We start from the raw sequence: 56,528 nt of genomic DNA, 5'->3' as shown, positions 1-56,528 counted from the left end.
TGACCACCGAGACCGCGAACCAGCCCATGGTGGTGCCCTTGATGCCCCGCCGGTCCGCGACGTACCCGCCGAGGACGAGGCCGACCACGCCGCCGACGTTGAGCACGAGGAGCTGGGTGACGGCGGTGGGGACCGGGTAGCCGGCGTCGTTCATGAGCTTCGGCAGCCAGGTGTTGAGGCCGTAGACCAGCAGCAGGCCCATGAAGGAGGCGGCCCACACGCCGATGCCCGCGCGCAGGTACGCCGGCTTCAGCAGCTCGGTGAACGGCACTCGCCGGCCCCCGTCCTGCTTGGCCTGCACGAACGCCTCCGACTCCGGCAGGCGGAACCACTGGATGGCGGCGACGACGAGGCCGACGACGCCCAGCAGGTAGAAGAGGATCTCCCAGTCGTCGGTCACCTGCAGGGCCAGGAGCGAGGTGATCACGGCACCGGTGTGGTAGCCGGTCATCGTCAGGGTGCTGGCCCGCGCCCGGCGGCTGGCCGGCATGTGCTCGGCCATCATCGTGAGCGAGACCGGCATGCACGCGCCGAGGCCCAGTCCGGCGAGGAGACGGAGCGCCGCGAACATCCAGACGGAGGTGGCCAGCGGCACCACGATGGTGAAGACCGAGAACACCACCACCGACCCGATCAGCAGGTGGCGGCGTCCCAGCCGGTCGGCCAGCGGGCCGACGCAGACCGCGCCGATGGCCACGCCCACCAGCGAGAGCGTCGCGATGGTGGTCGCGTCACCGGCGGTCATGCCGAGGTGATGTGTCTTGAGCAGCGTGGGGATGATGGCGCCGAGGACGACGAGGTCGTAGCCCTCGAGCAGGACGGTGATCCAGCACAGGAGCACGGTCCATCTGCTGTTTCCGGCGGCGGCGGTGCGGGCCGGCGCGTCGGACGTGGTGGCGGAAGCCATGGTGACATTCCCCCCAGGGGACGGGAGCGGACGAGCGGGCGGGGAGCGGGCGGGGACCTCAGAACGGGTAGTCGGCGATGTCCGGACGGACCGTGACCCACTGGGTCTCTGTGAACGCCTCGACGTTCGCCGCGGCACCGCCGAAACGGGAACCGGTGCCGGAGGCCTTGACCCCGCCGAAGGGGGCGTTCGGCTCGTCGCTCACGGTCTGCTCGTTGATGTGCACCTTGCCGGAGTCGATCCGGTCGGCGAGCTTCATCGCCGTCCCGACGTCCCCGAGGATGCCGACGGACAGCCCGTACTCGCAGTCGTTGACGATCCGCGCGGCCTCCTCCAGCGTGGAGAAGCCGATGACGGGCGCGACGGGGCCGAAGATCTCCTCGCGCCACGCCGGCATGTCGGTCGTCAGCCCGGTCAGCACGGTGGCGCGGTAGCAGGCACCGGAGATCTCGCCGCCGGCGGCGATCTTCGCGCCCGCCGCGACACTGTCGGTGACGATGCCGTGTATCCGCTCCAGCTGGCGCCGGTCGATGATCGGGCCGAGCGCCACGTCCTCGCGGGCCGGGTCGCCGACGGGCAGCGCCTCGGCCTTCGCGGCGAGCGCCGCGGTGTACTCCTCCACCAGCGACTCGTGGACGATGTGACGGCCGGTGGTCATGCAGATCTGCCCCTGGTGCAGGTACGAGCCGAAGGCGCCGGCCGAGGCCGCCTTCTGCACGTCCGCACCGGGCAGCACGACCAGGGCGTTGTTCCCGCCCAGCTCCAGGTGGGCCCGCTTCAGCAGCCGGCCGGCCTGCTCGCCGATCGCCCGTCCCACCGGCGTGGAGCCGGTGAAGGAGATCACCCGCACCTCGGGGGCCTCGACGACGGCCCGGCCGACCGAGCCGTCGCCCGGCAGCAGGTGGAGGACACCGGCGGGCAGCCCCGCCTCCTCGAAGACGCGGGCGATGACGACACCGCCGCTCACCGCCGTGCGCGGGTCCGGCTTGAGCAGCACCGCGTTGCCCAGGGCGAGCGCGGGTGCCACCGAGCGCAGGCCGAGGATGAGCGGGAAGTTGAAGGGGGCGATCACGCTGACGACGCCGGCCGGGCGGCGGCGGGCGAGCGACCAGCGGGCCTCCTCGGACGTGAGCACTTCGCCCTGCGGATGCGTCGGCAGGCCGGCGCACTCGAAGGCCTCGCCCACGGCGAGCTGCACCTCGAAGCCGGCCTTCGCCCGGGTGGAACCGGCCTCGCGCACGAGCCAGTCCGCCACCTCGGCGGCGTGCTCGGCGAAGAGCTCGCCCGCCCGGCGCAGCACGGCGGCCCGCTGCTGCGGGGAGGTCGCCGCCCAGGCCCGCTGGGCCTCGGCGGCCCGTGCGGCGGCACGGCCGACGTCCTCGGCCGTGGCCAGGCCCACCGAGCCGAGCCGGTCACCTGTCGCCGGCTCGGTGACCGGGTGCTCCGAGGCCGAGTCCTTCCAGCCGTCGCTGAAGAACTTCCTTCCCCAGACGTCGCTGTCCAGGAGTGTCATCGCTTTCCCCTTCGTCGGGATTCGGGTGCTCGAGCGCGTCAGCGGCTCCGGGCGCTCGGCGGGTTCGGCCGGTCCGGCCAGGTCAGGAGGGCGTGGTGAGCGCCGTGTCCACCTGGACGAGCCGGGGGTGGTCGGGCCGTTCGGCGAGCACGGCACGCAGCTCCTCCACGTCGCCGACGTGCCGGGCGCGGACGCCGTAGCCCTCCGCGATGCGGGTGAAGTCCATCCCCGGGATGTCCAGGCCGGGGGCGTCCGGCACGCCGAGGAGACCGCCGAACCAGCGCAGTGCCCCGTACGTGCCGTTGCGCAGCAGCACGACGGTCAGCGGAACGCGGTGCTGGGCGGCCGTCCACAGGGCGGTGATGCCGTAGTTGGCCGAGCCGTCGCCGATCACGCCGACCACCGGGCGGTCCGGCTGCCCCATGGCGACACCGACCGCGCCCGGCAGGCCGAAGCCGAGGCCGCCGGCCGCCGGGAAGTAGTAGGAGCCGGGCCGGCGCAGGTCCATCTGGCGCCACCAGGAGGAGTTGGTCGAGGTCGACTCGACGACGTAGGCGGTGTCCTCGGGAAGCTCGTCGCGCAGCGCGGCGAAGACTTCCTCGGGGTGCAGCCGCGGTCCCTCGGCGGTGAGCGGCGCGGGCGCGGGCCGGTACGGGCCCGGGGGCGTGGAGGGCGCGTCGAGCGCCTTCACCAGCAGGTCGACGACGGCACCCGGGTCGGCGACCAGAGCCTCGCCCATCGGGGCCCGCGCGGCGGCGGAGGCGTCCTCGGTCACCTGGATCAGCCGGGTGCCCTCCGGCAGGTACCGGCCGGGGAGGTACTCGTGGTACCGGAAGACCGGCGCGCCGATCACCAGCACCAGGTCGTGGCCCTCGAACGCCTCGGAAACGGGCGCGATCCCGGCGGGCAGCACACCGCGGAACAGCGGGTGGCGGTTGGGGAACGGCAGCCGGAACTGCGACGGGGCCGCCCACACCGGACCACCGAGGCGCTCGGCCAGGCGGACTGCGTCGTCGAACAGGCCGGCCGAGTCGATGTCGCCGCCCAGCACGAGCGCGGGCCGCCGGGCGGCGGTCACCTGCTCGGTCAGCCACCGGCTCTGCTCCGCGTCGGGCACCGAGGCCCGCCGCACCCGGCGGTCCAGCACGGCCAGGCTGTTGTCGTCGACCTCGGCCGACCAGTCGTCGTACGGCACGGAGAGGTACGTCGGACGCCGCTGGAGCTGTGCCTCGAAGACGGCCTGGGCCAGCGCGCGCGGCACGTCCTGGGCGCAGGCGGGCTCCGCGGCCCAGCCGACCAGGGGCTTCATCAGCGCAGGGGCGTCGACGCTGGCCAGGTTGGCCTCGGGGCCCACGGCGGGCCGCACCTGCTGGCCGGCCATGACCACGAGCGGGGTGCGGGAGGCCACGGCGTTCGTCAGCGCGCCCATGGCGTTGCCGGAACCGGAGGCGGCGTGGAGGTTCACCAGGACGGGGCGGCCCGTCGCCTGGGCGTACCCGTCGGCCATGCCGACCACAGCGCCTTCGTGCAGGCCGAGGACGTAGCGGAAACCGTCGGGCAGCTCGGCGAGGAAGGGCAGCTCGTTGGAGCCGGGGTTGCCGAAGACGGTGGTGAGCCCCTGGCGTTCCAGGAATGCGTGGGAGACACGGCGCACGGATGGCACGGACGTTCCTTTCGAAGTGACGCTCGACACGCTAGGCAACCCATGACATGGCCACCAATAGATGTTTTGACGTCCCGATATAGAGTTCTTCGATATGGGGACCTTCGACCTCAATCTCGCCCGCGTCTTCGTTCTGCTGTACGAGACCGGCAGTGTCACGGCCACCGCCGAGACGCTCCATGTCACCCAGCCCACGGTCAGCTACAGCCTGGCCAAGCTCCGCCGGCACTTCGACGACGAGCTGTTCCGCCGCACCGGGCGCGGACTGACACCGACCGCCGGCGCCCTCCGGCTGTACGAGCCGCTGCAGCGCGCCCTGGCGGAGATCGACGGGACGGTCCGGCAAGCAGACGACTTCGACCCCGAGACCATGTCGGGCCGCTTCACGATCGCCCTCTCCGACCTCGGCGAGGCGACCCTCCTGCCGCGGTTGCTGGCGGCGGCCCGCGAGCGTGCGCCGGGGGTGTCGTTCACCGTCCGCCCGTTCGACGTGGAAGAAGCCGAGAGCCAGCTGCGCCGCGGTGACCTCGACGCGTTCGTGGCCACCCCGGTGCTGACGTCCCACCGGACCGTGCGCATCCCCCTGTTCGGGGAGCGTTACGTCGGCATGGTCGCGGCCGACCATCCGCGCGTGCGGGGCGACGCGGTCACGCTGCCGGAGCTGGCGGCCGAACACCACGCGACCGTGTTCGGTCCGAGCGGGCACGTGGCTCCGCGGGCCGTCCTGGCCGCGCACGGGCTGCTGGAACGGGTGGCGGTCGACGCCACGCGTTTCTCGATGCTGCCCTACCTGCTGGAGCAGACCGACCTGATCGCGATCGTCCCCGAGTACGTGGGGGAGGTCTTCACCGCCTCCCACCGCGTGCGCCTGGTGCGGCTCCCGTTCGAGACCGAGCCGATCGAGGTGGCCCTGTACGCCCGGCACGAGTCCTCGCGCAGCCCGGCGCAGCGGTGGCTGGTGCGGTTCATGGCCGAGGTGCTGGGCGAGCAGGTGAGCCCGGCCCAGCTACCGCCGTCCACCGCGCGGTAGTTCACGAGGGGACCGGTACGATCACGCGCATGACGGCACCGGAACCGACCATCCTCGCGACCTCCGGCGGGCACCGCACGGGAGGCCGGACCATGGTGGCGTTCGATGCCCTGGTCCACCATGCGGTGGAACTCTCCGGGGCGCACGGCCGGCGTCCCCGCGTCCTGTACGTCGGTACGGCCATAGGCGACGCCGAGCACTTCACCGCCCGCATGTCGGAGGCGGCGCGCGTGGCGGGGTTCGATCTGACGCCGCTGCACCTGTTTCCGATGCCCAACGTCGACGACATCGAGGAGACCGTTCTCGCCCAGGACGTCGTGTGGGTGATGGGCGGCTCGGTCGCCAACCTGCTGGCGGTGTGGCGCGTGCACGGCCTGGACCGTGTCATGCGCCGGGCCTGGGAGTCCGGGGTGGTGCTCAGCGGGGTCAGCGCGGGCTCCATCTGCTGGTTCCAGGGCGGTGCGACCGACTCGTTCGGCCCGGACCTGCGGCCGCTCACCGACGCCCTGGGCTTCCTGCCCTACGGCAACGGCGTGCACTACGACGTGGACGAGGGCCGCCGCCCGCTGATCCACCGGCTGGTCGCCGACGGCACCCTGGCGGCGGCCCACTGCACGGACGACGGGGTCGGTCTCGTCTACCGCGGAACCGAGCTGGTCGAGGCGGTGACGGAGGTTCCGGGCAAGGGCGCCTACGTGGTCGTCCGTGAGGGCGACCGGGCGGTCGAGGAGCGCATCGAGCCGCGGGAGCTGCCCGCCGTCCGCCCCTGACTGAGGCTCACCCCGGACAGTACTGGGGGGCGTCGGCCAGGTTCTCCCCGGTGATGAGGGTGAGCGGGATCTCGGTCACCTTCTTGGGCTTGTCCCCGTCGCCGAGGAGCGCGACGGTGTTCCTCACCGCCGTCTCGCCGATCACCTTCGGCGAGTTCGCGACGGTCGCGGCGAACCGCCCGTCCTGGACGGCGGCCAGTCCCTCGTCGGTGCCGTTCTCGGTCACGATCCGCACGTCCCGGGCGCCGGCGGCGTCGAACGTCCTGCGTGCGGCGAAGGCCATCGCCTCGTTGGCGACGAACACGTAGTCCAGGTCCGGATGCGCCTGGATCATGCTGTCGGCTACGTCCTGCGCCTTGACCGGGTTGAACATGCCGGGCTGGTTCGCCACCACCTCCGCGTTGTCGGGCAGGGCCGCGAACCGGTGAACGCGCTGCGCGCGCTGGACGCCATCGGCTGCGCCGAGGCGTGCATGGCGGTGGGGTACTCGACCACCGCCTGGGGCCAGATGCTGGACGTGGACGGCAACCTGATCCGGGAGATGCCCGGCGCCCGGATCCCCGGCTCCGCCCTGCCGCCCATGAACGGCCTTACCCGGCCGCAGTTGCACCCGCGAGAAACTCGGCGCCCTGACCGCCGTCCGCACGGCCGAGACCGTCCCGACTCTCCGCCGCGTCAAGTCCCTGGCCCCGCAGACCCGTTGAGCGGTCCGGCGGGAGAGCCGTGCCCCGGAGCCGTGGCGGCCCGGAGCGGTACGTGTTTGCCGCCGCCGGGAGGGGCAAGGCGGTGTCCATGAGCGAATCGAACAACGACCCGAGCCAGAAGAACAACGCCACCCGGACCACCGAGTCCAAGGCCCGGCGCGCCACCGACAAGGCGACCGCCCCAGCCGCGCGCGCCGGAAAGACCGCCGCGGGCAAGGCGGATGACGCGGCGTCGGCGACCAGGGCCGGCGCCGAGCGCGCGTCCGAGGCCGCGGCGGGAGCCGTCCACACGGCGGCCAGGGGCGTCGAAGCCGGCCGCCAGGCGGTCGTCGCGACCTCGGGCCAGGTGGCGGCCACCGCCAAGACGGCGTGGACGGCCATCGCCCACCGCAAGCTCGTCGCCGCCGGCGTGGGCGCCGGACTCACCGCGCTGAGCGCCGCCTCCTACGCCGCGGGCCGACGGGCGGGACGCCACACACACGGTCCCCTCACCCGGCTCACCGGCGGCCGGATCTGACACCCGCCCCGCGGCTACGTCATGGCGCCCGGCTCGCCGACGACCTCGAACGTCGCCGGGCCGAGCGTGAGGACACCGTCGCTCAGGGGCGTGCAGCGTACGCCGCCCCCGCCCCGCAGCGCGCGCTGTGCACCGGGCCCGATGGTGACGTCCATCCAGGCACAGGGCCGGGCGGGACGGTTCACGGCGAACGTCACGGCACCGGCACCGCTGTCCAGGGAGATCGTCGCGCCCACCAAGGAGTCGATGTCGACACCCCGGAGCAGGATGTTGCGGCGGGTGTGCCGGAGATCGGCGGACGGGTCGATGCCCATGGGCAGGCGCTCCACGGCCATGATGGTCACCGACGCGTCCCGATGCGCGGGCCGCGCGTAGTAGCGGTCACCCACCAGACCCAGCCGACGCCGCACCTCGACCCGCGCCACGCGCTCGTCGGACGGACCGGGCGCCGGCCCGTCCGCGGGGCGCCCGGCCAGCCGGTGCGCGGGCGACACCAGCAGTTGCAGCACCTCCACCTCGGTCATGCTGTTCACCCTAACCTCGGTCGGAAGGTCCGGTACCGGCGCGGGGAGGGGGGAAGATGAGATCGCGAGCGAATGCATGACCGAAGCGACAGGAGTGGCCGCATGCAGCACGAGCGAGCCGGCCGGCAGGCCGGCCCCGAGGACCTGATCGACGTCCCCCGGCTGGTGACGGCGTACTACGCCCTGCACCCGGACCCGGCCGAGGTGGGCCAGCGCGTGGCGTTCGGCACCTCCGGACACCGCGGGTCGTCGCTGGCGACGGCCTTCAACGAGGACCACATCGCCGCCACCAGCCAGGCCATCTGCGAGTACCGGGAGGCCCAGGGCACCGACGGGCCGCTCTTCCTCGGCGCCGACACGCACGCCCTGTCCGAGCCGGCGAGGATCACCGCGCTGGAGGTGTTCGCCGCCAACGACGTGACCGTGCTCATCGACACCGACGACGGCTACACCCCCACCCCGGCGGTCTCGCACGCCATCCTCACCCACAACCGGGGCCGCACCTCGGGCCTCGCCGACGGCGTGGTGGTGACCCCCTCGCACAACCCGCCCGCCGACGGCGGCTTCAAGTACAACCCGCCGAGCGGCGGTCCGGCCGGCTCGGACGCCACCTCCTGGATCCAGGACCGTGCCAACGAGATCATCGCGGGCGGCCTGAAGGACGTACGACGCGTCACCTACGCCCAGGCGCTCGCCGCGCCCGGCACCGGCCGGTACGACTTCCTCGGCCGTTACGTCTCCGACCTGCCGAGCGTGCTGGACCTCGACGCGATCCGGTCCGCCGGCGTGCGGATCGGGGCCGACCCGCTGGGCGGCGCCTCCGTGGCGTACTGGGGCCGCATCGCCGAGCAGCACCGCCTCGACCTCACCGTGGTCAACCCGCTGACCGACCCCACCTGGCGGTTCATGACGCTGGACTGGGACGGCAAGATCCGCATGGACTGCTCGTCGCCGCACGCGATGGCCTCCCTCATCGACCGGCGCGACCGTTTCCGGATCGCCACGGGCAATGACGCCGACGCCGACCGGCACGGCATCGTCACCCCGGACGGCGGACTGATGAACCCCAACCACTACCTCGCCACGGCCATCTCCTACCTGTACGCCCACCGCACCGACTGGCCCGCCGACGCGGGCGTCGGCAAGACGCTGGTCTCCTCCGGCATGATCGACCGGGTGGCCGCCGACCTCGGCCGCCGGCTGGTCGAAGTGCCCGTGGGATTCAAGTGGTTCGTGGACGGACTGGTCGACGGGTCGCTCGGCTTCGGCGGCGAGGAGTCCGCCGGGGCGTCGTTCCTGCGCCGGGACGGCTCGGTGTGGACCACGGACAAGGACGGCATCCTCCTGGCGCTGCTCGCCTCCGAGATCACCGCCGTCACCGACAGGACGCCCTCCGAGCACTACGCCGCGCTCACCGCCCGCTTCGGCGAACCGGCGTACGCGCGCATCGACGCCCCGGCGTCCCGCGAGGAGAAGGCACGCCTCGCGAAGCTGTCCCCGGCGCAGGTCACCGCCGACACGCTCGCCGGGGAACCGGTCACCGCCGTGCTCACCGAGGCACCGGGCAACGGCGCGCCCATCGGCGGCATCAAGGTGACCACGGAGAACGCCTGGTTCGCGGCCCGCCCGTCGGGCACCGAGGACGTCTACAAGATCTACGCCGAGTCGTTCCGGGGAGCGGACCACCTCCGGCAGGTGCAGGACGAGGCCAAGCTCGTCGTCCTCGGCGCCCTGGGCGGCTGACGCCGGCCGCCCGTGCCCGGGCCGGTCAGCCGCGGCCGGCCCGGGGGAGCGCCACCGTCAGCCCGCGGATCTCGTAACCGCCGATGGCGTCCTTGAAGGAGACGCGTGGCCGCGTGGTCATCCGGATGCCGTCGAGGGCGAACAGGCGGCTGAGGAAGATGTCGGTCTCCAGCACGGCGATGTGCGCCCCGGGACACCGGTGCGGTCCGTCACCGAAGGAGAGCCCCGCCCGCCCGGGGCCGGTCTCCATGGTCCGGTCCGGCCGGACGAGCAACGGGTCGGCGCCCACCGCCCCGGGGTCGGTGTTGGCGTCGTCCAGCAGGAGTTCGACGTACTCTCCGGGGCACACGGCGACCGGCCCGTCCGGGGAGGGCAGTTCGAGGGCCGTGGTGGCCCGGCGGCGCAGCTGGGCGACCACGGGTTCCAGCCGCAGGAGTTCCTGCAGGACGGCCAGGCGCTCGGCCTCCTCCGCCGAGCGGTAGCGGTCGAGCAGTTCGGCGTCCGTGAACAGGTGCCAGGCGGCCAGAGAGACGAACTCCCGCGTGGTGACCATGCCGGCCGCGGCGAACGTCAGGCACTCACCGAGGATCTCCGCGTCCGAGCAGCCCTCCGCGATCAGGTGGGAGATCAGGTCGTCGTGCTCCCGGCGGCGATGGGCGCGGATCGCGGGGCGGACGTCGGCGAGATGGATGCGCAGCCAGTTGGTGTTCTGCCGCAGGAACCAGTAGATGCCGCGCACGCTGGTCAGCCCCGGCTCGCCGAACTCCTCCGGGAAGAAGCGCTCCAGCCGCCGGCGGATGCCGGGCTTGCTGTAGCGCAGACCGATGACCTCGCTCACGACGCCGATGGCGAGGCTGAAGGCCAGGTCGGGCAGATGGGCCTCTCCGTCCCTGCGGAGGACCGCCAACTGCTCCTCCGTGATGCGGACCATCAGCTCGCGGTAGTGCTCGTCCACCCGGCGCGGTGTGAAGAACCGCGCGGTCTGCCGGCGGTGTTCCCGGTGTTCGGGGCCGTCCCGGTACAGCACGGGCCGGCGGATGCGCGGCGGCAGCTTCTCCACCGTCTCGATGCCGAGTCCGGCCTGCACGGTGCCAGGGCCGCGCAGCAGCGAGCGTGCGACGGCGTAGTCGTGCACCCGCCAGGTCCCGTCGTCCGCGCGACTGACCGGGCAGGCCGGCCGGTCCCGTCCCCGGTCGACCTTTCGGGCGGAGTCCTTCGCGTCGCGCATCGGCGCGCACCCCCAAGCCGGATGCCGGACCGCCCTCGTGGCGGCCCGGACTGGACGTCGTCACAGGATCACGCACCCGCCCGCCCGCCGACCAGACCCCCGCGGCGCCCGGGCCGGCGCCGGCAGGGGCCACGGCGGTGGGCGGATGCCGCTGTCCGGCCGGGGACCGGCTCGGCGGCACCGGAAATCACGTGAGTTTCCGCGCCGGTCGTGTCACGCTCCGCGGATGGACCGTCAAACGATCTCCCGACTTGCCCATGCCGATCATCCGATAGCGGCGCCGCTCGACGACGACTCGGTGCGGCGGCTGCTGGCGCGTGGTCTCCCGCGGGGCGACGAGCGCGTGCTGGACCTCGGCTGCGGCGGGGGAGAGTGGCTCCTGCGCGCCCTGACCACGTATCCGCGGCTACGGGCGGAGGGCGTCGACATCTCCGAGGAAGCCCTGGCCCACGCCCGTCGGGCGGCGGACCGGCTCGGCGTCGGCGACCGTCTGACCCTGCACCACCAGGACGCCGCGCGTCTCGTCACCGCCCAGGGCTTCGACCTGGTGCTCTGCGTGGGCGCCACGCACGCCTTCGGCGGCCTGCCCGCCACCCTGGCCGCGGCACGCGAGCACCTTGCTCCCGGCGGGCGCGTGCTGATCGGCGACGGGTACTGGGAGCGTGATCCCTCACCCGAGGCCGTCGACATGCTCGGGGACCTCGCGGACCTGCCGGCCACGCTGGACCTGGTCACCGCGGACGGGTGGACGCCCGTCCACGGACACCTCAGTACCCGCCGGGAACTCGACGACTACGAATGGGCCTGGACGGGTTCCCTGGCCGCGTGGGCTCTGGACCACCCCGCCGACCCGGACAGTGCCCAGGCACTGGAGGCCGCCGCCACCCACCGCGACCAGTGGCTGCGCGTCTACCGGGACGTGCTGGGCTTCGTCTGCCTCGTGCTGCGCCCGACCGGCACCGGGACGGCATGAGGACGGCCACTCGGACGATCGGGCGGGCAGGTTCCGGTGTTTCCCGTTTTAGGGGGTAGACGGCTGGCGTAACGGTCAAGGCTCAGGAAGAGGGCGGATCGGATGGACGGGGCTGCCCACAACGGGGAACAGCTGCGACAGGGGCTGGTCGAGGTTTCGGCGGCGTACGAGGGCAGTTCCTCGGACATCGCGCGGGGACGGGAGCTGGCCCGGGAGTTCCTTGCGCGTGTGCAGGCGGCCTACGGGCTTCCGGTGTCCGATCGTGCGATGGACGTGGTCCAGCTGGTGGTCAGCGAGCTGTTGACGAACGCCTGCAAGTACGCGCCCGGCCCGTCCGTGGTCGATCTCCGGCTGACCGGCGGCGGGGTGGAAGTGACGGTGTGGGACTCCGACCCGATGCTGCCGGTGGCCGAGGCCGCCGACCCCGGCCGGGTCGGCCGGCACGGGCTGGAGATCGTCATGGCCGTGTGCCAGAGCTTCGAGGTGCACCGTGAGGCGGTCGGCAAGCGCACGACGGCCGAGGTGCTGCTGGCCGACGACCCGCCCAGGGAAGCCGTCGGCCACCGCCGCTGAGCCGGGCACCGTCGCGCAGTCGCGTCCGGCCCGGGACGCCGGGCACGCACCCGGGCGAGCACCCCGGTACGACCGGCCGACGTGGTCCCGTCCACCCGGCTCACCGGCTTCGCCACGGCACCCGGCACCCTGCTCCGGGCCTTCGCCCTGTCGAACGTGACGGTCCCGGTGCTCGCCGTCCCTCCGGTCGGGACGCCCGGCGGCCCTTTCCCCGCCCCCCCGGCCCCCCGGCCGGCCGCACCACGGCAGCGTCTCCGCCCACTGTCCCGCTCTCGGACCACCGGCGGGCGTCGGAGCCGGGCGAGGCCCGCCCGACCGGACGGGACACCCGCCTCATGCGCCCGGGACACCGGGACGGCCACGGTGGTGGAGCACGTCCGACAGCCGGCCGGTCAGAGGCCGGCCGCACCGTCCATGGGGGAACCATGTCCGCTTCACTCTCGCACCAGCCCTCCACCGGGCCCGCCCCGGGAGCCGTCACCGATCCGGCCTCGCCCCGCGCCGAGCGGCGCGGCTGGGCCTGGGGAGGCATCGTCACCGCGCTCGGCGGTCTCGCCGTGTTCGTCGCCTCCGGCCCGCTGTGGCCCTACGAGGATTCCGACATCGCCGACAACGCCCGCATGGTGGAGCGGCTCGATGGCTCGGCCATGTGGTGGGTGTTCGTCACCCAGGTCGGCTTCACCGCGGCGGCGCTCGGCGCTGCGGTCTTCGGTGCGGGACTGCGCCGCAGGCTGGACCGCCAGTGCCCGGCGGGCAGCCTGGTCCCGGCGGTCGCCGGCCTGGGGGTGCTCCTGGTCGCCGTGATGAGCCTGGTCGGAGCCGGCATGGGCACGGAGGCGTTCCACAACCTGCGGATGGCCGATGACACCGACCCCGACACGATCGTCGGCGAACTGGCCCAGCTCGGCACCTACGGCTGGGCCTGGGCCGGGCTGCTGCTCACCGCGGCGGCGCTCGTCGTCGCGGCCTTCCGGCAGGGCGCGGTGAGCCGGTGGATCGGCGTCGTCAGCCTGCTGTTCGGCCTCCTGCTGCTGGTCACCCAGCTGACGCCGTTCCAGTACATGGCCCTGTTCGTGGGCGTGCCGTACCTGCTGCTCCTCGGGGCGGCGTTCGCCTTCGGACGTAGCCGGCGACTCGACTGACGCGGGTGGTCCGCCGACGGGGGCGGCGGATCGCCTACGCCGTACACGGCAGCGGGCCCGCAGCGTCCGACGCAGGAGGGGCGCTCGCGCGGTGACAACCGCACCGTCTGCTGGGAGCCTTGCCCCGTGGGGGGACGGGGAACAGACGACGAGGCCCGGCAGGGCAGGCACGGCGGAGGCCATCGAGCCTCCGCCGTCGCCGTGCTCGTGGTGGCCTGGGGCCTCGCCGGCACGGCACTGGTCCTGATGGCCCTGGCCGGCGCACCGTGGGACGCGGACCAGTGGTACTTCGTCGTCGACACCGCGGACGCGCTCGTGTACGGCCTGGTGGGGGCCGTCGTCCTGAGCCGGCGCACGCATCCGGTGGCGTGGCTCGTGGCGCTGACCGCCGTCGGCGGCGGCGTGGCCGCGGTGACGGCGCAGGCCGTGGCGCTGTGGGCGCGGGACGCGGACCCCGGGGCCCTGCCGCCGGCCTGGTCGGTGCTGCAGGGCACGGCCTGGGTGCCGGGGACGCTGGCGCTCCTGCTGGTCGTTCCCTACCTGCTGTCGGAGCGGGCGCCGTCGCACGCCGTGCGGGTGGCGATCGCCGTCGGCGCGTTCCTGGTCGCCGGTCTGCTGGCGGTGCGGCTGACGGAACCGTGGCCATGGCCCGAGGGCGAGCCGTACGCACCGCTCGCGGTACGTTCCACCGCGTGGGCAGGGCTGGTGGAGCCCGTGCAGCGGACGCTGCTCGGCTGCGTGGTGGTGCTCGGTCTGCTCGCGGCCGGCCATGCGGCCCGTCGCCGGCTGCGGGACCCGGACGGCCGGGGGCTCGGCTGGCTGGCGGTCGGTACGGCCCTGGTGGCGCTGACGTTCCTGCCCCTGGTCGTGTTCGCGGGGGAGGGGCCGGCCGCGCTGGGCCTGTTCACCCCGCTGACGCATCTGGCCTCCCAGGCGTTCTTCCCGGCGGCCGTCCTGGTGGTCGTGCTGCGGCAACGGCTGTGGGGCATCGACCTGGTGGTCAGCCGGGCGCTCGTGTGGTGGCTGCTCACCGGCCTGCTCGTCGCCGGGTACTTCTGCACGGTCGCCGTGTCCGGGCTGCTGCTGCCGGGGAACGGCACGCTGGGCCGGGTGCTCGCGACCGCGGTGCCGGCGGCCGCCGTCCAGCCCGCGAGGAGCTGGCTGCAGCGGCGCGTCGACCGGCTCGTGCACGGAGAGGCGGCGGCGCCCGCCCTCGGCAAGGTCGGCCGCCACCTGGGCAGCGCGGCCGGTCCGCAGCAGGCGCTCACCGGCATGGTGGAGAGCATCGCCGCGTCCTTCAACCTGGGCTCGGTGCGGATCGTCGACGAGGACGGCACGACACGGGTCGTGGCCGGCGCTCCGGCGGGTGCCGAACCCGTGGTGGTTCCCCTCGTCGTACGCCGCCGCCCGGCCGGACACATGGTGGTGACGGCGCGGCCCGGCGAACGGCTCGACCGGCGCACCCGGTCCGCGCTCGACGAGGTGGCGCCCGTCGTCGCCACCACCGTGCACCTCGTGGCCGTCACCCGTGAACTGCGCGAGTCCCGCGGCAGGCTGGCCGCCGCACGCGACGACGAGCGCCGGGCGCTGCGCCGGGAACTCCACGATCAGCTGGGACCGGCCCTCGCCGGGATCGGCCTGGGCCTGGCCGCCGTGCGCAACCTGCTCCCGGCCGGCTCACCGGCCGATGAGCTGCTGGCCCGGCTGCGCGGCGAGGTCGACGCCCGGGTCGAGGAGGTCCGCGTTCTCGCCCGCGGACTCTTCCCGCCCGTCCTGACGGAACTGGGCCTGGTACCGGCGCTGCGGGAACTGGTGATGCGCCATGAGGCCGACGGCCTCACCGTCGTCGTACGCACCGACCGGGCACCGGGCGCCGCGGACGGGGAGCCCGACATCCCTCGCGAGGCGGCCGGCACCGTCTACGCGGTCGTCGCGGAGGCGCTGCGCAATGTCGTCCGGCACGCCGGGGCGCGGGCCTGCACGGTCGCCGTGGAGAACCCGGCGCCCGACCTGCTCCTGGTGACCGTCGTGGACGACGGCCGCGGCATCGGTCCCTCGAGCCGGGACGGAGTGGGCACCCAGTCCCTGCGGGAACGGGCCGAGGCGCTGGGCGGCACGATCGACTGGGAGCCCGGGGAGGACGGGCACGGCACCCGCGTCGTGCTCCGCGTACCGCTGCGGCCGGAGCAGCCACCGCGCGAGGGGGTCACGGACGGGCCCGGCCACCGGCGGGTGGTGGACGAGCGTGAGCGGGGTGACCCGGCTCGACGGGCAGCCGGTACGGGAACCGGGCGGGGGCGGACAGGGGAGACGGTGACATGAGGGCCGGCAGGGACGCGGGCGGCATCGGACCGGAGCGCACGGCGGAGCCGCTCCGGATCGTCGTCGTGGACGACCATCCGGTCTTCCGCATGGGCATGACCGCGCTGCTGGGCTCCCTGCCCGGACTGTCGGTGGTCGCCGAGGCGGAGTCGATGGAGACGGCACTGACCGCCGCGCGCGTCCGGCAGCCGGACGTGGTCGTCATGGACCTGCACCTGGGCGACCACGCCCCGTCCGGCGTGGTCGCCACCCGGGAGCTCCTGCGGGTCCGGCCGGACACGGCCGTCCTGGTGGTCACCATGCTGGACGACGACGATTCGGTGTTCGCCGCCATGCGGGCCGGGGCCCGCGGCTATCTCCTCAAGGGCGCGTCGCCCACCGAGGTCGAACGCGCCGTCCGGGCGGTCGCCAACGGCGAGGTGATCCTCGGCCCGGCCGTGGCCTCGCGCGCCGTCGCCCATCTGACCGGCAGGCGCTCCACCGGTGGCGGCCCGAGCGCCCTGCCCGAACTGACGACCCGGGAGCGGGAGGTCCTGGACCTCGTGGCCCGCGGCCTGGACAACCTGGCGATCTCGCGGCGTCTGATGCTCAGCCCCAAGACCGTCCGCAACCACCTCTCCAACATCCTTGCCAAGCTGCAGGCGGCCAGCCGCGCCGAGGCGATCGTCCGCGCCCGTCAGGCGGGGCTCGGCGCGGACTGACGGTCGCCGGCCGGCCCCGGGACGCCCGGCCTCACCGGATATCCGGAGCGGTTCACTCCGCAACCTTCGGGAACCCTACGGAAGGAGGGCATCGGGAAGGCTGTGAGGGCTGTGACGCCACGCTGGACGGGCCACCGCCAGAAGGAGGAGCCGGGGAACGCGGGAGCGGACGGCGTTCCCGAGGCCGACTTCGCCCGTGCCGTCCTCCGCGACCTCGGCGCCGGAGTCCTCACCCTCGACCCGAGCGGCCGTATCACCTCGGTGAACCCCTGGGCCGAGCACCTGCTGGGGCGCTCGGCCCGGGAGATGACCGGGCAGGACGCCCACGACCTCCTGCACCGGTACGCCGACGGCAGCCGCGTGCCGCGCGAGCGGTGCACGATGCGCGATCCGCCGTACCGGGCACCCGCCCGGGAGGGCAGCGAGGAGTACTTGCAGCGGGCCGACGGCACCACGGTGCCGATCATCTGGGCCACCACGCCCCTGACCTGGAACGGCCGGCGCGCGGGGCTGGTGGTCGTCTTCCACGACTTCAGCCTGCACCGCAGCGCCGCGGAGGACGCGGCGGCCCGCACCGCCGCGCTGGAGACGCTGACGGGCCAGCTGCACCTGGTGGCCGAGATCTCCACGGTCCTGATCCCCACCGAGGGCACCTCGGGCACGATCCGCAGGCTGCTGCAACTGCTGGTGCCGGAACTGGGACAGTGGGCGGCGGTCGACGTGTGCCCGCGCCGGCAGGACGTCCTGGAACGGGTCGCCGTCCGCAGCAGCGACCACCCCCACCGGGCCCGGCAGCTGCGTGGACCGATCACCTCGCTGCCGGAACCCGCCCGCGCGGCGGTGAAGCGGCTGGCAGGCGGCGACCACCCGGTGCGGCTGACCGCCGACACGCTGCTCCACGACGCGGAGGACCCCTTCGCCGCCACCCACCGCGTGCTGTTCGAGCGGCTCGGCGGGCACACGGCCGTCGCCGTTCCGCTGCGCACCCGCGCGCGGTCCTACGGCATCCTGACCGTGGGGCGCTGCGGGGACGCTCCGGCTCACACCGATGCCGAGATGGCCCTGCTCGCCGACATAGGCCGGCGAGTCGGCCTGGTCATGGACAACGCCCGGCTCTACCACGAGCAGCAGAACGTCGCCGAGACCATGCAACGCCAGCTGCTCACCCCCCTCCCGCAGGTCGACCACGTCCGCATGGCCGCCCGTTACTGGCCCGCGGAGAGTGCCATGGCGGTCGGCGGCGACTGGTACGACGCCTTCCTGCTCTCCGACGGCGTCATGGCGCTCGTCATCGGGGACGTGGTCGGGCACGACCTCAAGGCCGCCGCCCACATGGCCGAGGTGCGCAACATGCTCCGCGCCCTGGCCTGGGACCACCAGGAGCCCCCCAGCCTGATCATGCACCGCCTGGACGAGGCGGTGACCAACACCAGCGACGCGCCCATGGCCACCGTCGTCTTCGCCCGGGTCGAGGGCCCCGAAGGCGGCCCCTGGCAGCTCCACTGGGTCAACGCCGGCCATCCGCCGCCCCTGCTGATCACGCGCGACGGCGGCACCCGCTTCCTGGAGGGCGGCCACGGCCCGCTGATCGGCATGAGCGCCACGCTCCACCTCGGGCTGGACTGGCCCGACGCCCGTGAGGAGCTGCCGCCGGAGAGCATGCTGCTGCTCTACACCGACGGCATGGTGGAGAGCCGTACCCGCCCCATCGATCTCGGCATGGCCGAGCTACGCCACCACGCCGGAGTCCTGGCGCGTCGGCTCAAGGGCTGGAGTGTCGACGAATTCTGCGACGAGCTGCTCGCCCGCATGGCGCCCCGCGGCGACGACGTCGCCCTGCTCGCCCTGCGCCTGCCCGCCGCGGGCGTCGGTGCTCCGGGCGACACCGCTCCGCCCCCGCCCGACCAGTCCGCGTACAGCCCCGCCGACCCCGACCGGGCCGCACCCGGCTCACGCATGCAGGAACCGGAGGTCCTGGACCCGACACACGACGATGCGGAGTAGGTGTCGGCGTCTGACAGGCCGCCAGGTCCCCCGCATGGCGGAGTGGCCGTGGCCCCGGTGAATGCTCCGTAAAGCTCCAACTCGGCGGCTTGTGGCGGGCATTGGTCCGCTACGGGAGGCGAGCGGCGGGGGCGCCGGGGCCCGGGTGCGACTCCCTTGCACGTCCACCGTCCGGTGGACCCGAAAAGTCCGGAAGATACCCCCGTACGCCCGGGACGTTCACCCGGCTGCGCGCTCCGAGTGGTGCGGGACAGGCATCTGGCTGACGGTGAATCACGTCAGGCCCGAGTCACCAGAGCTGACGAAGTGGCAGCTGCTCGGGCATGACGGAAGGAACCTCAGATGCGTTCTGCTCGCAGGATCCTGGCCACAGCGGCGGCCTCGGCCGCCCTCGCGGTCGCCGTTCCCGGCGTCTACGCGGTGGCGAGCGACTGGGACCACGACGACTCTTCCTACAGCAAGGAGAACGACAACGGAAGCAGCCACGACGGCGAGAAGGACAAGGGTTACTCGAACGGCGGCAGCGACAAGGACAACGGTTACTCCAACGGCGACCACGACAAGGACAACGGTTGCTCGAAGGGTGACGACGACAAGGACAAGGGTTACTCCAACGGTGACCACGACAAGCCCCGCGGTGGCGTGCACACCGGTGGCGGCGCCCTGGCCTCGGTGAACGGGGGTGACACGGGTGGCTCCGACGAGTCGGACAAGGACAAGGACGACTACGACAAGGACGACAAGGACGACTACGACAAGGGCGGCAAGGACGACTACGACAAGGACGACTACGACAAGGACGAGTGCTCGAAGGACGACCACGACAAGCCCCGCGGTGGCGTGCACACCGGTGGCGGCGCCCTGGCCTCGGTGAACGGGGGTGACACGGGTGGCTCCGACGAGTCGGACAAGGACAAGGACTCGGGCAACGGCTACAAGGACGACGACTACGACAAGGGACGACGACGACAAGGACCACGGCGACAAGGGCAACGGTTGGTCGAAGGACGACCACGACAAGCCCCGCGGTGGCGTGCACACCGGTGGCGGCGCCCTCGCCGTGCTCAACCAGGACGACTGGGGCGGCTCCGGCAAGGACGACTCGGGGAGCGGCTACAAGGACTCCGGGAGCGACTACTCCGGTAGCGGCTACAAGGACGACAGCGACAAGGGCTCCTGGGGCGGCAGCGACCACGAGAAGCCCCGCGGCGGGATGCACACCGGTGGTGGCGGTCTGGCCGCAGCGCCGACCGTGACCGCGGGCGGTCTGGCGGCCCTGGCCGTCGCCGGCACCGGTCTGTACGCCGTGCGCCGTAAGAAGACGGCTCCCGGGACGGTCTGAACCGTGCCGGGCGTGATAGCGGCCGGGCCGCCACCCCGTACCCCGTGTGGCGGCCCGGCCGGCCCGCCCGTCCGCCCAGCTGCCGTGCACTAGTGAGGTGGTCTTCGATGGCAGCCGCTCCCCCTTCCCCCACCGACGACCAGCCGGTGCCGTCCCGCCAAGGGACGCGCGGAGGCGGTGGCGTGATCATGCTGTGCGCCGCGGCCCTCGTACTCCTCGCGGTGACCCTGTTCGGCGGCAACGACACGTCGTCGGACACCTACCACCCCCCGAACCCTCCGCGGGCAGGCGCGTCGGCCACCCCCCGCGAGAGCCCGTCGGCCACGCCGCGCGACAGCCCGTCGGCCACGCCCCGCGAGAGCCCGTCGGCCACGCGCGAGCGGGACTCGGAGACGAAGCATCTGCCCCGGTCGCAGCCCGTGCGACTGCTCATCCCGAAGATCTCCGTGGACGCCCCCTTCATGGACCTCGCCATCGGCGCAGGCGGACAACTCGAGGCCCCGCCCCCCAACGACACCAACCTCGTCGGCTGGTACGCCAAGGGAATCTCGCCCGGAGAGAGGGGCACCTCGATCATCGCCGGGCACGTCGACACGAAGACGTCCGCGGCCGTCTTCGCGGGCCTCTTCGAGCTGGGCGAGGGTGATGTCTTCCACGTCCGGCGGGCCGACGGACGCACGGCGTCCTTCACGGTCGACAGCGTGGAGACGTTCCAGAAGGACGACTTTCCCAGCCGCCGTGTGTACGACGACACGGACCGGGCCGAGGTGCGGCTCATCACCTGCGCGGGCGCCTACGACCGCGCAGCCCAGGACTACAAGGAAAACCTCGTGGTCTTCGCGCACCTCATCTGACCCCTGCCAGGCCTCGGCGACCCGCTGGTCACCCGCGTAGTTCATACGAGTCGCGCCCCGGTGTGGGCGGGCACAGGATCGAGGCACGCTGGCGTCGCATCACCGCGGCCGACGTTCAGTTCCGCCCCCGCGAAGGAGATGTGCGCAGGATGACCACTACGTCCACCCCTGCTTCAGAACCGCTGACGCGCCAGGCGTCGCACCGTGTCTCCCAGTCCGTGTTCGACGGCTCCAGGCTCCGGGTCGTCCTGCTGGTGGACGTGTACGACGGAGCCCAGCAGCAGTTCCTCGAGACGTACGAGCAACTGCGCAGCCACGTCGAATCCGTCCCCGGGCACATCAGCGAACAGCTGTGCCAGTCCATCGAGAACCCCTCCCAGTGGCTCATCACGAGCGAGTGGGAGAGCGCGCCGCCGTTCCTCGACTGGGTGAGCAGCGAGGAGCACGTGCGGATGGTGAAGCCGCTGCACAGCTGCGTCCGGGACACCCGCTCGCTGCGCTTCCACGTCGTCCGCGAGACCAGCGGCCAGGAGACGAACCAGACCGGCAAGGGCGGACTCCAGGCGTCCCCCCGCATCGGTGACGGCGTGATCCGCCACGCACTGACCTTCACGGTCAAGCCGGGCAGCGAGGCGGCCGTCGCCGAGATCCTCGCCGACTACGCCTCACCCGAGCCGCAGGTCGACGACACCACCCGGCTGTGCCGCACCTCGCTCTTCATGCACGGCAACCGGGTGGTACGGGCCATCGAGGTGCGCGGCGACCTCCTCGCGGCGCTGCACCACGTCGCCCGGCAGCCCGAGGTCCGGGCGGTCGAGGAGGCCATCAACCCGTATCTGGAGCAGCACCGGGACCTCGGCGACCCCGAGTCCGCCCGGGTCTTCTACACACGGGCGGCGCTGCCCGCCGTCCACCATGTGACGGCCGGGCAGGAGGAGCCGGACGCGGAGCGGCACGCGCTGTACTACCCGGCCCGGCCGGGCTGCGGCATGCGGCTGGCCCGGCTGCTCGCCCAGCAGGACGAGGCGGCGGCGGACGACCCGCGCAACCCGGTCCTGTGCAGCACCATCTTCCAGCGCGACGACGTCGTGGTGCGGCTGATCGACGTACGCGGCGGACTCGACGCCGCCGACCTCGCGCCGGCCCTCGGGCTCCCCGACGCCGCCCGGGCGGCCGAGCTCACGACGCTCCCGGCCGGCGGCGCCGACGCCGCGGCGCGGCGGGACGGCGAGCTGGCGCGCCTGCTCGATCACGCCCGTATGGACCTCGTCATCGACCGCCGCGCGCCCGACGCCTGACGGCCCGTCCGGCGCGTGGCGTCCTGCGACCTCCCCCTCCCATGCCGACACAGCACACGATCGGAGCACCCTCGTGACCCAGCCCCGTCCCAGAATCGTGGATCTCTGCGAGATCGCGCCCAACACCCGGCGCGGCGGTGATCTGCGCGCCATGCTCACGCCCAGCACGGTCGGCTCCACCAGCGGTTTCATGGGCGTGGCCATCGTGGAGCCGGGGGACCGCATCGCCGAGCACTACCACCCCTACTCCGAGGAGTTCGTGTACGTCGTCTGCGGGCAGCTGGAGGTGGATCTGGACGGTGAGCCCCACCCGCTGCAGCCCGAGCAGGGCCTGATGATCCCCGCTCATGTGCGGCACCGCTTCCGCAATGTGGGCAACGTGGAGGCCCGCATCGTCTTCCACCTCGGCCCGCTGGCCCCCAGCCCGCCGCTCGGCCACGTCGACACCGAGGAGAGCGACAACGCCCCGGCCGCCGCACAGGAAGCCCGCCTCGCGGCCGGTGCCTCCTGACGGGGCACCGCAGAGCAAAGGAGAGGTACGCATGAACGACCGCATCACCGTGGAAGAGCTCGCCGAGCTGATGAAGAAGACTGCCGGAGTCACCGTTTCCCCGGAGCAGCTCCGCCGGCGCGGCGAGGCCGAGTTCGCCACCTTCGGCATCGACTCGCTCGGACTGCTCGGTGTGGTGGGGGAGCTGGAGAACCGCTACGGGACGCCGATGCCGGCCGACGCCGAGCGGTGCAGGTCCCCCCGGCAGTTCCTCGATCTCGCCAACGGCGCCCTGATGGCGGGGGCCTGACACGGCCGACCGCGGTGACGCCTACGTCACCGCGGTCGGTCCCTGGGAGAAACGGGCCGCCGGCCCCGCGAACGTCGCGGGGCCGGCGGCCCGGGTGCGGTCGGCGCGCGCCGGAGTGATCACTTGGGCACGGTGCAGTCGAACGCGTGCAGGTAGGGGTTGACGGGGCGGATGTCTTCGATGACGAGTCCCGCGTCGGTCAGCCGGGCGATCATGCTCTCGGTGGTGTGCTTCGCCCCGCCGACGTTGAGGAGCAGCAGCAGGTCCATCGCGGTGCTGAACCGCATCGACGGCGTGTCGTCGACGAGGTTCTCGATGACCACGACCCGCGCCCCGGGGCCGCCGGCCTCGATGACGTTGCGCAGCGTCCGCGCGGTGCTCTCGTCGTCCCACTCCAGGATGTTCTTGACGATGTACACATCGGCCTGGACCGGGATCTCCGCACGGCAGTCACCCGGCACGATGCGCACCCGGTCCGCGAGGTCGCCTCCCTCGCGCAGGCGCGGGTCGGCGTTCTCCACCACGCGCGGCAGATCGAGCAGGGTGCCGTGCATCGACGGGTACTTGTCCAGCAGGCTCGCCACCACGTGACCCTGACCGCCGCCGATGTCCGCGACCGACGTGCTCCCCGACAGGTCGAGGAGCGCGGCGACCTCGCGGGCCGACTGCCTGCTGGAGGTCGTCATCGCGAGGTTGAAGACCTCGGCCGACTCGGGGGCGTCCTCGTTGAGGTAGGTGAAGAACTCCTTGCCGTACAGGTCCTCGACGACGTTGCGGCCGGTGCGCACCGCCTCGTCCAGCAGCGGCCAGGCGTCCCAGGTCCACGCCTCGGTGCACCACAGGGCGATGTAGCGCAGGCTGTGCGGATCGTCCTCGCGCAGCAGCCGGGACATGTCGGTGTGCGCGAACGTCCCGTCCCGCCGTTCGGTGAAGACGCCGTAGCAGGACAGGGCCCGCAGCAGCCGGCGCAGCGGCTTGGGCTCGGCCTTCACGGCGGCGGCGAGGTCCTCCACGGCCATGGGACTCTCGCCCAGGGCGTCGGCGACCCCCAGCCGGGCGGCCGCGCGGAGGGCGGCGGCACACGCCGCCCCGAACACGAGCTCCCTGAGCCGCATGGGCGGCGGAGGGGCGGTCTGTGCGGTCGTCATGTGCCGCTTTCCTTCCTTCTCGGGTCCACGGAGGGCTTACGGACGGCCGCTCAGCACAGTCCCGCGGGCTTGGAGGCCCGGCAGGAGTTGCCTGCGAAGGTGTTGCTCCCCGCGGCCTCCGTGTTGACGATGTCGGCGGGGGAGTTGCCGCTCAGCACGTTGTTGCTGATGCGGTTCTGCTCGCTGGTGACACCCACCATGCTCTTGAACAGGACGACGCCGCCCGACATCGGCGAGGAGCCGACGTTGTCCCTGATCACGTTGCCCGTCACCAGCGTCTTCTCGGCGCCGGTCAGGACGATGCCGGAGCCCTCGAGCTTGGGCAGCCGCTCGGTCTTCGGGCAGGACTTGTTGTTCTGCGTGATGCGGTTGCCGCGCACGGTCAGGTGGCCGGCCTTCGGCTTGTTCTCGTCGCCGACGACGAACACGCCGGCGCAGTTGCCGCTGATCCGGTTGCTCGCGACGTCGAGGTTCCGCAGCCGCCGTACGGTGAGGCCGATCCTGTTGTCCTCCAGCCGGTTGCCCGAGACGACGGCGCCCCGGGCGTCCGCGGCGCCCTCCTCGGCCGTGATCGTGTTGGCGAGGAACAGGCCCGCGTCGCCGTTGCCCCGGGCGGTGTTGCCCTGGAACAGGCCGCGTACCGACCGCTCCTGGGCGATGCCCCAGACCCCGTTGTCCAGCGCCGTCACGTTCCGCACGGTCAGCCCGTCCGTCGCCGCGGACAACACACCGGTCCGGGCGAAGCCGGTCACGGTCAGGGAGGAGATGGTGACGTCCTCGACCTTGTTGCCCTGCGTGCCCACCACGCAGATGCCGTTGCCGCCCTCGGCGCAGCTGGTGCCGGCCTTCTGCGTGCTCGGCTTGATCACCGTCGTCCGGCCCATGCCGCGCAGGGTGATTCCGGGCGTGCTCACCGTGACGCTCTCGTAGTAGGTGCCGGAGGTCACGAGAACGGTGTCGCCCGGCTCGGCGGCGTCGACGGCCTGCTGGATCGAGTCGCCGGGCAGGACCACGTGGGTCGAGTGGTTGGCGGCGGCCGACGGAGCGGCGCCGAGCCCGGCACCGACGATCACTGCGGTACACGCGAGATACGCGATGTGGCATTTCTTCATATTCTGCACACTATGTCCGAGGGGTTCTCGGGCAGGGCACATGGGCCATCCGGCGGCGTGTCATTCGCCCCGGCCGCCTGACGGCCCGTCCGGTCGGCCGCTTTCCCGCAGCCCGGTGGCAACCTGGGCCGCATGGGCAACACCGCACTGATCGTCATCGACATGATCAACACCTACGACCACGAGGACGCCGAACTGCTGATTCCTTCGGTGGAGTCCGTGGTGCCGGTGCTCACCGGACTGCTGCGACGGGCGCGGCAGCGGGAGGTGCCCGTGATCTACGTCAACGACAACTTCGGTGAGTGGCGTTCGCACCACGGCGAGATCCTCGACAAGGCCCTGTCGGGTCCGCACGCACACCTGGTCGATCCGCTGCGGCCCGACGACTCGTCCCTCTTCGTGGTGAAGGCCCGTCACTCGATCTTCTACGAGACCCCGTTGACGTACCTGGTCCACCAGCTGGGGATCGACCGGCTCGTGCTGTGCGGGCAGGTGACCGAGCAGTGCGTGCTCTACTCGGCGCTCGACGCGCACATCCGCCACCTGGACGTGGTCGTGCCGCGGGACGCGGTCGCACACATCCACGCCGACCTCGCGGACGCCGCGCTGCGCATGATGCAGCGCAACATGGCGGCGCGGGTCTGCGACAGTCGCGAACTGTGGGCCTGAACGGTCCGCGAGGACCGCACGCGGCCGGGTCGCCGGGTCGCCCGTCGGTTCAGTGCGGCGACAGGCGGCCGCGGATGTCGTCGAAGTGCCGGTGCACGGCGGCCTCCGCGGCCTCCGCGTCACCCGCGCGGACGGCCTCCACGATCCTGGCGTGCATGCGGGCCAGTTCCTCGCCGTCGGCGGCCGTCCCCAGGCCCGGCGCACGCACCCGGTGGAAGGCGCTCCAGAACGTGTCGAGGAGTTCGCTGAGCAGCTCGTTGCCGAGCGACCGGTGGAGCGTGCGGTGGAACCCCCGGTCGGTCCGGGCCGCGATCTCGCCCTCCTCGTGCACCTCCGTGTGCATCCTCGTCACCAGCGCGTCGAGCTCGGCGAGGTCCTCGTCGGGCAGCCGGCCCGCGAGCCGGTGCATGAGCCCCGCCTCCAGCGCCTCGCCGCATCTGAAGGAGTTCGAGCAGGCTGCCCCGGCCCTTGCGGTGGCCGACCACGGTGCGGAACGCCACGGCCTCCGTCAGCGGCTCGAGCGACATGGTGCCGACACAGGTCCCGAAGCCGCGCCGGATCTCGACGATGTGCATGGCCTGGAGGGACTTGAGCGCCTCGCGCAGGGAGTTCCGGCTGACACCGAAACGCTCCATCAGCTCCGTCTCGGTGGGGAGCGGGTCGCCGGGGCCGAGCCCCTGCTCGACGATCAGCTCCTTGATCTTCTCCTCGGCGTCGGCAGCGACCGATCGCATGCGCCGTCCACTCTCGAGCCTTGACATTCCTGCGTTGCCATGTCTCGCTCTACCAGGACATAGGACGTCCTACGTCCCGAGTGACCTGGGAGAACGGCGCGACACCGCCGCCGCAGCCCAGGGTCGGAACAGCACGACCTGGAGTAGCGCATGAGCTTCCCCACGCCTCTGCGAGGCGTCGTCCCCCCGGTCATCACCCCCCTCACCCCGTCGGGGGAGGTGGACGTGCCCTCGGTGCGGCGGCTCACGGCCCATCTGATCGAGGCCGGCGTGCACGGCCTCTTCCTGCTGGGGTCGAGCGGCGAGACCGCCTACCTCACGGACGCCCAACGGCGCACCGCGCTCGAGGCGGCCGTGGACACCGCGGGAGGCCGCGTCCCCGTGCTGGCCGGTGTCATCGACACCACCACGGCCCGCGTACTGGACCGGGCGGCCGACGCCGTCCGGGCCGGCGCCGACGCACTCGTGGCCACGGCCCCCTTCTACACCCGCACGCACCCCGTCGAGATCGCCGACCACTTCCGTCGTGTCCGCTCCGGTGCCGACCTGCCCCTGTTCGCCTACGACATCCCGGTCGCCGTGCACACGAAGCTGCCCCGTGGCCTGGTGCTCGACCTCGCCGCCGACGGCACCCTCACCGGGCTCAAGGACTCCAGCGGCGACGAGGGCTCGCTGCGCCGGCTGCTGGTGGAACTGCGCCGCGGCACACCGGACTTCTCGGTGCTCACCGGCTCCGAGCTCACCGTCGACTGCGCGCTGCTGGCGGGCGCCGACGGCGTCGTGCCCGGACTCGGCAACGTCGACGCCCACGGTTACGTACGGCTCTACGAGGCCGCGCGCGCCGGGGACTGGGCCGCCGCCCGGGCCGAACAGGACCGGCTGGCCGCCCTGTACGCCCTCACCGAGGTGGGCGACCCGGCCGTGATGGGGCCCAGTTCCTCGGCGCTCGGCGCCTTCAAGGCCGCGGTTCACCTGCGCGGCCTCATCGACTGCGCCGCCACCGCCGCGCCCCAGGTACCGCTCGGCGCGGCGGCCGTGGCCCGGGTCCGCACCCATCTGGCCGAGGCCGGACTCCTGTGACCCCGGCCGGGCCCGTCCGCCCGGTCCCCGGCCCCGCCGCGCGTCTTCTCACCGCACTGGATCCCACATGTCATCTGCGCGCACCACGCCACCGTCCCCGCCTGGTACCGCGAGGTCGGCCGGGAGAAGTGGAAGTCGTTCCTCGCCGCCTGGATCGGCTACCTCCTTGACGGCTTCGACTTCGTCCTGATCACCCTCGTACTGACCGAGATCGCCGACGACTTCGGCCTGTCCGCCGTCGAATCCCCGAGTCTGGTCTCCGGTGCCTTCATCACCCGCCGGCTCGGCGGCGCCGTCCTCGGCGCGCTCGGTGACCGCTTCGGCCGCAAGAGCGCCATGGTCGTCAGCATCCTGCTGTACTCGGTCGGCACGTTCGCCTGGGACTACACCAGCCTGTTCACTGCCCGTCTGCTGATCGGCATGGGCATGGCCGGCGAGTACAGCGCCGGTGCCACATACGTGCTCGAGCCGGCTGCCCAACCGGGCCTCCGGATTCCCCATCTCGGGCTTCTCCCCGGGGCGACCCCCAGCCCGCTGAGGGCGCGCTCGTGTCGGAGGAGCTACTGCGCCTCATCCGACACGAGCACCCAGGTCGAGCCGCAGAAGATCGCCGTCTCCATCGACCCCTCGGGCGGCGGCCGGGACGTCGCCGGCGTCCTGGGCGGCTTCCTCGGCGACAACGGCCGCGTGTGGGTCACCCACGACACGTCGGGGCCGATGCCGTCTGCAGAGTGGTCCACCGTGACGGCCCTGCTCGCCTACGAGACGAACGCGGCGATCATCTACGTCGAGTGGAACTTCGGCCGAGACATGTGCGTGCTGGCAATCAGCACGTCCTGGGAGACCCTCCAGCCTGAAGGGATGATTCCCGACGGCGTGCTGATGCCCGCCATCCAGCCGGGGCGCGCCAGGCAAGGCAAACTGCTCCGCGCGGAGCAGTTTGCCCAGCGGATGGTGCAGGACAAGGTGCGCTTCCGCGGCCTGTTCACCGACCTCAAGCGGGAGTGGGCGACGTGGCAGCCCGCCGACCCGGACTCGCCGGGAGGCATAGACTCCTCATGCGTGCTGATCTGCGGCCTGATCCCGGAGGCCAACCAGGGCGCCATCGTGAACCCGCCGCAGCCGGGACAGGTCGACAGCCTGATGCTGCACCTGTCCACCGCCGCCCTGTCTGCTTCGCCTACCTGTCCGGGATGCGGCCGGAGGAGGTCCTGACGCTACGCAGCGGCTGCTGCACCCGTCAGGACCGCGGCGACGGCACCGGGCGCTCGCAGGTGACCGGCCGGCACTTCAAGGGCGTGCTGGAATCAGGCACCGGCCACGCGGGCCGCCAGCTCCTTCGCCTTCCCGGCCGCCTGGGCGAGGGCCTGCTCGCGGGAGGCCTCGGACAGCGGGATCAGCTCGGCCATCGCCGGGTTGACCTTGGCGAGGGTCAGTTCCGGGATGATGACGTGCACTTCGAGCTGGAAGAAGTCGGTGAGGGCCTTCTCCAGGAACGTCGCGGCGAAGTCCGCGCCCTCACGGGGGGTGCCCGGGCCGTAGGCGCCACCGCGGGAGGCGACGACCACGGCCGGCTTGCCGGCGAGGGTGCTGTTCTCACCGGCGGTGCGGCCCATGATGACGACCTGGTCCAGCCACGCCTTCAGGGTCGACGGGATCGTCAGGTTGTACATCGGGGCGCCGATCAGGATGACGTCCGCGTTCTCCAGCTCGGTGGCGAGCTCGTCGCGCAGGGCCATGGCGGCCTTCTGCTCGTCGTTGTGGGTGGCCGGGTCCGAGAAACCGGCGGAGATGCCCGCGGCGTCCAGGTGCGGCACCGGCTGGGCGCCCAGGTCGCGGTAGACGACCGTGCCCTCCGGGTGCTGGGCGAGCCAGTTCTCCTTGAAGGCCTGGGTGACGTCACGAGAGGTGGAGCCGAACGGGAGGGCGGAGGAATCAATGTGAAGCAGGGTGGCCATGGCCGTTCTCCTAAGTCAAAATAAGCAATGAACAAACTCGCAGGGGCTTCCCCACTCGCATCAGCTTACTTTTTCTTAGCTGCAGCGCAAACCGGAGGTAGGCTGGTCACATGGCGGACACAGAAGCGACGGCAACGGCAGCCCTCCACGGGGACGTCGAGATGTGCGTCGCGGCTGGTAGCGCGATCGAGCGTGCCTTCAAGCTGTTGGGTAAGCGCTGGATCGGCATCGTCATGGCGTCGCTTATGGGCGGCCCGGTCCACTTCGCAGACCTGCGGCGCACGGTCCCTGGCATCAGCGAGCGCATGCTCTCCGACCGCCTCACCGAGCTGCAGGCCGCCGGCCTGGTCGTCCGCGAGGTGCACTCGGGCCCCCCGCTCCGCGTCGCCTACCGCCTCACCGACGCGGGCTGCGCGCTGCGCCCCGCGCTGGACGAGCTCCGCGACTGGGCCGAAACCCACCTCCCCGCGGGCAACGAAACGTGCGACGACAGCGGGTGCGGGTAGCCGGGGGCCGCTCAGACGGAACGTGTCGCGCCGGCGCCCGGCCCGGCCAATGCTCTGTTCGGTGATACCGAGGAGCCGCATCAGCTTGAGCACGGCGCGGGTCCCGAAGGCCTCTTTGAGGATCCGGTCCTGCCGCAGGCCGTCCAGGGTCAGCCGCTCCGGCAGGACAGCGACGAAACCCCCGCTCTGCCAGCGTCATTGGCCAAACGGCAACACGCGGGAACCGTCCGCAGAAGCGGTGCGCGCCGCGGTGGCGCACGTTGCGGGCCCCGACCGCGGTCAGGGCCTCGCGCAGCCAGAGGGCCGGGACACCACCCGGAGACGGCCGTGGGGCTTCGAGCGCGACGAGCTGGGCGACGGCGTACTCGTGTCCCTGCTCCTGGCGGCGGATCGTCTGCGCCGCCAGGGCGTGGAAGACGGTGCCGTCCGGCAGGAGCTTCACCGTGCGGGCCGTTGCCCGGCCGGTGTACACGGCGTTCGTCGCGGCGTAGGTCGTGCCCACGTGCCCGGGCATCACCAGCACCCGGGAGCTGGTCCGGCGCGGGGACGGGATCGGCGAACGAGCCGACCCCGCGCACTCCATCGGCGAGCAGAGCCTCGTGTCATATCGGTTGCGCAGCTTCGGCAGTGAGGCTTCGCATCGGTGCGGGTGGGATGGTGCGACTGGGCTGATCGGACTTCCAGGCAGCAGCCACCGGTGGTCCTCGCGGTAGGTCGGGTTTGGACCAGCAGGACGCGGCCGAGCGGCGAAGTACGACGACGACCACAGCGTGGGCAGCTTGCTCTTCAGATGAGGGAACTCCTCCCGCAGGACGCGGGAGGTGAAGCCCTTGAACTGGTTCGCGACATACGAAGCCGAGGCTTTCGGGTCGTGCCTGACGAACAGGTCACGTGGTCCGGCATCACCTCAAAAGCGATGATCTCCCATCCGCGCTCTTCCGCCTTCTGCCGGATCAGCTCCTCCAGCCGTACCGCGACCCGGCCGCCGAGGACCGGACGGCGGTACTTCGGGCACCACACCACGTGGAGCCCGAGGTCGTACACGCCGCTGGAGAACCGGCGAACTTCTCTGGGCACAGTCACGTGATCGATATACAGGCTGCGCCTTATATCATCGGAATCGAATCCTCGGGCCGGAGCCGCGAAGCGGCGGAGTTCGCTGCGGATCTCCCCACCCGGGGGTGCCCGGCCGTGCTCAGCCGTGCAGGAGGACCGGGAGCCGCTGGTGGCCGTTGCTGATCAGCGACGGCACGGACGGCAGATCGGCCGCCGGCTCGGCGAGGCGGATGCCTGGGAAGCGGTCGAAGAGGCTTTCGAGCGCGAGGGCGACCTCCATGCGAGCCAGCGGCGCGCCCAGGCAGAAGTGGACGCCGTGGCCGAACGCCAGATGGTCCTTGACCGTGCGGGTGGCGTCGAACGTGTCGGCGTCCTCGTGCCAGTCGGGGTGCCGGTTGGCGGCGGCGTACGACGCGAGGATGGCCTCGCCGCGGGCGATGGTCTGCCCGTCGGGCAGCGGGATGTCCGTGACCGCGAACCGCAGCGGCAGGTGCTTGACCGCCGGTTCGTGGCGCAGCGTCTCCTCGACCACGTCCTCCCAGTCGGCGGCCCCCTTGCGCACCAGTTCGAGCTGGTCGGGGCGGGTCAGCAGGGTGTGGACGGCCTGGTCGATGACGTTGACGGTGGTCTCGTAGCCCGCGCTGATCATCAGCAGCAGGGTGTCGCGCAGCTCCTCGGGGCTGAGCTGCGAGCCGTCGTGCTCGTCGTCCCGCGCGGCGATCAGCAGGGACGTCATGTCGTCGCCGGGGGTGGCGCGTTTCTCGGCGATGAGCTGGTCCAGGCACTCGTAGAGCCGGACCGTGTTGGTCTGCGCCTCCTCCTGGCTCAGGGTGGTGTCGAAGACACCGTCCACCAGGTCGCGGAAGCCCTCCCGGCGGCTCTCGGGCACGCCCATCAGGTGGCCGATCACGGCGATGGGCAGCGGGTAGGCCAGTTCCTGGCGGAGATCGACCGGCTCGCCCGGGGGCAGCGCGGCCAGGCGGTCGACGAGAGCGGTCACCATGTCCTGGACGGCCGGCCGCATGGTGGCTATTCGGCGCGAGCTGAAGGCGGGCGCCACCAGTCGGCGCAGCTTGCGGTGGTTGGCGCCGTACGCGGTGAACATGTTCTCCACCGCCACCCACAGGGCGAGCGGCCAGGTGCCGACGACCTGCCCGAAGGCGGGCCAGTGCGCCTTCGCGTCCTTGGACACGTCCGGGCTGGTCAGGAGCCGCTTGAGCAGGGCGGGGTCGGAGACCGACCAGGCCTCCACACCGAGGACGTCCACCCGGGTCGCCGGACCGCGGGAGCGCAGGGTCCGGTGCTCGGCGTGGTGGTCGGCGCCGGCGGGGTCGAGGACGAGCGGGGCGAGCGAATCGGCCATGGCGGACTCCTTAGTGGACGGCGGGAAAGGTGACGGGCAGGGATTCCAGAGCGCGGTGGAACGGGCCCGGGCGCCAGGTCAGTTCGGCCGCGGGCACGGCGAGGTCCGTCTCCGGCAGGGCGTCGAGGAGGTGGGTGACCGCGGTCTCGGCGATCAGGTAGGCGTGCGAGCGTGCCGGGCAGGTGTGCGGGCCGATGCTCCACGCCAGATGCGCGCGGTTGCCCGTGTGACGGCCCTCGGGCAGCCCGTCGGTGAGCACCGGGTCGTTGTTGGCGGCCGCCAGGGAGATCACGACCGGTTGGTCGGCCGGCAGGAGCACCCCGTCCACGTCGATGGGATAACGAGGGTACGAGATGCAGTAGTTCGCCATGGGCGGATCGGTGTAGAGGACGGCGTCGAGCGCGTCGCGCACCGTGGACAGCCCGGCGTGCAGATCGGCGGAGAACTCCTCGTCGGTGAGGATCTTCAGGACGGTGTTGCTGATCAGGTTCGTCAGCGGCTCGATCCCGGCGCCATAGAGCGTGACGAGCTGGTGGCCCATCTCCTCGTCGCTCAGCCGGGCGGGGTGGCCGATCAGGCGGGACGTGATGTCGTCGCCGGGGTGCCGGCGGCGCAGCAGCACCAGGTCGGTGACGGCTTGGCCGAGGATCCGGTTGGCCTCCTCGGCGTCCGCGGTGTCGAAGATCCTCGCCATGCCGTCGGCGATGCGCCGGCCGATCTCGTCCGGGCAGCCCAGCAGCGCGCTCAGCACCCGGAAGGCGATGGGGAACGAGTACTGGGTGAGCAGGTCGGCCTTGCCCAGCGCACGGAAGTCGTCGATCGCCGAGGAGGCTACCTTCTCGACGAGGGCCCGCAGCCCGTGCTGGTCGACACCGCCGATCGCGGCGGTGTTCGCGGCCCGGTAGCGGGTGTGCTCGGCGCCTCCGGACCGCAGCGCGTTGGGCCGCCACTCCATCATCGGCCGGACCGGGCAGGACCTCGGGATCCCCTGCTCCCAGGCGCGCGGGTCGGCGGGGAAGTGCAGCGGGTCGTTGAGGATGCGGCGCGCCTGGTAGTAGCCGATCACCAGTGTCGCCGGGACCCCGGGCGCCAGGTCGACGGGGACGAGGGGGCCGTGCGTGCGCCGCATCCACCGGTAGGAGCCGTGCGGGTCGGCGGCGAACTCCGGGGAGTACAGCGGGAACCGGCCCGATGGGCTCGTCGGCGCGGGCGCGGCGGAGGGCATCGTCATCGGGGGGTCTCCAGGACGGCGGCCGAGCGGTGCTCGGTCAGGTACTCGGTGAGCGTGATCAGGGCGTGCAGGGACGACGTGCGGTCGCGGGCGTCACAGGTCGTCAGAGGCGTGTACGGGTCCAGGGCCAGGGCCTCGCGCAGCTCCGCCTCGGGGTAACCCGGCGCGTCCGGGAAGGTATTGATGGCGACGGCGTACGGTATGCCCCCGCTGTCCAGCAGACCGAGCGCGTCGTGCGAGGCGTCGAGGTCGCGGGTGTCGGCCAGCACGAGGCAGCCGAGCGCGCCCTCGGCCAGGTCCTCCCACAGCGGCTGGAAACGGGCCTGCCCCGGCAGCCCGAACAGGTAGAGGGCGAGGCTTCCGCCGGCCATGTGGATACGGCCGAAATCCATCGCCACCGTGGTCGTCGTCTTGTGCGGAGTGCCCCGCAGGTCGTCGACGCCGGCGCTGGCCTGCGTGATGGGTTCCTCCATCCGCAGGGGCTTCACCTCCGACACACTGCCGATGAGCGTCGTCTTGCCGACGCCGAAGCCCCCCGCGACCACGATCTTGGCCGACCGCGTCACCGTGGCCGGGACGTAGGTGACGGGCGGGTCAGACCAGGGAGCGCAGTCCACGCAGTACCTCCTGCAGCAGGTCGGATTCGGGCTGGTGGTCGCTCGCGGCGACCGGGCTCGTCAGGTGGCCGGAGTCCATCAGCGAGGAGACGAGGATGCGTACCGTGGACGGCGGCAGCTCCAGCGCGGCGGCGATGTCGGCGACGGCCAGGCCGCCCACCGTGCCGGTGAACAGACGCATCACCCGGCGGGGGTCCGGGCCCAGGGAGTCCGTGGGCCCGGACGCCGCGATGAGCACGCTCTCCAGCCGCACGTCGTCACGGGCGCGGATCTTGCCGCCGGTGCGGACGTAGGGCCTGACCATGTCGGGGTCACGCCGCGGCCCCGTCATACCGGTGAGCCGCCTTCCGCGACGGGCACGCGCTCCGCGGTGCCCAGCTCGTGACCCACCCGGGTGGCGAGCCGGACCATGTGGTGGGAGATCAGCCCGACGTCGGCGTCCGGCCCGGTCGTGCACACCGACAGCATGGTGTTCCGGGCGGCGGTGGTCGTCAGGCCGATGCAGCCGACCGACTCGATCAGCAACTGGCGCATGCCCTGACCGCCGGTGAACTCGTCCCATGCCTTGCCCGCGGCCCGCAGCGCCGCCGTCAGCGCGGCGAACTTCTCCCCATCCTCCTGGCCGATGGTCTCGGTCCGCGCCTTCAGCAGGCCGTCGCTGCTCATCAGCACGGCGTAGCGGACGCCTTCGACGGTGCCGAGTTCCTGGTCGAGCAGCCAGCCCAGGTTGTTGGTGTGTGTGTCTCGCACGATCAGTGTCCTTCTTCGTGTGCGGCGTCGTGTCCGGTGCCGGGTGTCGTACGGTTCGCCGCGTCGTGTTCTGCGGGGGTAGCGGAGGGGTTGTCCAGTCGGCCGCGGCGGGTGCCCTCCGCCCAGGCCGCGGCGATGGCGGGACGGCCGGGCCCGGCAGGGGCGGGGGGCGGGGCGGTACGGCGCTGCGCGGCGAGGGCCGGGTTGCGCCGGCGGACGGTCAGGCCGCTGGCGGTGGTGGCGGGCGGGGTCTGGCCCACCGTGGGGGTGGCGGGGGGTGCCTGCGGGGCCTGGTGGGCGGCGGGGGCGGCCGGTGCTGCGGGGATGGCCTCGTGGGCGCCCGACGGCAGTGGTGCGGCCGCGGGGGCCTGCGGCACGGCGGCCGGTTCGGGGCGCGCCGCGGGGACGGAGGGCACGGAGGCGACGGCGGGGCCGCCCGACTCCGGGGTGATGAGCAGGTTCTTCGGCAGCACGATCATCGCCCTGGTGCCCTGGTAGATGTTGGGCGCGGTCAGCTCGACGCGGAAGCCGTAGTTCTCCGCCAGCAGGGACGCCACGCGCAGCCCGGTCTGGGGGTGGGCGCCCAGGCGGGTGATGTCGTCGCGCTGCTCGCCGGACATCACGTCGCTGGCCCACAGCAGCCGCTCGTCGTCCATGCGCAGTCCGGCGTCGTCCACGATCAGGAAGCACGCGTGGTGGCCCTGTTCGAGGGAGACGTGGACGCTGGCGGCGGGCGGGGAGTAGCGCAGCGCGTTGTCCAGCAGCACCGCGAGGGCGTGCACGACCGCCTCCACCGCGCGGCCCTCGACCGAGATGGAGCCCATCTCGGGGTGCTTGATCCGCTCGTAGCCCTCGATACGGCCCATCGCCGCCCGCACGATGTCGGTCATCGCGGTGGCCGGCCAGCGCCGCGAGAGTTTGTCCCCGGCCAGCACGGCGTACCCGGAGGCGGTGAGCAGCATCTGCTGGGCGAGGTGGTCGATCTCCACCAGCGTCGCGTACGCCTCGTCGGAGATGTGCCGCCGCACGCCCTGGCTGACCGCGCGGCCGAGCCGTGCCGCCCGTGCCACCACGTTGTTGGCGAAGCCGCGCACGGCGGCCCGGGCCACGCCCACGGACTCGTGCCGTGCCTGCGCGATCTGCCGCTCGGCGTCCTGCCGGAGCTGCTCGACGGACTGGGCCGCCGCCGCACGTTCCCGGGCCCGTACGTCCTCCACCGCCGCGGCCACGGCGCCGGGGAGGGTGCGCAGCCGCTCGGCGAGGGGGGTGCCCTCCAGATTCGGCGGCACCATGAGCGTGGCCTGGGCGCCGTCACCGTCCTGCGCGGTGCCGACCGCCGCGGGGATCACGGTGGCCGTGAGGTGGCCCACGCACTGTTCGGCCGCGAGGAGTTGCAGGGTGAGCCGGTCGGCGTGCCGGCGCAGCAGCTCGGCCTCATGCCGGGCCTGGTCGCGTTTGCGCCGGAAGTACCAGGCGGCCCCGGCTCCGGCCAGCGTCAGCAACACGGCGCCGGTCAATACCAGTTCAGTCATCAGGTCCTCACGGATCGGGAAGCCGTCGGTGTGGGGGTGCGGGCCGGGGCGGCCGGGGCCGCCGGGGTGCGGGCCGAGGGGCCGGCGCGGTGGGCGCCGGGAGTCCGCACGGGGCGGGGGCGGGCGATGCCGACCCGGGGGCGTACGTCCTTGCGGGGACGTGCGGCTCGCCCGAACCCTGCGGTTGGTGCCCGCTGGCGGCCGGGGGCCTCAACAAGCCAGAAAGCGCCGGCGTCTCATGGACCGGGACAGAGGGACGCGCGGACGGCCCTCGGAGTCCTCCCGCGGCACCACCCGGTGCCACGCCCCCGTCACACCTGCCACGGGGCCGCTGGAGGTCAGGGTCGTCAACGCGGAGGTCCGCAAGACCGCGGGCGAGGCGGTGCCAGCTCAGCCACGAGCGCGTCGCACCACGATCCGACGCCCTGACCTGACGTGACCCGGCAGGGTAAGACCCCTGGCGGTCTGCCACGGATCAGGGAACGTCTGCACGCGCTCCTGCCGGGCCTGGACGGGCAGGTCCTGGAGGAGGTTGTGCAGGAGGCGGTCATTCGCAGCGCTGCGGTCGGCATTCTTGACCGGCACCTGGCCGAGTACTCCGACGCGCTGACCGGTGTTACGGCGCCTGCCTGCGCGGACTGCGGCAAGGCTTCGCGAAAACTGGGCCGCCATTACCAGGGGCGGAGCCTGTGCCCGAACTGCTTCAGCACGGGCCCACTACGCGACCTGCGTACGATGCGCGTGCCCTGCCCGCCGCACCACTGCGCTCGAGGACGGCCCGGTGCGTCCGAGTTGCAAACGCGCCGCGGCGATGCCCCGCTGCGCGACGTGCGGTCGGGAGGTAGGCGGCGCCGCCCGCCTTCCTGACGATCTGCTGTTGTGTCACCACTGCAGGCCCAGGCCCGCTCGCGCCTGCGTTTCGTGTGGGCCCGAGGCGCCCGTTCAGTCGATCACGGACGAAGGTCCGGTCTGACGGCGTTGCTACCGCTCCCCGTCCCGGCAGTGCGGCCAGTGCGGGGAGACGCGGCCCATCATGCAGCGCGCCCGCGGGGACGAGCCCGACCTGTGTGCCCAGTGCTACCGCGTGCCCGACCGCACCTGCTTCCAGTGCGGCGGCACTCGCCGCGTGGCGGCGATCGTCCGCGGCAAGCCGCTGTGCCCGGGCTGCCACGAACGCCGACCGCGGTCGTGCGCGATCTGCCACCTGTCCCGCAAGGTGCAGGCTGAATGGCCCCTCGGCCCGGTCTGCAACACCTGCTACAGCCAGGTCCGCCGCGCACCGGCCACGTGCAGCGACTGCGGCCGGATGCGCCCGCTGATCGGCCGCCGCTTGGACAGCGTTGCCTGCTGCGGCCCGTGCTCCGGGGCAGGACCGGCCTACGAATGCCAAGGCTGCGGCGACAGCGGACTGCTCTACCGCCGCGGATTTTGCGTCCGCTGCGTTCTCGACCAGCGCTTGACCAGCCTGCTCTCACCCGACGCACCCTCCGTCCCGGAGCAGCTTGCCCCTGTACGGGCAGCGCGCGGACCACGCGAGGCCAGAGCCTGAACACCGCCGTCCCGCCACGGCTGATGCCACTGGCAGGCCGATTTCAGGCTCACCCGCAAACGCCGTGCCATCTCCGGCGGCTTGATCTTCTGCTCGAACAGCTCGGCCGCCTGCATCCGCACCGGCTCCCGGCGCTGACGCCCCGCAGCGGTCAGCCCGCCCCCATCCGCATAGCTCACACACCACGGGATACAGCCACCGCTCGCCCCATGCCGGCAGCGGCAGCTGCCTGGCTGATCATGATGCAAGGTCACTCCAGCACCCAGCGCTTCGGTCGCTGTCACCACGTCCGGCGGGTGGACACCTCCAGCGAGCGGAACCCCTGCTGTTGCCTGCTGCTCCAGGCAGCCACGGAATCACCAGCCCGTCCGATGTCCTGCTCGGACATCCCCAGGCCTCGGACCAGGACATCCGACCCCGCGACTCTCCGCCGGTCGGTCACGGCGGCCGTCCGAGGTGGCCGGTTGACATATTCCGGACCGGTGTAAGGCTGAAGAGGACGCGGTTCCGCGGCCGCGTCACATAGAGCCTGGCAGTGCCGCCCACTGGGTCCAGTCACCCACCGGTTCGTGGCGGCGACAGATGCACCTGACCCCCGCTCCGTAGGGGACAGCTGCGGGACGCGAAGTGAGGCGATCGAATGAACCGGGTTCCCGAGGTGGCCGTGGTAGGAGCCGGCATCGTCGGCCTCTGCACCGCCTATGCACTGGCCGAACGCGGAACGACGGCGCGGGTCTACGAAAGCGGCGCTCCGGGCCACGGGCAGTCCAGTGGTCAGTCCCGCATCTTCCGCCACGCGCACGACGACGCCCGCCTGGTCGAATTCACCCGGCAGGGCCGCGCCGTCTGGGACGAGTGGGCCGACCGGTTGGGCGCCGAACTGATCTCCCATGACGGAGTGGTCGCCCTGGGCGGTCCCGTTCCTGGGAGACTGCGTGTTCTGCAGGATGTCGGCGGCATACCGGTCCGGACCGTGGACAGCGCCGAGCTTCACGCCCGCATGCCGCTGCTTGCCGACTACCGCGGTCCCGCGATGCTCGATGAGGACGGCGGCGCCATCCGCACCCGTGTCGCGGTCGAGAGCCTGGCCGACGCGCTGGGTGACTCTGTGGTCACCGACGAGGTCGTCTCGCTGCATCCGACGGGTCACGGCACGGTGGAAGTGCTCAGCGCCGTCGGCCGCGAAGAGTATGCAACGGCCGTGGTGTGCGCGGGCCTGGGCACGGCGCGGCTGGCGCGCAACGTAGGGCTTTCGCTACCCATACGACCGGCAGCCCACGTCCGCCTCACCTTCCAGGTGAGGGGGGCACCCCCGGAACGGGTCGCCTGCCTGCAGGACAGCAGTGGCGACTTCGGCGAGGTCGGCGTCTACGCAGCCCCCTACCCCGGCAACGGCCGATATGCGGTGGGCCTCAGCCAAACGGTCGACGTACGGGAGGACGGCAGCTTCGCGGACCCCGATGCACTGGCGGCGCTCAGCGACCGCGCCCGCGCGTACGTCTCCCGCGCATTGCCCGGCCTCGATCCCGAGCCCGTCGAGTACCTGCACTGCTGGGTGACAAGCCTGCCGTGGAGCGAAGACGGCATGGCGGTCTGGGAAGCCGACAGGATCTTTTTCGCCGCCGGGCACAACCTGTTCAAACAGGCACCCCGACTGGGACGGGCATTGGCCGGCGCGGCCATGGCCGAAGAACTCGAGGAGAACCTGCGTCCAGCGGCAGCACTCGGCCAGCCTCGTTGAAAGCCCCGACAGTTGGCGCAGCCCGCTTCGACGACGGCGCTGCTCGCATTCATGATCTTGAAGGTTTGACGGCAGAACGTTTCCGCTTGGAGAGCGACGTGCGCGTTACGACGTACATCTTCGTGGTGGGGGCCGGTTGAGGGGCATCGGCTCCTTGCTCAGCGGCGGTACACGCTGGCATCCGTGTGGTGGGTGACGGCGGTGCAGCATGATGTGCCCCGCACCCGGGGGATCGCGCAAGCTCCCTCCTGCGCTGGGCGCCCGGCCCGGGCCGCGGGTCGGTGATCGGGGTGCCATTCGGAAAGATCCCGATCACATCGGTGCGGCGGCCGCGCGACGCGGACGGCTTTCGCTGGATGAACCATGGGCCCACGGGGGATCTCGGCGCGTGCCGCAGGAGAATCGCATTCCGGTCTGAGAGGATTCCGTTCCGATCTGGAGATGTATGTCGTGGTGCAGTTGGTGGTTGGCAGTCTTGGCCACCCTTACATCCAGGAGGAAGCCATGGCGGATCCGCGGACGGTCATCCTTCCTTGCGGGGTTGCGGTCACGGCGCTCGGTCAGGGCACCTGGGGGATGGGGGAGGTTCCCGGGCGCCGCGCGGCCGAGGTGTCGGCCCTGCGCGCCGGACTGGACCTGGGAATGACCCTCATCGACACCGCGGAGATGTACGGGGACGGCGCGGCGGAGGAAGTGGTGGCCGAGGCGGTGGCCGGACGGCGGGACGAGATCTTCCTGGTCAGCAAGGTGCTCCCCTCCCATGCGGACGCCGGTGGAGTGGCCGAGGCATGCCGGGGGAGCCTGCGTCGTCTGCGCACGGACCGGATCGACCTGTACCTGCTGCACTGGCGTGGAGCCGTGCCGCTGGAGGAGACGGTCGAGGCGTTCGAGTCCCTGGTACGGGAGGGTGCCATCCGCTCCTGGGGGGTGAGCAACCTGGACGTGGATGATCTCGCGGACCTGCCGCCCGGAGCCGGGCCGCAGACCGACCAGGTGCTGTACAACCTCAGCCGTCGAGGGCCTGAGTACAGTCTGCTGCCCAGGTGCCGTGAACTGTCGATCCCCGTCATGGCGTACTCGCCGGTCGAGCAGGGCCGTCTGCTCGGCCACACGGCGCTGCGGGACGTGGCAGCCGCCCACGGTGCGACGCCCGCGCAGATCGCCCTGGCCTGGGTCCTGCGGCACGAGGACGTCATCGCGATCCCGAAGGCGTCCTCCCGCGCGCACGTCGAGGAGAACAGGGCGGCTCTGGAGGTGGACCTGACCGCCGAGGATCTCGCGACCCTGGACCGGGCGTTCCCGCCGCCGGGGAGCAAACGGCCGCTGGAGATGCTGTGACACCACTGCGGCGCGCCCGGAGCCGGGGGGCCGGCCCTCACCGGTGGCGGCAGAGGGCGTCGTACTGTTCCTGCACGGCGGAGGACATGGCGACGCGGTGCTCTTCGAGGTGCGGGGCGCTCTCTCGGGAACTCCGCAGCCACTGGTGGGCACTGCGTTAACAGCCCGTGTCCTCGTCACGGGTGTCGCAGGCCTGCCACCCGCGGCACCCTGGCATTTCCCTGCGACGAGCCTGTGCCGGGGTCCCTCATCACCGGCCGGGCTGGAAGACGGCGCGTACACATCCGTCGAGTTTCTCCTTGAAGAGGTGGTATCCCTTCGGCCCGTCATCGAGGGACATGATGTGGGTGGCCAGGTGGGCTGTCTTCAGCTCGCCCCTTTCCATGCGCTCCAGGCGCATGGGGATGTAGCGGTGGCCGTGCTGCTGGGCACTGCGCAGGGTCAGGCCCTTGTTCATGACCGCGCCGAGCGGGAATTTGTCGACGAAGCCCGCGAAGACGCCGGGGACGAATACGCTGCCGCCCTTGCGGCATGCCTGGATGGCCTGGCGTACGGCGGCGGACCGGTCGGTCTGCAGGCGCAGCTGCTGTTTGGCTTGGTCGTAGAGCTGCTGGGTTCCGGGGTGGGCTTCCATGCCGACGGCCTCGATGCACACGTCCGGGCCGCGGCCGCCGCTCATCTCGCGCAGCTCGGCGTCGATGTCGGTCTTCTCGTAGTTGAGGGTCTCCGCGCCGACGTGCCGGCGGGTCACGTCCGGACGGTACTCGAAGCGGTCGATGGCGATGACCCGGCCGGCGCCGAGCAGTATCGCGGCCCGCGCGGCCATCTGGCCGACTGCTCCGCACCCCCACACGGCGACCACGTCGCCCGGCTTCACCCCGCCGAGGTCGGCACCCATCCACCCGGTGGGCGCCGAGTCGGAGGCGAACAGCGCCGTAGCGCCTTGGCCTGCCGCAGCGCGGTCCGCAGTTCCTGGACCGTGTCGTGTCCGGTCACCCGCTCGGCGGTACCGCGCAGCCCGGCATGCTCCTTGTCGTGCAGCCGGGAGGCCAGTTCCGTCCCGCGTTCACCGGGGGCGGGGCGCAGCTCGGTGTCGATGGCGTCGCCGAGTCGGGCGAGCGGCTCCGGCAGCTTCCCACCGGGCGCCACCTCCTCGGCGGACGTGCACACTGTCATCACGTGCCACCGCGGCTCGGTCTCCCCCGCGTGGGAGGCTCCCGAGCGGATGGCTTCGCCGGCGCGGCGGGCCGCTGAGACCGCGGCGCCCAGGGTTTCGGTTCCCATGCCGACCACGGTGGAGACCGCGCCGCCTGCTGCTTTTGCCTGGCCTACTCCGAGGCACAACTCGGCGTCTCTGTCGTGTGATTGTCTCGCTGCCTTTGGTGGCCTGCCAGGGAATCGACCACTGGCACTGGTGGTGCAGGCCGTCGGCCCGGGGCATCCAGCACAAGGACCCCGGGCCGGGCCGATGTGACCGAGCAGACCACCACCGGCCAGACCGGCATAAGCGGCGCCCCGGAGCTGTCCGGCGTCGACCTCGCCCGGGTCGCGCTGCAGCAGGCCGGCTGGCTGCGCAGAAGAACGGCGAGGCCCGCGCCCCGCACCGGCGGCGGTCGACCGCCGCGAAGCGGCCGGGCGGGAGCCCTCCGGGTTCGCCGCGGTGCTGGCCGGGCGGCTGGACCCGATCACCCAGGACGCCTGCCAGTTCTACGACGACCACGGCCTCTACGAAGAGTTCGGCGGTGTGGTCACCGACCGCGAGGAGGGCATCCGGATCGGCAGGGCGCTCGGACAGCACAAGGCCGTGATCCTGGCCAACCACGGCCTGCTGACAGTGGGCCACAGCGTGGCCGAGACGGCATGGTGGTTCATCAGCATGGAACGTTCCTGCCAGGCGCAACTGCTGGCCATGGCCGCGGGGGAGCCCCGTTCGATCGACCACGCCACCGCCACCGACGTCCACCGCCAGACCGGCAACCACCTGTTCGGATGGCTGTCCCTGCGGCCCCTGCACGAGGAGATCATCGCCGAACAGCCCGACCTGTTCGACTGAACGGGAAGCGACCGGCACGCTCACGGGAGGGATCACGCATCACGCGATGCGCGATCCCTCCCCGCCTCGTGCCCATACCGCCACAGCACCCGCAACCTCGGCGGCCAAGGACTCGGAGTCCGCGTCGATCTCGAACCGCACGTCGCCGGCGCGGACCTCTTCGATCGCGTGGACCTGCAGCGAGGTCAGCGGAAATGACTTCACCCGGTGGACCGTCATCAACGGGGTGCACGCCAGGTTCATCATGGTCCGGCCGAGCCGGGACTGCTGCGTCGCTGACGGGCTCACCGGGAGCTCGGGGTCCGGGCAGGGACGGCGTTCAGGAGACGGTGAAGGGGCGTGAGGTGCCGGTGAACGTGCTGACTGCACCCGTCAGAGCGTTTTTTGCGGCGCCGTGGTGGACGACCCGGTACGTGCCCGGCGGGGTGTCCGGCGCGATGTCCCAGGTGACGGTCGCGGTGGACTCACCGGTCAGGGCGTTGGTGCGCTTCCAGCGGTACGTCGTCCGCCAGTCGCCGTCGTCGAGGCAGCGCACCCAGCGGCCTTCCTGGAGCTGCTGGATCTCCAGGAAGGTGCCGCCGCGGTGCAGGTCGTTCTTGGGATGGCCGGTGACGAAGACGACGGTCACCTGCCGGCCCGTCCGGTAGGCGGTTGCCGCGTCGGTGAGTACCTGACCGTAGGAGCGCAGCAGGCCGGGGCTGTCCAGGACGACGCCGGGCTGTACGTTCAAGATTCCGATGGCGGGGGAGGAGGGCGGCGTCCCGAGAGGGAGCCGGGTGCCCTGGCGCATCGAAGCGGCCAGCTCGGCGAACTCCTGCTGGTACGCGGGTGTGGTGTACCGACCGAAGAGCGTGGAGGCGCCTTCGTACTGCTGGCTGTCGTACTCCTCGGGCGTGGTGACGTACTGGCTGTACCCGTTGGTGTAACCCTGCATCAGGACGTTCTCCAGCGGGACGCCGAGTTCCTCGGCCACGGCACGGCGGATGCGGAGTCCGGCGACGATGGTGTACTCGGCGGGGCCGCCGACCACGTACAGCTGGCCGATCCTGAGCAGTTGCAGCGGCAGGACGTCGGGTGTCGCCTGGAGCAGTCCGCCGGGGACGACAGAGGTCTTGGGGGACTGCTCGTCGGCGAGCCACTGCGGGACCTTCGAGTTGATGCGCTCGATCAGCGGCGTCAGCGGGGAGGGCGTGCCCTCGAGGAGTCCGGGGATGCCCGGCCCGTCCTCGAGACTGCCGGCCAGCGTGGACAGGCCGATGACGCCGGAACAGGTGTGGTGCGTACGGCCGTCGGGGGTGTAGCGGCCGTCGACCTGGACCTGGGACATGTCGACGTAGCGCAGACGGGAGTCGATGCCACCGCTGACCGGGGTGGTGGCGGAGGCATGGATGCGCTGCGCGGCGCTGGACTGACGCAGGCCGATGAGTCGGGTGTTTTCGAACTCGTCCTCGGTCGGCCCGGATCCGGGCCGGAGGTTCAGGTTGGGCGACATGTCGCCGGCATTGGTCTGGGGGAAGGCGGCGACGAAGCCGGGCGTGTCGTCGAGGTAGCGCACCCCGGCGGTGTCGTGCTCCCACGCGTAGGCGGCGTAGCCCTTGTTGTCGCCGCTGATCAGGGTGTTGCCGTTGGTCATCGAGGTGCCGTGGGTGGGGAACCAGGTGATCGCACCGACGTCGGTGTGGCCCTGGCGGAAGCGCAGCACGGTCATCGCTGGGTCGATGCCGAGGGGGTAGGCGTCCTTGTCCGCCTGGGGATTGCGTTCGAAGGCCCGGCGGGAACGGTTGACGCTCGCGTCGGTGAGTTCACCGCGGCCCAGCGTGATCGTGCCGGGTCGGAGGTCGGCGTGGGCGATGGTGATCGCCTCGACGATGCCGCCGACCACCGCGTCGAAGTTCTGCCGCTGGAAACCGAGGGTCGCAAGGTTGTAGGCGAGGTCGTGGCTGCAACCGCCCGGCCCCGCGTGGGTGTGGGTGGCGCTGAGCGAGACGTTCTGCTCGGTGTAGACGGTGCCGTGTGCGGCGGCCAGTTCGGCCAGCACCGCACGGAAGACGGCGAACGGGAGGATGCCCTGGTCGGCGTTGCACCAGGCGATGCGGTTGCCGCTCGCGGGATCGACGATGACGAACGCCCGTGCCCGCAGCCGTTGATGGATGCCGCTGGTCTGCTGGTCGAACTTCGAGTAGCCCATCATGCCGCTCTCTGCCGCGGCGCCGGTGATGTCCGCGATGCCGCGGCCGACCAGGTACGGCGACGGGCCGGGCGTGTCCGCTGCCGCGGCCCTTCCGGCGCCGAGCGCCAGACCGGCGGCCGCGGCCATCAGCTGGAGTCCTCGTCTGCGGGTGAGTTCGGGTGTGTCCACGGTTTCCTGCCTTCACATGGGTGGGGGCATTCGTGAGCGGTGCGTCATCGCCAGCCGCGCATGTCGACCGGCCATCGGTCGAGGACGTCCGGCCCGTCGACCAGGTAGAGGCTGTCGTGGAGCGCCACGGTGGGATCGACGTGGGCGGGCTGCACCCGGACGAGGTCTCCCACGGCGGGCGCGGGCATGCCGTCGGGCCGGAACGTGGTGTGCTCGTCGGAGCAGAACCAGACCTCGGCGCCGTCGATGCGAGGCAGCCCGTGGTCCAGGCTGAGCGCCTTCAGCCCGACGTCGGCGACGGCCCAGCCGGACGACACCGAGATGACCCGGCCGAGGACGAAGAGGGCCTGCCGGAAGGGCTGGCCGAGCTGCTGGTAGGCGGTGTCCATGAGCGCGTAGGAGCCGGCCTGGATCTCGTCGGCCCAGGTGTTGACGGCGTACGTGCCGGTCCCTCCCGCGCTGATCAGTTCCCCGCCGACGGCGGCGCTCGCGGCGAGCAGGTGCTCCATCGCCTGCTCGGTACTGTCCCGGCGTTCCGCCTCCTTCTCCACGAGCATGAGGTGCCCCTCGTAGCCCATGACCCCGCGCACGGTCAGTCCGGACCGCCGGGCGAGGTCGGCGAGCGCGCCGGCCATGTCCGGGGAGCAGCCGCAGCGCGGCAGTCCGACGTTGACGTCGATGAGGACCTCGCGTACTCCGCCGGCGACGGCGGCCTCGATCGTCTCGGCCGAGTCCACGGCGACGGTCACGCGGTGGCCGTCGTCGACCAGACGTCCCAGGCGTCGGGTGTCGAGCACCTCGTTGGCCAGGAGGAGGTCCTCGCCCAGGCCGGCGCCGGCCATCGCCTCGACCTCGCGGACCGTCGCGCACGTGAAGCCGCGATGCCCGTTGGCGTACTGGAGCTTCGCCAGGCTCGTGCACTTGTGCGCCTTGACGTGCGGGCGCAGACGCGCGCCGGGCAGCGCCGCCGTCATCGTGTCGAGGTTGTGGCGCAGCGCCGCCTGCTCGACCAGGAGCGCGGGCGTCTGCAGTTCGCTGATCAGCATGTCACCGACCCCCCGACGGGCCCGAGTACGCGGCGCAGGTGGGCGTTGGTGAAGGTGCCCTGCGGATCGAGCCGCGACCGGACCGCCTGGAACCGGTCCCACTCGGGGTAGCGGTCGGCGAGTCCCTCGGCCGTCATCAGATGCCGCTTGCCCCAGTGCGGCCGCCCGTCGAAGGCCAGGGCGATCTCCTGGACACTTCGGAAGTACCGCTCCCACGGCATGCCCCGGTACATGTGCACGGCGAGGTAGGCGGTCTCGCGTCCGTAGGCCGGACTGAGGTGGGACAGCTCGTCCCCGGCCACGAACCGCACCTCGATCGGGAACCCCACGTCCAGGCGGTCGCGGTCGATCACTCGCAGGATCTCCCGGAGAACCTCGGCGCACGCCGCGCGGGGCACGGCCCATTCCATCTCGGTGAACCGCACCGACCGCTTGCTGGCGAAAACGCGGTGGCTCTGGTCGACGTGGCTCGAGGGAGCCATGAGCCGGGTCACGGCACGGTTCAGGCGCGAGATCTGGGACGGGAAGCGGCGTCCTGCCCGGCACGCCGCGTCGAAGACGCTGTTTTCGGCGAACTCGGCGACGGCTTTGGCGAGTTCGCGGGGCGGCCGGATGGGCTCGTCGGTGCGGTTGTTCAGCTTGACCAGGGCCGCGTCGGTGTGGGGGAAGAGGAAGAACTCGAAGTGGTCGTTGCCGTCGACGAGGTCGTCCAGGCCCTCCAGGGTCCGGGCGAGCGGCATGGTCCTGGTCTCCGCCCGCAGCGCGAACGCCGGTACGACGCGCAGGGTGTAGCTCGTGATCACGCCGAGCGCTCCCAGACTCACCCGGGCCGCCCGCAGGATCTCGTCCTCGGCTTCGGTACAGGTCAGCCTGGTGCCGTCGGCCAGGACGAGATCGAGGGACTCGATCTGCGTGGCGAGGTTGCCCAGCCGTCGGCCCGTTCCGTGGGTGCCGGTGGACATGGCGCCCGCGACGCTCTGCCGGTCGATGTCGCCGAGGTTGGGCAGGGCGAGGCCGTGGCGGGCGAGCTGGAGGTTCAGATCGCTCAGGCGGGTGCCTGCGCCGACCGTCACGAGTCCCGCCTCGGCGTCGACATGCCGCAGGCCGCTCATCCGGTCCAGGTTTAGCAGCAGGCCGTCGGTACAGACCTGGTCGTTGAAGGAGTGGCCGGCGCCGACGACGCGGACGGTCCGGCCCTCCGCGGTCGCCCGCTTGGTCGCGGCGGCCACCTCGTCAACCGAACGGGGCTGCAGGGCCCGGCCGGGCGTACAGGATTCGTCACCGGCCCAGTTGACCCAGGTGCCGGCGGTGGGAGCCTTCTTCTTCATCCTTCGACCTCCTGAGCGTTGGGACCGTCGGCGTGCGGGTGACGCTGATCGAGGAGGGGTGGTGCTCCTGCCTCGCCCCGTTCCAGCCGTGGCCGCAGTCCGACCAGCCACCACAACGCCGCGAGGGCCAGCCCGCCGAGCACGTAGTAGTTCGCTCTGCGGAACTCGTCCGGCAGCGTCAGGGTCAGGATGACAGCGACGAGGTAGACGAGGGAGGCGCCGAACACGACGCCTGCGAAACGGCCCAGGTCGAAATCTCCGTCGACCGCGGCCGGCCTCCGCCGTCGCCGGAAGCCGTAGGCGAGCACGATCAGGAGATAGACGAGGTACGGCAGCACCGCCGTGGCACCGACGAGGGTGCCGAAGGCGTTGGCGCTGTTGTAGCCGAAGATCACGACGGCGACGTTGAGCACGTACCCGGCCAGCAGCGCGGGCACAGGCGTCTTCGTCGTGGGGTGGACCCGTCTCAGCAGGGCGGAACCGGGGAGCATGTTGTCGCGTGCCATCGCGTAGAGCAGGCGCGCGATCACGGCGGCGGAGACCACCATCAGCGCGAACATCGCGAAGACGACCACGCCCACGAAGGTGCGCGCGAGCCCCTCACCGAGCCAGTACTGGAACACGGCGGGAAGACCGCCGGCCGCGAGGACCTCGTCACCGGGTATGGCCAGGGTGAAGCCGATCAGTACCAGCATGCCCAGCACCACCGAGACCACGACACTGCCGAGGATCGCCCGGGGCAGCACGCGTTTGGCGTCGACCGCCTCCTCCGCCACGTCGGCGGCGGCCTCGAAGCCGGCCAGGGTGTACACACCGACCAGGGAGGCGAGAGCGACGGCGTACCCGTAGGAGTGCCCGGGCAGCGTGTGATGCTCGGTGAGGTACCCGACGCCGTGGTCCGAGTCCTTCGCCCCAGTGACCCAGAGGACGAACAGCAGGACGGCCAGCACGACCGTGCCGAGGATCTCCGCAAGCACGGCGACGTTGTTGATCCGGGCGGCGACCTGCACGCTGATGATGTTGACGAGATAGGCGACGGTGAGCACCAGCAGCGCGATGAACAGCGTTGTGCGAGGCGAGGCGTCGTCGATCCCGAGCACGTACTCCGTCAGCGGGGCGACGGCAAGATAGACGATGCCCGGCACACCAACGGCGGCGTACAGGATGCCCAGCGCGCCGATGAACCACCCGTAGGCGGGCCCGACCAGCCGTGAACCCCACTGGTAGCCCGCGCCGGCCAGCGGGATCCTGGTCCCCAGCTCGGTGAGCACCAGGGCGACCAGCAGCTGACCGACGCCCACCGCGGGCCAGAGCCAGATGCTCACCGGCCCCAACTGGGCGATCCCAAAAGTGAAATTGAGGAAGACGCCGGTCGCGATCGACATGACGGAGAACGACACGGAGAACAACGAGAACCAGCTCAGCGACCGCTGCAGCTCCTGCGTGTACCCGAACTCGCCGACCGTCGCTTCGTCTTCCGACGGGTGCCTGCCCGGCCCGGTCATTCGGTGCCCCTCGTCTCCGCGGAACCGAGCGCGTGGGCGACGATCCCGTCGAGCAGCTCCCCGTAGGGCGGGAACATGACGTCGATCAGATCGTCGCCGCCGCGCCTGACGATGCCCCGCGGGTTGGAGAACTCCCTGAAGCCGTCGAAGCCGTGGTGGCGTCCGTGGCCGCTGCGTCCGATCCCGCCGAAGCCGAGGTCCGGCACACCACCCTGCACCGCGCAGGTGTTGACGCACGCCCCTCCGGAGACGGTGGTGGCCAGGACCCGTTCCGCGACGTCACGGTCCTGCGCGAAGACGTACAGACCCAACGGCCGCTCGCCCTCGTTGACGTAGGCGACCGCGTCTTCGATCCGGTCGTAGGGCTTGACCGGCAGGATCGGGCCGAAGATCTCCTCCCGCATCAGCGCGAGGTCGTCCGGCGGGTCGATCACGAGGGTCAGCGGCATCCGGCGGGTGACCGGGTCCGGGCCCGCGTCATCGACTTGTATCACCTGCACGCCCCGGGCCTTCGCCTCCTCGACGAGGCCGACGAGCCGGTTCAGGTGGCGTGCAGTGATGATGCCCGTACAATCCGGGGAGGACGCGAAGCCCGGCACCCGCTCGCGCAGATGCGCCAGCACCAGCTCGGTGAAGCGGGCCATGTCCTCGCGGGGCACCAGACAGTAGTCGACGCTGATGCACATCTGCCCGTTCTTGACCAGCTTCGCCCCGACGATCTGCGCGACCGTGTCGGCGGTGACGCTGTCCTCGTTCACGATCGCGGGGCACTTGCCGCCGAGTTCGAGCGTGGTCGGCACCAGGTTCTCGGCGGCCGCCCGGGCGACCAGGCGTCCGACCTCGGGATTGCCCGTGTACAGCAGGTGGTCCCACGGCAGGGCCGGGAACACGCGTGCCAGCTCCAGACCGCCCGTGACGACGGTGACCTGGTCCGGGTCGAAGGCCTCCGCCATCATCTCGCGCAGCAGGGCCGAACACGCCGGGGTGTACTCCGACGGTTTCATGACGACCCGGTTGCCGGCGGCGAGCATGTCGGCGAGGGGACCGAGGGAGAGCTCGAACGGGAAGTTCCAGGGCGAGATCAGGCCGATGACCCCCTTGGGCTGGTAGGCCATCTCGACCTGCGCCGTTCCCAGGAGCCCGGCATCGGAGAGACGGGGCTCGGGAGTCATCCACTCGTCGAGGTGCTGGGCGGCGAAGGCGGCCCGCCCGGAGACCCCGAGGACTTCGACGAGATCGGCGAACCCTTCGGGATGCACCGCGAAGTCCGCCGACAGCGCCTGCCGGATCCGGTGCCGGTACTCGCTGATCACTTCGACCAGCGTGCCCAGGTTCCGGCGTCGCTGGTCGGTGTCCGGTGCGGGGTTGCGGAGAACGGCCGCCCGCTGCGCGGCGAACGCCTCGTGCAGCTCGGCGATGGCTTCGGCGTCACCCGGGGCGGCGCCCCGGTCGTCGGCGTGGCCGACGGCTGTGGTAGAGGTCATCTCTCCCCTTGGCTCATGGCGGATGGCTCATGGTGGCGGCGAGCCGAGTGTGAGGTGAAACACCAAAATCGACGGCATCTACAATCCGGAGGTTGTGGATATGAACCTGCGTCGCCTGCGTGCCTTCGTCACGGTGGCCGAGGAGTTGCACTTCACCCGCGCCGCGGCGAAGCTCTTCGTCGCCCAGCAGTCGCTGAGCAAACAGATCGCCGAGCTGGAGGAGCAGGTCGGAACGCTGTTGCTGCGGCGCACGTCCCGCAGTGTGGAGCTGACGCCTGCAGGACAGGTGTTCCTCGCGACCGCCCGCGAGATGCTGGCCTGCTTCGACCGGGGCGTGGCCGAGGCCAGGCGAGTGGGCCGGGGGGAACAGGCCACCCTGCGGGTGGGTTTCGTCGTCGGCGCGGCCCTCGAACTGACCACGCTCATCCTGAGCGAGTTCACCGGCCGGCATCCCGAAGTCCGTGTGGAGCTGCACGAGTTCGACTTCTCCGACCCCTCCGCCGGCCTGGCGACGGCCACCACCGACGTCGCGTTCGTGCGGCTGCCGAGCTCCGCCCGCACTCTCGTGACGGCGCCCCTGTTCACCGAGCCCTGCGTGGTGGGGGTGAGCGCGGCGCATCCGCTCAGCTCCCGCGACCGCGTCCGGGTGCAGGACCTCCTCGACGAACCGATCGCCATAGGCCGCACCGACGACACTGTCTGGCGCGACTTCTGGACCCTGGCCGGCCACCGGGGCGGCAGGCCCGCGCGGAACGTCGTCGAGACGCACTCACAGAGCGAGGAAGTGGAAGTGGTCGCCGCCGGGATGGCCTGCAACATCACCCCCGCGGCGGCCCGCCGCTACTCGCCGCACCCGGGCGTCCGTTTCCTCTCGATCGACGACTACCCTGGCTCGGTCGTCGCCGTGGCCCACCGGGCCGGCCAACTGAACCCGCTCGTCGCCGCGTTCGTCGACGCCGCGACGACGGTCCGCGACCGCGAGCCGGACATCCTCCGGGCGATCCAGGGCGGCCCGAGTCCGGCCGATCGTCCCGAGGGCGCGGCGCTGCGATGACCGTGCGGCACGCGCGCCGGATCAGCCCGGCTTCAAGGTGGCGGCCGCGGCTCGGATGAAGGTCATGGCGGTCTCCAGGTCCCCGGGCCCGGACCGGTGGGTCAGCTCGCCGATCACGCTCGCCACGGTGGCCGCCAGGATCCGCGGGGCGAAGGCGTCGGCCCGCCAGCCCTGCTCCTCGGCGAGGAGCCGGGCGCCGTCCTGGACGACATCGGTCAGCCGCCCCCGGCACAGTCCCTTGAGCTGAGGGTTCGCCTGGAGCATCCGGTCGTGGAGTTCGTCGAACTCGCCCTGCGAATCGGCCTGTTCGCGCAGCCACTGCTCCACGGCGTCGATGATGCCCTGCCCGGCCGGCCTGGCGCGGAGCGCCGCGGCCAACTCGTCGACGAACGCGTTGAAGTGCGCCATCGCCAGTTCGAGCTTGGTCGGGAAGTACAGCGTGACCGTTCGCGGCGAGACCTCGGCCGCCTGCGCGATGTCGGCGATGCTCGTGGCGTCGAAGCCGCGCTCGGCGAACAGCTCGTAAGCGGCGGTGAGGATCGCGTCCCTGCGTCGCGCCTTGCTGCGTTCCCTGAGGCTGTCACCGGTCATGGTGCAACTTTACCATCGGTCGCTAATTTACCGTCGACTGTAAAAATGCAGTACTATGCAATTCGTGCGGTGTACCGCTCCGCCCCGTCATCACGCCTGTGCCCCTGACCTCCTCCTGGTCAGGGTCTCGACCGGTTAGGAATGCTTCGATGGCCTCACGCCTGTACGCCTGGGCGCGCTGGATGGTTCGCCGCCGCCGCTGGGTGATCGCGACCTGGATACTCCTTCTCGCTGTCGTCGGCGGTCTGGGGGTGACCCTCCATGGAAAGACGTCCACGGAGTTCACCATCCCCGGCGTCGAAGCACAGGAGGCGCAGGACCTTCTCAAGGCCAAGTTCCCACCCGCTGCCGGTGGTGTCGTACGCATCGTGGTCGCCGCCCCGGAGGGGGAGACCCTCACGGATCCGGCGCAGCAGAAGGTCCTCGACAGCGTCCTGCGCGAGGCGGCGACGGTGGAAGGCGTCATCGACGTCGCCCAGCCGACCAGGGTCGGCGCCGTGTCGACCGACCGGACCATCGCCTACTCCGACGTCCGGTTCAAGGACGAAGCTCCCAGGGTGACGGAAGAGGCCAAGGAAGAGCTCGCCACCGCCGTCGAGCCCCTGCGCGATGCCGGGATGCAGGTCGAGCTGGGCGGCTCCGCCATGCTCCCGCAGACCGAAGCAGGAGGCCCCGCCGAACTCGTCGGTGTCGTCATCGCCTTCGTGGTCCTCGCCGTCGCACTCGGCTCCATCGTGGCGGCCGGACTGCCCCTGCTGACCGCGCTCCTCGGAGTCGCCGTCGGCCTGCTCGGCACGATGTTCGTCTCCGGCTTCGTGGAAATGACAGGCACCGCGACCGTACTGGCCCTGATGATCGGCCTCGCAGTCGGCATCGACTACGCGCTGTTCGTCATATCCCGGCACCGCGAACAGCTCGCCGACCCCGACACCAGCTGGGAGGAGTCGATCGCACGCGCCACCGCCACCGCCGGCAGCGCCGTCGTCTTCGCCGGCGCAACGGTCGTCATCGCACTCGCCGCCCTGGCCATCACCGGCATCCCGTTCCTCACGATCATGGGCCTCGCCGGCGCCGGAACCGTCCTGATAGCCGTCCTGGTCGCCGTCAGCCTGCTCCCGGCCGTACTCGGAGTGTTCGGCGAACGGATGCGCCCTCGCCGGCCCGAGCGGAAGAACACGCGCAAGAACCGCGCCCCGGGCTCCTGGGGCCTGGCCTGGGCCCGCGGCGTCACCCGCGCGCCGGCCGTCGTCCTGGCCGCCGGTGCCCTGGGCCTGCTGACACTGGCCCTGCCTGCCCGTGACCTGCGCCTCGGACTGCCCAGCTACGCCGCCCAGCCCGAGGCCAGTACCCAGCACAAGAGCTACGACCTGCTCAGCGAGGGCTTCGGTCCCGGCTTCAACGCCACCCTCATCACCGTCGTCGACACCGAGAACATCCCGGAGGACCAGCGGCAGGGCGCCGTGACCCATCTACGCGAAACGCTCGTCGCCGACAAGAACGTGGCCGCCGTCTCGCCCCCCGTGCCCAGCCCTTCTGGCGACGTCATGGTCATGGCCGTGGTGCCGAAGTCGAGTCCTGATGCAGGGGCCACCACCGACCTGGTCCACCGCATGCGCGATCAGGCACCCGAGGTCGCCGACGTGGGCGGAGCTCTCTACGTCACCGGACAGACGGCCATGGCGATCGACGTCGCCGACAAGCTCGGCGACGCACTGCCCCTGTTCATCGGCGTCATCGTCCTTCTTGCCCTGCTCCTGCTGGCCATCGCCTTCCGCTCGGTCCTCGTTCCCCTCAAGGCGGCACTCGGATTCCTGCTCTCGGTCGGCGCGAGCCTGGGCGCTTCGGTTTGGATCTTCCAGCAGGGCCACCTGAACGGCCTGCTCGACGTGTCGGCCGTCGGACCAGTCACCAGCTTCCTCCCGATCCTCCTCACCGGTGTGCTCTTCGGCCTCGCCATGGACTACGAGGTGTTCCTCGTCAGCCGGATGCGCGAGCACTACGAGCACAACAAGAACGCGGCCGACGCGATCGCCCAGGGCGTCTCCAACAGTGCACGGGTCGTCGTGGCCGCCGCACTGATCATGGTTGCGGTCTTCGGCGGCTTCATCTTCAACGACGACCCGATCGTCAAGGCCATCGGCTTCTCACTCGCCTTCGGAGTGTTCATCGACGCCTTCGTCGTCCGCATGACGCTCGTGCCCGCCGCCATGGCCCTGCTCGGACGACGCGCGTGGAGCATGCCTCGCTGGCTGGACCGACTGCTGCCGGACGTCGACATCGAAGGCGCACGTCTGCCCGCTGCGATTCCGACCGCGCGCTCAGAGGCCGAGAAGGAGACCCAGCGCTCCAAGACGGCTGCCCGGGTCTGACCGGGCCGCACCGACCTCCGAGGCCGTCCACGTACGTGGGGGACGTCGACGGCCTCGGATCCCACCCTGCACCCCGCACGACGCGGAGGTGCAGGGTGGTGCTTTTCGCCCTTCCGCCTGGCCCTGCCGGACGTCGGCGTACGGAAGGCCGGTCCTTCGCGGGCTTCCCGCCGTTCGACGCCGACAGCACCCTGGCAAAGGTCCAGGCCGCCGAAGGCGCCTGAAGTAAGCGCTCCGCCGCCCGTAGCGGTTCCGCTGCGGGCGGCGGGACGTCTCGCCGTGGCCCGGGACCGATGTCAGTCGTGCAGGGCGCGGCGGAGAGCGTCGCTGGTCTTGGTGACCGCGTCCTTGGCCGACCAGGTGTCGCGCAGGGCGTCGAGCATCATGAAGTCGTGCACGACTTCCGGGTAGTGGTGGTATTCCACCTGGACCCCGGCGGCGCGGAGCTTGCCGACGTAGGTCCTTGCTCCGTCCAGCAGCACGTCGGAGTCGGTGATGATCAGTGCCGGGGGCAGTCCGCGAAGCTGCTCGGTGGTCGCCTTGTTGGGCGAGGCGAGCGGTTCCTCACGGTCGGACGCGTCCGGGGCGTACTGGTCCCAGAACCACTTCATGTTCACCGTGGTGAGCCAGCAGTTCTCCGCGAAACGCTGGTACGAGGCGGTGTCGAAGTCGGCGTCCGTGACCGGGTACAGCAGTGCCTGCTTGCGGAACGTCACCCCACCGCGTTCCTTGGCCATCATGGTCACAGCGGCGGTCATGTCGCCGCCGACCGAGTCGCCGGCGATGGCCAGCCGACTGCCGTCGATGCCGATCTCGTGGCCGTGCTCGGCGACCCATTTCGAGGCGTGATACGCCTGCTCGATGGCGACGGGGTACCGCGCCTCCGGGGACGGGGTGTAGTTGACGAAGACGACCGCCGCGTCGGCGCCGTGGGCGAGCTGGCGCACCAGTCGGTCGTGGGTCTGCGCGTTGCCCAGCACCCAGCCGCCGCCGTGGACGAAGACGAGACCCGGCAGCGTGCCCTTGGAGCCCTTGGGGCGGACGATCCGCAGCGACACCTCACCGGTGGGGCCGCCCTTGATCGTCTTCTCGGTGATGTCCACCGGCAGCTTGTCCACCGGACCGGCCTGCAGGCCGTTCAGTACGTCACGGGCCTCCTCGATGGTGAGCTCGGACAACGGCGGCGGGTTCTGCGCAGCCAGCCCGTTGACGAAGTCCTGGGTGATGCGGTCGAGCTTGACGGGCGGATTGCCGCAGGCCACGTCGTTCTCCGAGGTGCCGCCGCCCGGGTTGCCACCTGCTACCGCGGCGGCAGGCAAGTCGGATGAAGCCGCCGGGACAGCGGAGTAGCCGGTCAGGGCGGTGCCGGTGGCAACCGCGGTCGCCGCGGCGAGAACGATCCTGCGACGTTGCCGTCCGCCAGGTGCGTGCATGGCTCTCTCCTTCGGGTGAACTTGAGCCCCCCGAACACACTCCGCGTAGCGTGTTGGTCCAGCCATTCAATGGCGCCAAGGGAGTGAGAAAGTGCGGCCGAAGGGATGAGGACCAGCTCCTTCCTGGTTTGACGCCGGCGGGGGCTGGAAACTGGACCGGGTTACCTGCCGTCCGAGGCTCCTTGCGCCTTTGGGCCGCATCGCCAGCCACTCGACAGGGGAGAAGCCGACCCCTGCCTAGTACTCCAGCAGGATTTCGCTGTCTGACCTGCGGATTTCGCCGGGCGGCTGGAGTGTAGTGGGCCGCGGAGTGA

The 56,528-nt window shown here is 71.6% G+C and carries 50 protein-coding genes and 4 pseudogenes (1 of these 54 running past the window's edge); 26 read left to right on the top strand and 28 right to left on the bottom strand.

Features of this window, described 5'->3' with window-relative positions:
• From IE260_RS28000 to mdlC, 3 genes are all read right to left on the bottom strand, one after another.
• Positions 1 to 907: the 5' portion of an MFS transporter gene (locus IE260_RS28000; protein ID WP_189876682.1), read on the bottom strand. Its footprint begins 347 nt before the window's first position; the window shows 907 of its 1,254 coding nt (coding positions 1-907); its start codon is at positions 905 to 907; its stop codon lies off the left edge, out of view.
• Positions 908 to 965: 58 nt separating this feature from the next.
• A complete protein-coding gene (locus IE260_RS27995; RefSeq protein WP_189876679.1) occupies positions 966 to 2,420 on the bottom strand; it encodes a benzaldehyde dehydrogenase in 1,455 nt (484 codons plus the stop codon).
• An 82-nt stretch (positions 2,421 to 2,502) separates the two neighbouring features.
• On the bottom strand, positions 2,503 to 4,083 hold the full coding sequence (mdlC, locus tag IE260_RS27990) for a benzoylformate decarboxylase (RefSeq protein ID WP_189876677.1): 1,581 nt from the start codon (positions 4,081 to 4,083) through the stop codon (positions 2,503 to 2,505).
• Between the two features lie 94 nt (positions 4,084 to 4,177).
• Here mdlC and IE260_RS27985 point away from each other — a divergent pair, with 94 nt between their 5' ends.
• Both IE260_RS27985 and IE260_RS27980 read left to right on the top strand, forming a co-directional pair.
• Positions 4,178 to 5,113, top strand: a complete 936-nt coding sequence (locus IE260_RS27985; RefSeq protein ID WP_189876674.1) for a LysR family transcriptional regulator — start codon at positions 4,178 to 4,180, stop codon at positions 5,111 to 5,113.
• 29 nt (positions 5,114 to 5,142) lie between these two features.
• The gene (locus IE260_RS27980) at positions 5,143 to 5,883 is read left to right on the top strand and encodes a Type 1 glutamine amidotransferase-like domain-containing protein (protein WP_189876672.1); all 741 of its coding nucleotides are present in this window, start codon (positions 5,143 to 5,145) and stop codon (positions 5,881 to 5,883) included.
• Between the two features lie 7 nt (positions 5,884 to 5,890).
• On the opposite strand, the gene IE260_RS42675 is transcribed toward IE260_RS27980, so the two are convergent.
• Entirely contained in the window at positions 5,891 to 6,493 is a 603-nt protein-coding gene (locus tag IE260_RS42675; protein WP_268254945.1) for a sugar ABC transporter substrate-binding protein, read from the bottom strand.
• A gap of 182 nt (positions 6,494 to 6,675) precedes the next feature.
• On the opposite strand from IE260_RS42675, the gene IE260_RS27970 reads away from it, so the two are divergent.
• Positions 6,676 to 7,104, top strand: a complete 429-nt coding sequence (locus tag IE260_RS27970; protein ID WP_189876670.1) for a hypothetical protein — start codon at positions 6,676 to 6,678, stop codon at positions 7,102 to 7,104.
• Between the two features lie 14 nt (positions 7,105 to 7,118).
• Here the strand turns inward: IE260_RS27970 and IE260_RS27965 are convergent, their stop codons facing one another.
• Positions 7,119 to 7,628 carry a molybdenum cofactor biosysynthesis protein gene (locus IE260_RS27965; RefSeq protein ID WP_189876668.1) on the bottom strand — a complete coding sequence of 170 codons (510 nt, stop codon included), beginning with the start codon at positions 7,626 to 7,628 and terminating at the stop codon, positions 7,119 to 7,121.
• Positions 7,629 to 7,730: 102 nt separating this feature from the next.
• Between IE260_RS27965 and pgm the strand changes: the two genes are divergently transcribed.
• On the top strand, positions 7,731 to 9,371 hold the full coding sequence (gene pgm / locus IE260_RS27960; protein WP_189876666.1) for a phosphoglucomutase (alpha-D-glucose-1,6-bisphosphate-dependent): 1,641 nt from the start codon (positions 7,731 to 7,733) through the stop codon (positions 9,369 to 9,371).
• 25 nt (positions 9,372 to 9,396) lie between these two features.
• On the opposite strand, the gene IE260_RS27955 is transcribed toward pgm, so the two are convergent.
• Positions 9,397 to 10,599 (bottom strand): cytochrome P450, encoded by a 1,203-nt coding sequence (locus IE260_RS27955; protein WP_189876664.1) that lies wholly within the window; start codon positions 10,597 to 10,599, stop codon positions 9,397 to 9,399.
• Positions 10,600 to 10,825: 226 nt separating this feature from the next.
• Here IE260_RS27955 and IE260_RS27950 point away from each other — a divergent pair, with 226 nt between their 5' ends.
• The 12 genes from IE260_RS27950 (at position 10,826) to IE260_RS27900 (ending at position 22,608) form a co-directional block, all read left to right on the top strand.
• A complete protein-coding gene (locus IE260_RS27950) occupies positions 10,826 to 11,572 on the top strand; it encodes an SAM-dependent methyltransferase (protein ID WP_189876663.1) in 747 nt (248 codons plus the stop codon).
• 102 nt (positions 11,573 to 11,674) lie between these two features.
• Complete coding sequence (locus IE260_RS27945) at positions 11,675 to 12,145, top strand: ATP-binding protein (RefSeq protein WP_189876661.1); 471 nt, start codon at positions 11,675 to 11,677, stop codon at positions 12,143 to 12,145.
• 425 nt (positions 12,146 to 12,570) lie between these two features.
• The gene (locus IE260_RS27940) at positions 12,571 to 13,287 is read left to right on the top strand and encodes a hypothetical protein (RefSeq protein WP_189876659.1); all 717 of its coding nucleotides are present in this window, start codon (positions 12,571 to 12,573) and stop codon (positions 13,285 to 13,287) included.
• A 126-nt stretch (positions 13,288 to 13,413) separates the two neighbouring features.
• Positions 13,414 to 15,609 (top strand): sensor histidine kinase, encoded by a 2,196-nt coding sequence (locus IE260_RS27935; RefSeq protein ID WP_189876657.1) that lies wholly within the window; start codon positions 13,414 to 13,416, stop codon positions 15,607 to 15,609.
• Complete coding sequence (locus tag IE260_RS27930; protein ID WP_189876655.1) at positions 15,606 to 16,310, top strand: response regulator; 705 nt, start codon at positions 15,606 to 15,608, stop codon at positions 16,308 to 16,310. Before IE260_RS27935 ends, IE260_RS27930 begins: the two co-directional genes overlap by 4 nt.
• 111 nt (positions 16,311 to 16,421) lie before the next feature.
• Positions 16,422 to 18,314, top strand: coding sequence for a SpoIIE family protein phosphatase (locus IE260_RS27925; RefSeq protein WP_189876653.1), 1,893 nt, complete (start codon positions 16,422 to 16,424; stop codon positions 18,312 to 18,314).
• Between the two features lie 342 nt (positions 18,315 to 18,656).
• The gene (locus tag IE260_RS42860) at positions 18,657 to 19,460 is read left to right on the top strand and encodes a hypothetical protein (protein WP_308434703.1); all 804 of its coding nucleotides are present in this window, start codon (positions 18,657 to 18,659) and stop codon (positions 19,458 to 19,460) included.
• Entirely contained in the window at positions 19,375 to 19,656 is a 282-nt protein-coding gene (locus tag IE260_RS42005) for a hypothetical protein (RefSeq protein ID WP_308434702.1), read from the top strand. Before IE260_RS42860 ends, IE260_RS42005 begins: the two co-directional genes overlap by 86 nt.
• A 107-nt stretch (positions 19,657 to 19,763) precedes the next feature.
• Positions 19,764 to 20,510 (top strand): class F sortase, encoded by a 747-nt coding sequence (locus tag IE260_RS27915; protein WP_189876651.1) that lies wholly within the window; start codon positions 19,764 to 19,766, stop codon positions 20,508 to 20,510.
• A 149-nt stretch (positions 20,511 to 20,659) separates the two neighbouring features.
• Positions 20,660 to 21,808 carry a SchA/CurD-like domain-containing protein gene (locus IE260_RS27910; protein WP_189876649.1) on the top strand — a complete coding sequence of 383 codons (1,149 nt, stop codon included), beginning with the start codon at positions 20,660 to 20,662 and terminating at the stop codon, positions 21,806 to 21,808.
• 97 nt (positions 21,809 to 21,905) lie between these two features.
• A complete protein-coding gene (locus tag IE260_RS27905) occupies positions 21,906 to 22,319 on the top strand; it encodes a cupin domain-containing protein (protein ID WP_189876949.1) in 414 nt (137 codons plus the stop codon).
• Between the two features lie 31 nt (positions 22,320 to 22,350).
• Positions 22,351 to 22,608, top strand: a complete 258-nt coding sequence (locus IE260_RS27900) for an acyl carrier protein (RefSeq protein ID WP_189876647.1) — start codon at positions 22,351 to 22,353, stop codon at positions 22,606 to 22,608.
• Between the two features lie 119 nt (positions 22,609 to 22,727).
• Here IE260_RS27900 and IE260_RS27895 read toward each other — a convergent pair whose 3' ends face one another.
• Positions 22,728 to 23,756, bottom strand: coding sequence for a methyltransferase (locus tag IE260_RS27895; protein ID WP_189876646.1), 1,029 nt, complete (start codon positions 23,754 to 23,756; stop codon positions 22,728 to 22,730).
• A 50-nt stretch (positions 23,757 to 23,806) separates the two neighbouring features.
• Positions 23,807 to 24,868 carry a right-handed parallel beta-helix repeat-containing protein gene (locus IE260_RS27890; protein ID WP_189876644.1) on the bottom strand — a complete coding sequence of 354 codons (1,062 nt, stop codon included), beginning with the start codon at positions 24,866 to 24,868 and terminating at the stop codon, positions 23,807 to 23,809.
• Positions 24,869 to 25,000: 132 nt separating this feature from the next.
• Between IE260_RS27890 and IE260_RS27885 the strand changes: the two genes are divergently transcribed.
• A complete protein-coding gene (locus IE260_RS27885) occupies positions 25,001 to 25,537 on the top strand; it encodes a cysteine hydrolase family protein (protein ID WP_189876642.1) in 537 nt (178 codons plus the stop codon).
• A 49-nt stretch (positions 25,538 to 25,586) separates the two neighbouring features.
• Here the strand turns inward: IE260_RS27885 and IE260_RS27880 are convergent.
• Positions 25,587 to 26,271, bottom strand: a pseudogene (locus IE260_RS27880) (FadR/GntR family transcriptional regulator).
• 150 nt (positions 26,272 to 26,421) lie between these two features.
• On the opposite strand from IE260_RS27880, the gene IE260_RS27875 reads away from it, so the two are divergent.
• The 3 genes and pseudogenes from IE260_RS27875 to IE260_RS41995 all read left to right on the top strand — a co-directional run bounded on the left by IE260_RS27875 (position 26,422) and on the right by IE260_RS41995 (position 28,566).
• Complete coding sequence (locus tag IE260_RS27875) at positions 26,422 to 27,351, top strand: dihydrodipicolinate synthase family protein (RefSeq protein WP_189876640.1); 930 nt, start codon at positions 26,422 to 26,424, stop codon at positions 27,349 to 27,351.
• 72 nt (positions 27,352 to 27,423) lie between these two features.
• A pseudogene (locus tag IE260_RS42000) lies at positions 27,424 to 27,871 on the top strand (MFS transporter); the annotation flags it as partial.
• A 221-nt stretch (positions 27,872 to 28,092) separates the two neighbouring features.
• Complete coding sequence (locus tag IE260_RS41995) at positions 28,093 to 28,566, top strand: hypothetical protein (RefSeq protein ID WP_229881362.1); 474 nt, start codon at positions 28,093 to 28,095, stop codon at positions 28,564 to 28,566.
• A gap of 92 nt (positions 28,567 to 28,658) precedes the next feature.
• Here IE260_RS41995 and IE260_RS27865 read toward each other — a convergent pair whose 3' ends face one another.
• Positions 28,659 to 29,309 (bottom strand): FMN-dependent NADH-azoreductase, encoded by a 651-nt coding sequence (locus tag IE260_RS27865; protein ID WP_189876638.1) that lies wholly within the window; start codon positions 29,307 to 29,309, stop codon positions 28,659 to 28,661.
• A gap of 161 nt (positions 29,310 to 29,470) precedes the next feature.
• On the opposite strand from IE260_RS27865, the gene IE260_RS27860 reads away from it, so the two are divergent.
• Positions 29,471 to 29,815 (top strand): winged helix-turn-helix transcriptional regulator, encoded by a 345-nt coding sequence (locus IE260_RS27860; RefSeq protein ID WP_229881391.1) that lies wholly within the window; start codon positions 29,471 to 29,473, stop codon positions 29,813 to 29,815.
• A 742-nt stretch (positions 29,816 to 30,557) separates the two neighbouring features.
• On the opposite strand, the pseudogene tnpA reads toward IE260_RS27860, so the two are convergent.
• The 8 genes and pseudogenes from tnpA to IE260_RS43395 form a co-directional block, all read right to left on the bottom strand.
• Positions 30,558 to 30,898, bottom strand: a pseudogene (gene tnpA / locus IE260_RS43400) (IS200/IS605 family transposase); the annotation flags it as partial.
• Between the two features lie 112 nt (positions 30,899 to 31,010).
• Positions 31,011 to 32,234, bottom strand: a complete 1,224-nt coding sequence (locus tag IE260_RS27850) for a cytochrome P450 family protein (RefSeq protein ID WP_189876634.1) — start codon at positions 32,232 to 32,234, stop codon at positions 31,011 to 31,013.
• 10 nt (positions 32,235 to 32,244) lie between these two features.
• Entirely contained in the window at positions 32,245 to 33,465 is a 1,221-nt protein-coding gene (locus tag IE260_RS27845; RefSeq protein ID WP_189876632.1) for a cytochrome P450, read from the bottom strand.
• On the bottom strand, positions 33,462 to 34,082 hold the full coding sequence (locus IE260_RS27840; protein WP_189876630.1) for a GTP-binding protein: 621 nt from the start codon (positions 34,080 to 34,082) through the stop codon (positions 33,462 to 33,464). Before IE260_RS27840 ends, IE260_RS27845 begins: the two co-directional genes overlap by 4 nt.
• Positions 34,060 to 34,413 carry a DUF742 domain-containing protein gene (locus IE260_RS27835; protein ID WP_189876628.1) on the bottom strand — a complete coding sequence of 118 codons (354 nt, stop codon included), beginning with the start codon at positions 34,411 to 34,413 and terminating at the stop codon, positions 34,060 to 34,062. Before IE260_RS27835 ends, IE260_RS27840 begins: the two co-directional genes overlap by 23 nt.
• Positions 34,410 to 34,832 carry a roadblock/LC7 domain-containing protein gene (locus tag IE260_RS27830; RefSeq protein WP_189876626.1) on the bottom strand — a complete coding sequence of 141 codons (423 nt, stop codon included), beginning with the start codon at positions 34,830 to 34,832 and terminating at the stop codon, positions 34,410 to 34,412. Before IE260_RS27830 ends, IE260_RS27835 begins: the two co-directional genes overlap by 4 nt.
• A 2-nt stretch (positions 34,833 to 34,834) precedes the next feature.
• On the bottom strand, positions 34,835 to 36,364 hold the full coding sequence (locus IE260_RS27825) for an ATP-binding protein (protein ID WP_189876624.1): 1,530 nt from the start codon (positions 36,362 to 36,364) through the stop codon (positions 34,835 to 34,837).
• Positions 36,365 to 37,876: 1,512 nt separating this feature from the next.
• Positions 37,877 to 38,092: pseudogene (locus tag IE260_RS43395) on the bottom strand (helix-turn-helix domain-containing protein); the annotation flags it as partial.
• A gap of 461 nt (positions 38,093 to 38,553) precedes the next feature.
• Between IE260_RS43395 and IE260_RS27820 the strand changes: the two are divergent.
• Complete coding sequence (locus IE260_RS27820; protein ID WP_189876622.1) at positions 38,554 to 39,654, top strand: NAD(P)/FAD-dependent oxidoreductase; 1,101 nt, start codon at positions 38,554 to 38,556, stop codon at positions 39,652 to 39,654.
• A 504-nt stretch (positions 39,655 to 40,158) separates the two neighbouring features.
• Positions 40,159 to 40,992, top strand: a complete 834-nt coding sequence (locus tag IE260_RS27815; RefSeq protein ID WP_189876620.1) for an aldo/keto reductase — start codon at positions 40,159 to 40,161, stop codon at positions 40,990 to 40,992.
• A gap of 250 nt (positions 40,993 to 41,242) precedes the next feature.
• Here the strand turns inward: IE260_RS27815 and IE260_RS27810 are convergent, their stop codons facing one another.
• Entirely contained in the window at positions 41,243 to 41,890 is a 648-nt protein-coding gene (locus IE260_RS27810; RefSeq protein ID WP_189876618.1) for a zinc-binding dehydrogenase, read from the bottom strand.
• Complete coding sequence (locus IE260_RS27805; RefSeq protein ID WP_189876615.1) at positions 41,866 to 42,276, bottom strand: hypothetical protein; 411 nt, start codon at positions 42,274 to 42,276, stop codon at positions 41,866 to 41,868. The genes IE260_RS27810 and IE260_RS27805 overlap by 25 nt, the downstream gene beginning before the upstream one ends.
• Positions 42,277 to 42,652: 376 nt before the next feature.
• On the opposite strand from IE260_RS27805, the gene IE260_RS27800 reads away from it, so the two are divergent.
• Positions 42,653 to 43,045, top strand: a complete 393-nt coding sequence (locus IE260_RS27800; protein WP_189876613.1) for a class II aldolase/adducin family protein — start codon at positions 42,653 to 42,655, stop codon at positions 43,043 to 43,045.
• Positions 43,046 to 43,084: 39 nt separating this feature from the next.
• Here IE260_RS27800 and IE260_RS27795 read toward each other — a convergent pair whose 3' ends face one another.
• The 6 genes from IE260_RS27795 to IE260_RS27770 all read right to left on the bottom strand — a co-directional run bounded on the left by IE260_RS27795 (position 43,085) and on the right by IE260_RS27770 (position 50,767).
• Complete coding sequence (locus tag IE260_RS27795; protein ID WP_189876610.1) at positions 43,085 to 43,333, bottom strand: hypothetical protein; 249 nt, start codon at positions 43,331 to 43,333, stop codon at positions 43,085 to 43,087.
• A 31-nt stretch (positions 43,334 to 43,364) separates the two neighbouring features.
• Positions 43,365 to 45,362 carry a neutral/alkaline ceramidase gene (locus IE260_RS27790; protein WP_189876945.1) on the bottom strand — a complete coding sequence of 666 codons (1,998 nt, stop codon included), beginning with the start codon at positions 45,360 to 45,362 and terminating at the stop codon, positions 43,365 to 43,367.
• 86 nt (positions 45,363 to 45,448) lie between these two features.
• Entirely contained in the window at positions 45,449 to 46,450 is a 1,002-nt protein-coding gene (locus tag IE260_RS27785) for an alanine racemase (RefSeq protein ID WP_189876608.1), read from the bottom strand.
• Positions 46,444 to 47,778 (bottom strand): D-arabinono-1,4-lactone oxidase, encoded by a 1,335-nt coding sequence (locus tag IE260_RS27780; protein ID WP_189876606.1) that lies wholly within the window; start codon positions 47,776 to 47,778, stop codon positions 46,444 to 46,446. The genes IE260_RS27785 and IE260_RS27780 overlap by 7 nt, the downstream gene beginning before the upstream one ends.
• A complete protein-coding gene (locus IE260_RS27775; protein WP_189876603.1) occupies positions 47,775 to 49,283 on the bottom strand; it encodes an amino acid permease in 1,509 nt (502 codons plus the stop codon). The genes IE260_RS27780 and IE260_RS27775 overlap by 4 nt, the downstream gene beginning before the upstream one ends.
• Complete coding sequence (locus IE260_RS27770) at positions 49,280 to 50,767, bottom strand: aldehyde dehydrogenase family protein (RefSeq protein ID WP_189876601.1); 1,488 nt, start codon at positions 50,765 to 50,767, stop codon at positions 49,280 to 49,282. Before IE260_RS27770 ends, IE260_RS27775 begins: the two co-directional genes overlap by 4 nt.
• 100 nt (positions 50,768 to 50,867) lie before the next feature.
• Between IE260_RS27770 and IE260_RS27765 the strand changes: the two genes are divergently transcribed.
• Positions 50,868 to 51,821, top strand: coding sequence for a LysR family transcriptional regulator (locus IE260_RS27765; protein WP_189876599.1), 954 nt, complete (start codon positions 50,868 to 50,870; stop codon positions 51,819 to 51,821).
• 21 nt (positions 51,822 to 51,842) lie between these two features.
• On the opposite strand, the gene IE260_RS27760 is transcribed toward IE260_RS27765, so the two are convergent.
• Positions 51,843 to 52,412 carry a TetR/AcrR family transcriptional regulator gene (locus tag IE260_RS27760; protein ID WP_189876597.1) on the bottom strand — a complete coding sequence of 190 codons (570 nt, stop codon included), beginning with the start codon at positions 52,410 to 52,412 and terminating at the stop codon, positions 51,843 to 51,845.
• A gap of 149 nt (positions 52,413 to 52,561) precedes the next feature.
• Here IE260_RS27760 and IE260_RS27755 point away from each other — a divergent pair, with 149 nt between their 5' ends.
• A complete protein-coding gene (locus IE260_RS27755; protein WP_189876595.1) occupies positions 52,562 to 54,781 on the top strand; it encodes an MMPL family transporter in 2,220 nt (739 codons plus the stop codon).
• A gap of 296 nt (positions 54,782 to 55,077) precedes the next feature.
• On the opposite strand, the gene IE260_RS27750 is transcribed toward IE260_RS27755, so the two are convergent.
• The gene (locus IE260_RS27750; protein ID WP_189876593.1) at positions 55,078 to 56,214 is read right to left on the bottom strand and encodes an alpha/beta hydrolase; all 1,137 of its coding nucleotides are present in this window, start codon (positions 56,212 to 56,214) and stop codon (positions 55,078 to 55,080) included.
• Between the last annotated feature and the right edge of the window lie 314 nt (positions 56,215 to 56,528).

The organism is Streptomyces viridiviolaceus (assembly GCF_014650995.1).
Lineage (GTDB): Bacteria > Actinomycetota > Actinomycetes > Streptomycetales > Streptomycetaceae > Streptomyces > Streptomyces viridiviolaceus.
The sequence above is the reverse complement of the archived record's forward strand: the minus strand, read 5'-3'. Positions and strand labels throughout refer to the sequence as shown.

Coding starts and splice junctions, on each gene's coding strand:
- IE260_RS27995 (WP_189876679.1), bottom strand. CDS start 2,420: ATGACACTCCTGGACAGCGACGTCTGGGGAAGGAAGTTCTTCAGCGAC.
- IE260_RS27985 (WP_189876674.1), top strand. CDS start 4,178: ATGGGGACCTTCGACCTCAATCTCGCCCGCGTCTTCGTTCTGCTGTAC.
- IE260_RS27980 (WP_189876672.1), top strand. CDS start 5,143: ATGACGGCACCGGAACCGACCATCCTCGCGACCTCCGGCGGGCACCGC.
- IE260_RS27970 (WP_189876670.1), top strand. CDS start 6,676: ATGAGCGAATCGAACAACGACCCGAGCCAGAAGAACAACGCCACCCGG.
- IE260_RS27965 (WP_189876668.1), bottom strand. CDS start 7,628: ATGACCGAGGTGGAGGTGCTGCAACTGCTGGTGTCGCCCGCGCACCGG.
- pgm (WP_189876666.1), top strand. CDS start 7,731: ATGCAGCACGAGCGAGCCGGCCGGCAGGCCGGCCCCGAGGACCTGATC.
- IE260_RS27955 (WP_189876664.1), bottom strand. CDS start 10,599: ATGCGCGACGCGAAGGACTCCGCCCGAAAGGTCGACCGGGGACGGGAC.
- IE260_RS27950 (WP_189876663.1), top strand. CDS start 10,826: ATGGACCGTCAAACGATCTCCCGACTTGCCCATGCCGATCATCCGATA.
- IE260_RS27945 (WP_189876661.1), top strand. CDS start 11,675: ATGGACGGGGCTGCCCACAACGGGGAACAGCTGCGACAGGGGCTGGTC.
- IE260_RS27940 (WP_189876659.1), top strand. CDS start 12,571: ATGTCCGCTTCACTCTCGCACCAGCCCTCCACCGGGCCCGCCCCGGGA.
- IE260_RS27930 (WP_189876655.1), top strand. CDS start 15,606: ATGAGGGCCGGCAGGGACGCGGGCGGCATCGGACCGGAGCGCACGGCG.
- IE260_RS42860 (WP_308434703.1), top strand. CDS start 18,657: ATGCGTTCTGCTCGCAGGATCCTGGCCACAGCGGCGGCCTCGGCCGCC.
- IE260_RS27915 (WP_189876651.1), top strand. CDS start 19,764: ATGGCAGCCGCTCCCCCTTCCCCCACCGACGACCAGCCGGTGCCGTCC.
- IE260_RS27910 (WP_189876649.1), top strand. CDS start 20,660: ATGACCACTACGTCCACCCCTGCTTCAGAACCGCTGACGCGCCAGGCG.
- IE260_RS27900 (WP_189876647.1), top strand. CDS start 22,351: ATGAACGACCGCATCACCGTGGAAGAGCTCGCCGAGCTGATGAAGAAG.
- IE260_RS27895 (WP_189876646.1), bottom strand. CDS start 23,756: ATGACGACCGCACAGACCGCCCCTCCGCCGCCCATGCGGCTCAGGGAG.
- IE260_RS27890 (WP_189876644.1), bottom strand. CDS start 24,868: ATGAAGAAATGCCACATCGCGTATCTCGCGTGTACCGCAGTGATCGTC.
- IE260_RS27885 (WP_189876642.1), top strand. CDS start 25,001: ATGGGCAACACCGCACTGATCGTCATCGACATGATCAACACCTACGAC.
- IE260_RS27875 (WP_189876640.1), top strand. CDS start 26,422: ATGAGCTTCCCCACGCCTCTGCGAGGCGTCGTCCCCCCGGTCATCACC.
- IE260_RS27865 (WP_189876638.1), bottom strand. CDS start 29,309: ATGGCCACCCTGCTTCACATTGATTCCTCCGCCCTCCCGTTCGGCTCC.
- IE260_RS27860 (WP_229881391.1), top strand. CDS start 29,471: ATGTGCGTCGCGGCTGGTAGCGCGATCGAGCGTGCCTTCAAGCTGTTG.
- IE260_RS27850 (WP_189876634.1), bottom strand. CDS start 32,234: ATGGCCGATTCGCTCGCCCCGCTCGTCCTCGACCCCGCCGGCGCCGAC.
- IE260_RS27845 (WP_189876632.1), bottom strand. CDS start 33,465: ATGACGATGCCCTCCGCCGCGCCCGCGCCGACGAGCCCATCGGGCCGG.
- IE260_RS27835 (WP_189876628.1), bottom strand. CDS start 34,413: ATGACGGGGCCGCGGCGTGACCCCGACATGGTCAGGCCCTACGTCCGC.
- IE260_RS27825 (WP_189876624.1), bottom strand. CDS start 36,364: ATGACTGAACTGGTATTGACCGGCGCCGTGTTGCTGACGCTGGCCGGA.
- IE260_RS27820 (WP_189876622.1), top strand. CDS start 38,554: ATGAACCGGGTTCCCGAGGTGGCCGTGGTAGGAGCCGGCATCGTCGGC.
- IE260_RS27815 (WP_189876620.1), top strand. CDS start 40,159: ATGGCGGATCCGCGGACGGTCATCCTTCCTTGCGGGGTTGCGGTCACG.
- IE260_RS27810 (WP_189876618.1), bottom strand. CDS start 41,890: ATGGGTGCCGACCTCGGCGGGGTGAAGCCGGGCGACGTGGTCGCCGTG.
- IE260_RS27805 (WP_189876615.1), bottom strand. CDS start 42,276: ATGGGAACCGAAACCCTGGGCGCCGCGGTCTCAGCGGCCCGCCGCGCC.
- IE260_RS27790 (WP_189876945.1), bottom strand. CDS start 45,362: ATGGCCGCGGCCGCCGGTCTGGCGCTCGGCGCCGGAAGGGCCGCGGCA.
- IE260_RS27785 (WP_189876608.1), bottom strand. CDS start 46,450: ATGCTGATCAGCGAACTGCAGACGCCCGCGCTCCTGGTCGAGCAGGCG.
- IE260_RS27780 (WP_189876606.1), bottom strand. CDS start 47,778: ATGAAGAAGAAGGCTCCCACCGCCGGCACCTGGGTCAACTGGGCCGGT.
- IE260_RS27775 (WP_189876603.1), bottom strand. CDS start 49,283: ATGACCGGGCCGGGCAGGCACCCGTCGGAAGACGAAGCGACGGTCGGC.
- IE260_RS27770 (WP_189876601.1), bottom strand. CDS start 50,767: ATGACCTCTACCACAGCCGTCGGCCACGCCGACGACCGGGGCGCCGCC.
- IE260_RS27765 (WP_189876599.1), top strand. CDS start 50,868: ATGAACCTGCGTCGCCTGCGTGCCTTCGTCACGGTGGCCGAGGAGTTG.
- IE260_RS27760 (WP_189876597.1), bottom strand. CDS start 52,412: ATGACCGGTGACAGCCTCAGGGAACGCAGCAAGGCGCGACGCAGGGAC.
- IE260_RS27755 (WP_189876595.1), top strand. CDS start 52,562: ATGGCCTCACGCCTGTACGCCTGGGCGCGCTGGATGGTTCGCCGCCGC.
- IE260_RS27750 (WP_189876593.1), bottom strand. CDS start 56,214: ATGCACGCACCTGGCGGACGGCAACGTCGCAGGATCGTTCTCGCCGCG.